Source organism: Hymenobacter lutimineralis, from assembly GCF_008271285.1.
In the GTDB taxonomy this organism is placed as follows: Bacteria; Bacteroidota; Bacteroidia; order Cytophagales; family Hymenobacteraceae; genus Hymenobacter; species Hymenobacter lutimineralis.
Window position 1 is genome coordinate 228,312 of the sequence record NZ_VTHL01000003.1, and the last position, 57,671, is coordinate 285,982.

The 57,671-nt window shown below is 58.2% G+C and carries 49 protein-coding genes and 5 pseudogenes (2 of these 54 cut by a window edge); 19 read left to right on the top strand and 35 right to left on the bottom strand.

Annotated features, from left to right (window positions below):
* From FY528_RS04970 to FY528_RS05005, 6 genes and pseudogenes are all read left to right on the top strand, one after another.
* Positions 1–398: the 3' portion of a lanthionine synthetase C family protein gene (locus FY528_RS04970; protein ID WP_149069887.1), read on the top strand. 838 nt of this gene lie to the left of the window's left edge; the window shows 398 of its 1,236 coding nt (coding positions 839–1,236); its start codon lies off the left edge, out of view; its stop codon occupies positions 396–398.
* A gap of 20 nt (positions 399–418) precedes the next feature.
* The gene (locus FY528_RS04975; RefSeq protein ID WP_149069888.1) at positions 419–2,614 is read left to right on the top strand and encodes a peptidase domain-containing ABC transporter; all 2,196 of its coding nucleotides are present in this window, start codon (positions 419–421) and stop codon (positions 2,612–2,614) included.
* Between the two features lie 56 nt (positions 2,615–2,670).
* A complete protein-coding gene (locus FY528_RS04980; RefSeq protein ID WP_149069889.1) occupies positions 2,671–4,011 on the top strand; it encodes an HlyD family secretion protein in 1,341 nt (446 codons plus the stop codon).
* A 253-nt stretch (positions 4,012–4,264) separates the two neighbouring features.
* A complete protein-coding gene (locus tag FY528_RS04985; protein ID WP_149069890.1) occupies positions 4,265–5,512 on the top strand; it encodes a lanthionine synthetase LanC family protein in 1,248 nt (415 codons plus the stop codon).
* 135 nt (positions 5,513–5,647) lie between these two features.
* Positions 5,648–6,723: pseudogene (locus tag FY528_RS04990) on the top strand (IS3 family transposase).
* Between the two features lie 346 nt (positions 6,724–7,069).
* Positions 7,070–7,821 (top strand): annotated as a pseudogene (locus FY528_RS05005) (IS5 family transposase).
* 48 nt (positions 7,822–7,869) lie between these two features.
* Here FY528_RS05005 and FY528_RS05010 read toward each other — a convergent pair.
* The 15 genes and pseudogenes from FY528_RS05010 to FY528_RS05080 all read right to left on the bottom strand — a co-directional run.
* Positions 7,870–8,040 (bottom strand): annotated as a pseudogene (locus FY528_RS05010) (IS3 family transposase); the annotation flags it as partial.
* Between the two features lie 21 nt (positions 8,041–8,061).
* Entirely contained in the window at positions 8,062–8,355 is a 294-nt protein-coding gene (locus FY528_RS21170; protein ID WP_187632013.1) for a DDE-type integrase/transposase/recombinase, read from the bottom strand.
* Between the two features lie 10 nt (positions 8,356–8,365).
* A complete protein-coding gene (locus FY528_RS21175; RefSeq protein WP_187632014.1) occupies positions 8,366–8,725 on the bottom strand; it encodes an IS3 family transposase in 360 nt (119 codons plus the stop codon).
* Positions 8,726–8,847: 122 nt separating this feature from the next.
* A complete protein-coding gene (locus tag FY528_RS21785) occupies positions 8,848–9,021 on the bottom strand; it encodes a transposase (RefSeq protein WP_149069893.1) in 174 nt (57 codons plus the stop codon).
* A gap of 38 nt (positions 9,022–9,059) precedes the next feature.
* Positions 9,060–9,329, bottom strand: a complete 270-nt coding sequence (locus tag FY528_RS05025) for a transposase (RefSeq protein ID WP_149069894.1) — start codon at positions 9,327–9,329, stop codon at positions 9,060–9,062.
* A gap of 117 nt (positions 9,330–9,446) precedes the next feature.
* On the bottom strand, positions 9,447–9,623 hold the full coding sequence (locus tag FY528_RS05030; RefSeq protein ID WP_149069895.1) for a class I lanthipeptide: 177 nt from the start codon (positions 9,621–9,623) through the stop codon (positions 9,447–9,449).
* A gap of 75 nt (positions 9,624–9,698) precedes the next feature.
* Positions 9,699–10,991, bottom strand: a pseudogene (locus tag FY528_RS21495) (Tn3 family transposase).
* 178 nt (positions 10,992–11,169) lie between these two features.
* Positions 11,170–12,723 (bottom strand): annotated as a pseudogene (locus FY528_RS05050) (DUF4158 domain-containing protein); the annotation flags it as partial.
* A 16-nt stretch (positions 12,724–12,739) separates the two neighbouring features.
* Complete coding sequence (locus FY528_RS05055; protein WP_149069900.1) at positions 12,740–13,294, bottom strand: recombinase family protein; 555 nt, start codon at positions 13,292–13,294, stop codon at positions 12,740–12,742.
* Between the two features lie 238 nt (positions 13,295–13,532).
* Positions 13,533–14,624, bottom strand: coding sequence for a replication initiation protein (locus FY528_RS05060; protein WP_262383910.1), 1,092 nt, complete (start codon positions 14,622–14,624; stop codon positions 13,533–13,535).
* 776 nt (positions 14,625–15,400) lie between these two features.
* Positions 15,401–16,948, bottom strand: a complete 1,548-nt coding sequence (locus FY528_RS21410; protein WP_222931787.1) for a Tn3 family transposase — start codon at positions 16,946–16,948, stop codon at positions 15,401–15,403.
* Positions 16,914–18,422 (bottom strand): DUF4158 domain-containing protein, encoded by a 1,509-nt coding sequence (locus tag FY528_RS21415; RefSeq protein ID WP_222931788.1) that lies wholly within the window; start codon positions 18,420–18,422, stop codon positions 16,914–16,916. The genes FY528_RS21410 and FY528_RS21415 overlap by 35 nt, the downstream gene beginning before the upstream one ends.
* A gap of 171 nt (positions 18,423–18,593) precedes the next feature.
* On the bottom strand, positions 18,594–19,616 hold the full coding sequence (locus tag FY528_RS05070; RefSeq protein WP_149069902.1) for an aldo/keto reductase: 1,023 nt from the start codon (positions 19,614–19,616) through the stop codon (positions 18,594–18,596).
* Between the two features lie 98 nt (positions 19,617–19,714).
* The gene (locus tag FY528_RS05075; RefSeq protein ID WP_149069903.1) at positions 19,715–20,647 is read right to left on the bottom strand and encodes a helix-turn-helix domain-containing protein; all 933 of its coding nucleotides are present in this window, start codon (positions 20,645–20,647) and stop codon (positions 19,715–19,717) included.
* Positions 20,648–20,660: 13 nt separating this feature from the next.
* Positions 20,661–21,257 carry a recombinase family protein gene (locus tag FY528_RS05080; protein ID WP_149069997.1) on the bottom strand — a complete coding sequence of 199 codons (597 nt, stop codon included), beginning with the start codon at positions 21,255–21,257 and terminating at the stop codon, positions 20,661–20,663.
* 639 nt (positions 21,258–21,896) lie between these two features.
* Between FY528_RS05080 and FY528_RS05085 the strand changes: the two genes are divergently transcribed.
* From FY528_RS05085 to FY528_RS05100, 4 genes are all read left to right on the top strand, one after another.
* Positions 21,897–22,286: a hypothetical protein gene (locus FY528_RS05085; RefSeq protein WP_149069904.1), complete on the top strand. Its 390-nt coding sequence runs from the start codon at positions 21,897–21,899 to the stop codon at positions 22,284–22,286.
* A gap of 53 nt (positions 22,287–22,339) precedes the next feature.
* A complete protein-coding gene (locus FY528_RS05090) occupies positions 22,340–22,846 on the top strand; it encodes a hypothetical protein (RefSeq protein ID WP_149069905.1) in 507 nt (168 codons plus the stop codon).
* Positions 22,847–22,995: 149 nt separating this feature from the next.
* Positions 22,996–23,223 carry a hypothetical protein gene (locus tag FY528_RS05095; protein ID WP_149069906.1) on the top strand — a complete coding sequence of 76 codons (228 nt, stop codon included), beginning with the start codon at positions 22,996–22,998 and terminating at the stop codon, positions 23,221–23,223.
* Between the two features lie 17 nt (positions 23,224–23,240).
* Positions 23,241–24,203 (top strand): ATPase, encoded by a 963-nt coding sequence (locus tag FY528_RS05100; protein ID WP_262383916.1) that lies wholly within the window; start codon positions 23,241–23,243, stop codon positions 24,201–24,203.
* Between the two features lie 234 nt (positions 24,204–24,437).
* Here the strand turns inward: FY528_RS05100 and FY528_RS05105 are convergent, their stop codons facing one another.
* Complete coding sequence (locus FY528_RS05105) at positions 24,438–25,001, bottom strand: hypothetical protein (protein ID WP_149069908.1); 564 nt, start codon at positions 24,999–25,001, stop codon at positions 24,438–24,440.
* A gap of 3 nt (positions 25,002–25,004) precedes the next feature.
* Entirely contained in the window at positions 25,005–25,781 is a 777-nt protein-coding gene (locus tag FY528_RS05110; protein ID WP_149069909.1) for a ParA family protein, read from the bottom strand.
* 1,019 nt (positions 25,782–26,800) lie between these two features.
* On the opposite strand from FY528_RS05110, the gene FY528_RS05115 reads away from it, so the two are divergent.
* The 7 genes from FY528_RS05115 (at position 26,801) to FY528_RS05145 (ending at position 34,238) form a co-directional block, all read left to right on the top strand.
* Positions 26,801–27,325: a BfmA/BtgA family mobilization protein gene (locus FY528_RS05115; protein ID WP_149069910.1), complete on the top strand. Its 525-nt coding sequence runs from the start codon at positions 26,801–26,803 to the stop codon at positions 27,323–27,325.
* A gap of 6 nt (positions 27,326–27,331) precedes the next feature.
* Positions 27,332–28,351 (top strand): DUF5712 family protein, encoded by a 1,020-nt coding sequence (locus FY528_RS05120; protein WP_149069911.1) that lies wholly within the window; start codon positions 27,332–27,334, stop codon positions 28,349–28,351.
* A 48-nt stretch (positions 28,352–28,399) separates the two neighbouring features.
* Positions 28,400–30,685, top strand: coding sequence for a type IV secretory system conjugative DNA transfer family protein (locus tag FY528_RS05125; RefSeq protein ID WP_149069912.1), 2,286 nt, complete (start codon positions 28,400–28,402; stop codon positions 30,683–30,685).
* A gap of 102 nt (positions 30,686–30,787) precedes the next feature.
* On the top strand, positions 30,788–31,039 hold the full coding sequence (locus FY528_RS05130) for a hypothetical protein (protein ID WP_073112438.1): 252 nt from the start codon (positions 30,788–30,790) through the stop codon (positions 31,037–31,039).
* 18 nt (positions 31,040–31,057) lie between these two features.
* Positions 31,058–32,467, top strand: coding sequence for a Fic/DOC family protein (locus FY528_RS05135; RefSeq protein ID WP_149069913.1), 1,410 nt, complete (start codon positions 31,058–31,060; stop codon positions 32,465–32,467).
* Positions 32,468–32,487: 20 nt separating this feature from the next.
* A complete protein-coding gene (locus FY528_RS05140; protein WP_149069914.1) occupies positions 32,488–32,703 on the top strand; it encodes a hypothetical protein in 216 nt (71 codons plus the stop codon).
* A 116-nt stretch (positions 32,704–32,819) separates the two neighbouring features.
* Positions 32,820–34,238: a competence protein CoiA family protein gene (locus FY528_RS05145; RefSeq protein WP_149069915.1), complete on the top strand. Its 1,419-nt coding sequence runs from the start codon at positions 32,820–32,822 to the stop codon at positions 34,236–34,238.
* A gap of 45 nt (positions 34,239–34,283) precedes the next feature.
* Here FY528_RS05145 and FY528_RS05150 read toward each other — a convergent pair whose 3' ends face one another.
* The 7 genes from FY528_RS05150 to FY528_RS05180 all read right to left on the bottom strand — a co-directional run bounded on the left by FY528_RS05150 (position 34,284) and on the right by FY528_RS05180 (position 45,411).
* Positions 34,284–35,234: an Abi family protein gene (locus tag FY528_RS05150; protein ID WP_149069916.1), complete on the bottom strand. Its 951-nt coding sequence runs from the start codon at positions 35,232–35,234 to the stop codon at positions 34,284–34,286.
* Between the two features lie 246 nt (positions 35,235–35,480).
* Entirely contained in the window at positions 35,481–38,768 is a 3,288-nt protein-coding gene (locus FY528_RS05155) for a DEAD/DEAH box helicase family protein (RefSeq protein ID WP_149069917.1), read from the bottom strand.
* A 3-nt stretch (positions 38,769–38,771) separates the two neighbouring features.
* Positions 38,772–40,061: a restriction endonuclease subunit S gene (locus FY528_RS05160; protein ID WP_149069918.1), complete on the bottom strand. Its 1,290-nt coding sequence runs from the start codon at positions 40,059–40,061 to the stop codon at positions 38,772–38,774.
* An 8-nt stretch (positions 40,062–40,069) separates the two neighbouring features.
* Entirely contained in the window at positions 40,070–42,142 is a 2,073-nt protein-coding gene (locus FY528_RS05165) for an HsdM family class I SAM-dependent methyltransferase (RefSeq protein WP_149069919.1), read from the bottom strand.
* Between the two features lie 310 nt (positions 42,143–42,452).
* Positions 42,453–42,776, bottom strand: a complete 324-nt coding sequence (locus tag FY528_RS05170) for a DUF3892 domain-containing protein (protein WP_149069920.1) — start codon at positions 42,774–42,776, stop codon at positions 42,453–42,455.
* A 73-nt stretch (positions 42,777–42,849) separates the two neighbouring features.
* Complete coding sequence (locus FY528_RS05175) at positions 42,850–44,298, bottom strand: type II CBASS E2 protein (RefSeq protein WP_149069921.1); 1,449 nt, start codon at positions 44,296–44,298, stop codon at positions 42,850–42,852.
* Positions 44,299–44,319: 21 nt separating this feature from the next.
* Positions 44,320–45,411, bottom strand: coding sequence for a CBASS cGAMP-activated phospholipase (locus FY528_RS05180; RefSeq protein ID WP_149069922.1), 1,092 nt, complete (start codon positions 45,409–45,411; stop codon positions 44,320–44,322).
* 182 nt (positions 45,412–45,593) lie between these two features.
* Here FY528_RS05180 and FY528_RS05185 point away from each other — a divergent pair, with 182 nt between their 5' ends.
* Positions 45,594–45,962, top strand: a complete 369-nt coding sequence (locus FY528_RS05185) for a helix-turn-helix domain-containing protein (RefSeq protein WP_149069923.1) — start codon at positions 45,594–45,596, stop codon at positions 45,960–45,962.
* 243 nt (positions 45,963–46,205) lie between these two features.
* Positions 46,206–46,568 (top strand): ImmA/IrrE family metallo-endopeptidase, encoded by a 363-nt coding sequence (locus tag FY528_RS21790; protein ID WP_373281603.1) that lies wholly within the window; start codon positions 46,206–46,208, stop codon positions 46,566–46,568.
* A gap of 173 nt (positions 46,569–46,741) precedes the next feature.
* Here FY528_RS21790 and FY528_RS05195 read toward each other — a convergent pair whose 3' ends face one another.
* The 11 genes from FY528_RS05195 to FY528_RS05245 form a co-directional block, all read right to left on the bottom strand.
* A complete protein-coding gene (locus FY528_RS05195) occupies positions 46,742–47,794 on the bottom strand; it encodes a tyrosine-type recombinase/integrase (protein ID WP_262383912.1) in 1,053 nt (350 codons plus the stop codon).
* 48 nt (positions 47,795–47,842) lie between these two features.
* Positions 47,843–48,142 (bottom strand): hypothetical protein, encoded by a 300-nt coding sequence (locus FY528_RS05200; protein WP_149069925.1) that lies wholly within the window; start codon positions 48,140–48,142, stop codon positions 47,843–47,845.
* Between the two features lies 1 nt (position 48,143).
* Entirely contained in the window at positions 48,144–48,686 is a 543-nt protein-coding gene (locus FY528_RS05205; protein WP_149069926.1) for a hypothetical protein, read from the bottom strand.
* Positions 48,687–49,094: 408 nt separating this feature from the next.
* On the bottom strand, positions 49,095–49,478 hold the full coding sequence (locus FY528_RS05210; RefSeq protein ID WP_149069927.1) for a hypothetical protein: 384 nt from the start codon (positions 49,476–49,478) through the stop codon (positions 49,095–49,097).
* Positions 49,479–49,494: 16 nt separating this feature from the next.
* Complete coding sequence (locus FY528_RS05215; protein WP_149069928.1) at positions 49,495–50,034, bottom strand: hypothetical protein; 540 nt, start codon at positions 50,032–50,034, stop codon at positions 49,495–49,497.
* A gap of 6 nt (positions 50,035–50,040) precedes the next feature.
* Positions 50,041–50,928: a hypothetical protein gene (locus tag FY528_RS05220; protein ID WP_149069929.1), complete on the bottom strand. Its 888-nt coding sequence runs from the start codon at positions 50,926–50,928 to the stop codon at positions 50,041–50,043.
* A gap of 31 nt (positions 50,929–50,959) precedes the next feature.
* Positions 50,960–52,360 (bottom strand): conjugative transposon protein TraM, encoded by a 1,401-nt coding sequence (gene traM / locus FY528_RS05225; protein WP_149069930.1) that lies wholly within the window; start codon positions 52,358–52,360, stop codon positions 50,960–50,962.
* Positions 52,361–52,380: 20 nt separating this feature from the next.
* The gene (locus tag FY528_RS05230; RefSeq protein ID WP_187632017.1) at positions 52,381–53,271 is read right to left on the bottom strand and encodes a DUF4138 domain-containing protein; all 891 of its coding nucleotides are present in this window, start codon (positions 53,269–53,271) and stop codon (positions 52,381–52,383) included.
* A gap of 21 nt (positions 53,272–53,292) precedes the next feature.
* Entirely contained in the window at positions 53,293–54,042 is a 750-nt protein-coding gene (locus FY528_RS05235) for a conjugal transfer protein TraK (protein WP_149069932.1), read from the bottom strand.
* 115 nt (positions 54,043–54,157) lie between these two features.
* Positions 54,158–55,285: a hypothetical protein gene (locus tag FY528_RS21180; protein ID WP_187632018.1), complete on the bottom strand. Its 1,128-nt coding sequence runs from the start codon at positions 55,283–55,285 to the stop codon at positions 54,158–54,160.
* On the bottom strand, positions 55,282–57,671 hold the 3' portion of the coding sequence (locus FY528_RS05245; protein ID WP_149069933.1) for a VirB4 family type IV secretion system protein. Its footprint extends 232 nt past the window's final position; only the last 2,390 of its 2,622 coding nucleotides appear in the window; the start codon falls outside the window, past its right edge; the stop codon is at positions 55,282–55,284. Before FY528_RS05245 ends, FY528_RS21180 begins: the two co-directional genes overlap by 4 nt.

Sequence of the window (57,671 nt, forward strand, 5' to 3'; positions counted from 1 at the left end):
GGCGCCAAAAAGGCCTCCACATTGCCCTCCGCGCGGCGGCACGCGACGTCAGCAGCGCTGGGGTAGATAGCTCCGACGACTCTAGGTACCTAGACACGGGGTTTTGCCACGGAACGGCGGGCATTGCGTTTCTTTTTCAGAGACTTTTTGAGTTGACCGGCAATGCTGCCCTCGGGCAGCGGGCGCAGGAATGGTTAGCGCTTACCCTTGAATACCTCCCTGTTCAGGTAGCAGCGCTGAATAATATCCTCTTGCATAAACCCTTTGAGCCAAGCGGCCCGGAGTTAGCACGGCACTACGGCTTACTGGAAGGCCTAGCTGGCACCGGACTAGTGTTAACAGCCTTTGCCAACCCCGCCAAAACAGAATGGTCCAGGCTCTTTCTGTTACATCCGTAAGCCTTTCGTTTCGCTAGTTTATGCGTCGCTTTCCTTTATACAAGCAACTAGATCTGATGGACTGCGGTCCAACCTGCTTGCGCATGATTGCCAAATACTACGGCCGTAGCTTGAGCATGGCTGCCTTGCGCAATACCAGTGGCATTAGTCGGGAGGGGGTTTCACTGTTGGGTATCAGCCAAGCTGCTGAGAAAGTCGGCTTCCATACTCTTGGCGCGAAGCTAAGTTTTGAGCAACTGGCTACTGAGGTGCCCTTGCCTTTGATTGCCCACTGGCAGCAGGAACACTTTATTATTGTTTATAAGGTTAAGCGCAACAAAGTCTATGTGGCTGATCCAGTAGGCGCACTGTTTACTTACAGTGCCGACGAGTTCTGCGCCAAATGGGGCACCCCAACCCAGAATCAGGGCGTCACGGGGATTGCCTTGCTGCTTGAGCCTACGCCGAGTTTCTACGAGGACAAAGACGATTCTGAAGCTCCTACCCAGTATGGGTTCGGGAACTTGTTTGTGCACTTAGCTCCCTACCGCAGGCTGATTATACAGCTAACCATTGGGTTGCTGGCGGGTAGCCTCATTCAGTTAATGCTGCCCTTCCTGACTCAGTCAATTGTAGATGTCGGCATCAATACTCAGAATCTACGGTTTGTGTACCTGATCCTATCGGCCCAGATAGCGCTCTTTATCGGCCGAACGACTATTGAGTTTATCCGCAGTTGGATTTTGCTCCATATCAGCATCCGACTCAATATATCCATATTGACGGATTTCTTTATTAAGCTCATGCGCCTGCCAATGTCCTTTTTTGACGTGAAGCTCTTTGGCGACATAATGCAGCGTATCAATGACCAGCGACGTATTGAAAGTTTCCTGACGAGTTCTTCGCTAGATATTCTGTTCTCCCTCTTTAATCTGCTCACCTTTGGCCTTGTTCTGCTGTACTTTAACACGAAGATTTTCCTTGTGTTTTTCCTTAGCAGTACTTTATACAGCATCTGGGTGCTGCTCTTCCTTAATCGGCGGCGCAAGCTGGACTTCAAGCGTTTCGAGGTCCAGTCCAAGGAGCAGAGTGCCATTGTGGAACTGGTCAATGGTATGCAGGAAATTAAACTAGCTAACGCAGAGCTTTCCAAACGATGGCGCTGGGAGTCGATCCGCATGCGCCTGTTTAAGCTTAACACGAAGGCCTTGGTGTTAAATCAGTATCAACAAACAGGGGCTCATTTTATTAACGAAGGCAAAAACATTATCATCACGTTTCTGGCGGCCCAGGCTGTAATTAACGGGGACATAACGCTTGGTGCGATGCTTTCTGTACAGTACATCATCGGACAGTTGAATAGTCCAATTGAGCAGCTCATTACCTTTTTTCATTCCTTTCAGGAAGCAAAAATCAGCTTAGAACGGCTTAGCGAGATCCACGAAATGGAGGACGAGCAAAGTATCGCCAGAGAAGGACTGTTGGTAGTGCCCAAACACGAAGACCTATCCATTCGCAATATGAGTTTCCGCTACGAGACGGCCGGTAGCCGCTTCGTGCTGGATGGTATTACCTTACATATTCCTAAGGGTAAGACGTGCGCTATTGTTGGTAGCAGCGGTAGCGGGAAATCAACCTTGCTTAAACTTTTACTAAAATTTTATGCCCCAAGCGAGGGAGAAATCAGATTAGGTCAAAGCAATCTGGCCGACGTGGATCACCATTACTGGCGTTCCAAATGCGGGGTCGTGAGTCAGGAAGGCTTCATCTTTTCCGATACCATTGCTAACAACATTGCCGTAGGTGCCGAGACCCTCGATATCCAACGGTTAGTACATGCCGTGCAGGTGGCCAATATCCGGGAGTTTATCGAAGGCTTACCCCTGGGCTATGCCACAAAGATTGGAGCGGAAGGCAACGGCATCAGCCAAGGGCAAAAACAACGAATTCTAATCGCACGCGCCGTTTACAAGGATCCGGAATACCTCTTTTTTGACGAAGCGACGAATGCGCTTGATGCGAATAATGAAATTGTGATTATCAACAATTTAGCGGAGTTTTTTCGTGGTCGGACGGTGGTGGTAGTGGCTCATCGCTTAAGCACAGTACGCAATGCCGATCAAATCATCGTCCTAGAGCAGGGTCGTGTGGTGGAGCAAGGATCCCACAACGAGCTTGTTACCAGGGAGGGCAAATACTTTGAATTGATCCGCAACCAGCTAGAATTGGGTGCTTAGCCTTCCCTTGCAGCATCCGGATCATCTGACACGTCAACTGTTATCGCCTGCTGGCTATGCCTGAACCAACGCTTCCCCCACCGCATGCTTTACCGCTTAACCATCCAGCATTGCGTAGCGAAGAAATGCATGAAGTCATGCAGAAAATACCATCGTGGATGTCCCGTTGGGGCATTTCATTGATCTTCGCCTTGCTACTTCTAGTTATTGGAGGAAGCTATCTGATTAAATATCCAGACAACATCTCTACTTCCTTGCGTCTGACCACGAAGGACTTCCCTAAATCTGTGCATGCCCGAGTAGAGGGGAAATTGGTTTCCCTGCTGGTCGCAGACAACCAGAAAGTGCAGCGTGGAGAAGCCTTGGCCTTTCTGGAAAGTACGGCGCGTCCCGAGCAGGTGCTGGAATTGTCTGCCTGGTTACGCAAATTGGAAGCTTCCCTGCGAAAAGGCGGAGGCAATGAGGCTACGGACCAGCTGCTGCTCGAACCGGTTACTGCTTTTCAGCAGCTTGGGGAGCTGCAAGTTGATTTTCAAGCCTTTACCTTGGCCTTGGCTCAATACAAGGCCAACAAGCTGGGGCACTTCTACTCCAAGAAAAGGGCCATGCTAGTGCACGATCTACAAACTCTATCAGCGCTGCGGGGGGCCCTGCTAACCCAAAGAACTCTCTACGAAGAAGACCTAGCGCTCGCTACGCAGGAGTTTTTAGCTCAACAAGAACTCTATGAGAAAAAAGTGATTGCTCCGTTGGACTTCCGGCAGCAGCAGAGCCGCTACTTGTCTAAGAAGTTTCCGCTGGAGCAAATGAATGTCAATTTGCTTAATAATGATGCGCAACAGACAACGAAGCGGGGGGAACTCATTGAGCTCGACAACTCCATCTCACAACAGGATAATGTGTTTGCGCAGGCGCTTAATAGCCTGCAGAGTGCCGTGCAAAGCTGGGAAAGTAAATACGTTCTCTCTGCTCCGACATCGGGCACAGTATTCTTCAATTCCTTTTTACAGGAAACCCAATCGGTTGCCATTGGTCAGGAAATACTTACCGTAGCTCCCGCTCGCAGCGAGGCCTTTGGGGAGGTCAATATTCCACAGTACAATCTAGGCAAGATTAAAGTCAATCAGACGGTCATGATCAAGTTCGCCAGCTACCCTTTCCAGGAATTTGGAGCTGTGGTCGGAAAGGTAGTTTATATATCGGACGTACCCTTAAAAGATGGTACTTTCTTAGCCAAAGTAACTTTACCGAACGGGTTAAAAACTACCTATAATAAAACAATTGTTTTTCGGGCGGGTATGCTCGCTACAGCGGAAATTATTACGGACGAAACCCGTTTATTTGATAAAATATTCTACAATATCCTAAAGGCCATTAAGCCCAGTGGTGTTGCATAACTATTCTATTTTATTCAGCAGCACGCTTCGCATCCTTCAAGCCGTGAAACCAGGACTAGAGCAGCTTCCGCCCTTGTCGCTGCACCTGCAGAAAGGAAAGTCCATGTCGGAATGACCAGTGTAATTCCTGAGCTTTTGACCGCCTAAATTTCTACAGGTTGTCAGCCCTGCGGCCCCTACACCTGAGTAGACTCCGGCTCCCTGACCCCTCTGTAGCGGTTTTGCCGGCCCACTTTTACCCTGCCCTGTTAGTATGAGTACTCCTCTTTCCACTTTAGCGTTGATTGACACCAAGCTAGTGGCGATCGCAGCTCTGCTAACACGTCATCCAGAGCAACACTTACCAACTTTAATGCAGGGGAGCGCAGGTATTGCCTTATTCCACGCATATTTATATGTACACACAAGAGACGAGCACCACTTAGAACATGTCTCACAATACATAGAGGCGGCCATTGAGGCAACCAATCGATTAGACCAGCCGCCTTTCTTAGGCACCGGATTTACGGGGTTAGGCTGGGTTATAATTCATTTGATATCACTAGGAGTACTGGATACGGAGGCGGCAACCCTTATTGACGACGTACGGCCACTGATTATAGCTTCGCTGGATAACACTTATTTCAGCCGGAGCTATGATCTGTTTTATGGGTTTATCGGTACTAGCCTGTTCCTGAGGGAAGATACTGAAACAGATCATAGACTGCTTCAAGCAGACTTGCTGCAACGGCTGGAACAGACCGCCATCCCCATGCATGTGGGAGTGGCTTGGAATATTTCCCTTGATAATGATCAAATACTAGCAGTCAGCCTTGGACTGGCACATGGTTCCCCAAGCATTATTATGTTTTTGTTAGGGCTACATCAGCAAGGGGTGGAACCTGTACGCTGCCGAAAATTACTGGATCAGGCGATGGCATTTCTGCTGTCCCAAGAGATGCAGGGCGAAATCTCACTGTTTCCTGGTAGGATAGTCGCTACCCAAATTGAAACACCAAGTCGCCTGGGATGGTGCTACGGAGATCTGGGTATCGCCTATGTGGTGCTTCGCGTGGCTGCCTATTTTCAGGATGAAGTACTGTGTCAACACGGCCTGCGTATTGCCTATCATGCGGCAAGGCGGGATTGTGAGAGTGCAATGGTAGTACGCAACACTGATACTGAGCCGAAAATAGACATCAGTTTTATTCACGGCACGGCAGGTATCGCCTTTTTATTTCGGCGAGTTTTTGAGATAACCGGCGAAGCTACTTTTGAGCGGCGTGCCCAGGAGTGGCTGGCACTTACCTTAGAGAATGTAGGCCCGCAGGTGGAATTGCTGGAGGCAAACTTTTCCATCAAGCCCTTTGATAGTACTGATTCCGAAACCGGGAATCGTTTTCTTGCGCTGGAGCAGCGCTTCGGTTTGCTAGAAGGGCTGGCTGGCACCGGCTTAGTGTTAACAGCCTTCGCGAATCCTTACCAGACAGGATGGGCCAAGCTTTTTCTGTTACACGAGTAGCTCTTTTCTAATGTTTATGCGCCGCTTTTATCTGTAGTAACGACGTGACCCATTAGACAGCGTGTACGCTTCCCCGAATCGAGTGCCAGTTGTGAGTAGAGAAAGACGTAACTGTCCCTACCTGACGACTGCAACATGAACAAAGGACGATTTAGCGAGGCCCAGCTTGTGGCTATTCTCCAACAGCAAGCCAGCGGGCAGACCGTGGCCCAGATTGTGCGCGAGCACGGCTTGAGCGAGGCCACGTTTTATGCCTGGAAAAGCAAATACGCCGGAGCCAGCGTCACCGAGCTGACCCGGCTCAAGCATCTGGAAGAGGAAAATCGCAAGCTCAAGCAGATGTTCGCCGACCTGAGCTTAGAAAATCAGGCTATCAAGGAGATCCTGCGAAAAACGTAAGCAGCCCTGCGGCGCGGCGCCAGGCAGCGCAGGGCTTAGTTGGGAAAGGCTGGAGCCAGCGCCGGGCCTGTGCCCTGGTGGGGCTGGCGCGCGGCAGCTAGCACCCGGTAGCGCAGGGGCGAAATGATGAGCCCGTGCAGCAGGCCCTGCGGGCGTTAAGTGGGCGGCATCCGGGCTGGGGATTCTGGAAGCTACACCACCGCTTGCGCAAAAACGGACTGGTCATCAACCATAAACGCACCTTACGCATCTACCGGGCACTGGCCCTTAACCTGCCTCGGCGCCTGAAAAAGCGCGTGCCAGCCCGCGTCAAGCAGCCCTTAGCCGTGCCCGAGGCCACCAACGGGTGTTGGTCGCTCGACTTTACGAGTGACGTGTTGACCGATGGCCGCCGGTTCCGCACGCTCAACGTGCTCGATGACTATAACCGCGAGTTGCTGGGCATGGAAGTTGACTTCTCCTTGCCTGCCAGGCGCGTCGTGCAGGTGCTCACGCGCTTAGTTGAGTGCTATGGCCGTCCAGCGCAGTTGCGCACCGATAACGGCCCTGAGTTTATCAGCGCCCAATTGAGCGAGTGGTGTGAGCGGCAGGGCATTATTCTGCATTGGATTCAACCAGGCAAGCCGACGCAGAATGCCTACATCGAACGCTTCAACGGCTCATTTCGCCGCGAACTGCTCGAGGCCCACCTGTTTCGCTCGCTGGCCCATGTGCGCCAGCTGGTAGACGAGTGGCAGCTCGACTATAACACCCAACGGCCCCACCAGGCCTTGAATTTTATGACCCCTCTCGAATTTAAACAAGCCGCTTAACCTCTGCCTACCACTGGCTTATCGAACGGGGAAGCATACAGATGCACCAGTGCCGAAACCGGACCTAGACCGTGTGCCAAGGGCCGAAGCGTTCGGCTGGTACATCCCGCCAGGCCACCCCACAGCGGGCCCGTCAGCGCACGGCCTCCACGAAGAAGCGCGTGTCCTTGGCCGTCGGCCCCGGGGAGCGTTCCTGCCCCGGCAGCAACGGCCAAAGCCGTTCCCATTGCGCATCGGTTAGGCTGTGTCTGAAAATGGGTGTTGCGTATCTTAGGGTATGGCAGCACGGTATGAGCTAACAGATGCCCAATGGGCCGCGGTAGAAGGCGAATTATCCCCACAACGTCTGGGTCGTCCCCGGCGCGATGACCGCCAGCAATGGAATGCCCTACTCTGGATCCTATGCACCGGAGCGCCCTGGCGGGATTTACCCGTCCGCTACGGCCCCTGGCAAACGGCGTACGAACGATTTCGCCGGTGGGCCGCTGATGGCACCTTCGAGCGGGTGCTACACTGCTTGCGCCTGCGCCTGGATGCGGCCGGCTTGTTGGACCTGGACACGTGGCTGGTGGATTCGACCACGGTGCGGGCCACCAAAAGTGCGGCGGGCGGCACGAAAAAAAAGCCCAGTGCCTCGGGCGCAGCCGCGGCGGGCTGACCAGCAAGCTGCATGTGGTCTGTGATGGCGCGGGTACGCCGCTGGCCCTGCGTCTATCGGCCGGCCAGCGGCATGATGGTCCCCAGTTTGAACCGCTGTGTGACCAGGTGCGCGTACGTCGACGCCCGCGCCAACTCCTGGCCGACCGCGGCTACGACGCGGCCCACATTCGCCACTGGCTGCGTCGTCGTCGCATCCGGGCCGTCATTCCACGTCGGCAACCAGCCGCAGGTCGTCGCTGTCGGCGGCGAGGACGGCCCCCACGAATCGAGCCCGCTCGCTATGCGCGGCGCAATGTGGTGGAACGCTTCTTTGGCTCGCTCAAAGAACATCGCCGCGTGGCCACGCGCTATGAAAAACACGACGCCCATTTCCTCAGCATGGCCTCGCTGGCCTGTATCCGCCGTATGTTGCAGCAGCACTTTTCAGACACAGCCTAATACACTTCGATCTTTATTTGGGGTGGTCTACCCGTGGCGGACACGGAGCTAAGGTAGGTGCTTTGCGAGGTCGTGTTCAAACTGGTGGGGCGAGTAGTAGCCCAAGGCGGAGTGGCGGCGGTCGAGGTTGAAGTAGGTGTCGAGGTAGTAGGCGACTTCGAGCCGGGCCTCTTCCAAGCTGGCAAAGGCCCCGCTGTGGGGCAGCAGCTCGGTTGTGAGCGTGCTCCAGCCCGCCTCGGCCTAGGCGTTGTCGTACGGGTTGCCCGGGCGGGCGAAGCTGGCCACGGCACCGGCGTCAGCGATGCGCTGGCGACAGGCCAGACTGGTGTACTGGCTGCCGCGGTCGGCGTGGACGATGAGACCCGGCGCGGGCTGGCGCAGTGCTAGGGCTTGCTCCAGCGCCGTGAGCACCAGTTCGGTGGGCATGTGTGCATCCAGGTGCCAGCCCACCACCCGCCGCGAACAGGCATCGCGCCACGTGGCCAGGTAGCACCAGCGCCCGCCCGCCAGCGGCAGGTAGGTGATGTCGTCCACCCAGACCTGATTAAGGGCAGTGGGCGCGGGCTGGCCCAGCAGCCGGTTCTCGGCCGCCACGGCGGCCGGGTCCGCCTGGGTGGTGCGCGGGCGGTGGGGGCGGATACTGAGCGCCCGCTGGCCCGTAGTACAACGCGTAGCGGCCCACGCGGTGGCCCTCGGCCTGCAGTTCCGCCCGTAGACGGCGCGTACCATAGCGGCTAGCATGGCGGGTAAAGACCTGCTGGGCGACTGCTTGCCACGCCGGAGCTGGGGGCAGTAGCGCCGCCCGCCAATGGTAGTAGCCGCTGCGGCTTACCTCGAGCACCCGACACAACTCGCTCACCGCCCAGGTAGCGGCGTGGGCGTCGATGAACGCGTACTTGCTCACGGCTGCGGCACAGCGAAGATGGTCACCGCTTTTTTTAAAATGTCGTGCTCTGTTTCCACGCGCTTGAGCTCGGCGCGCAGGCGCTTGATTTCCTCGCGCTCGGCGCTGCTGAGTACGGCCTGCTACAAAGCCGCACGCTGCCAGCGCCCCGGCAGGGCGGGCGAGATGCCTTGGGCGCGTGCCACATCGCTCTGGCGGGCGCCGGCAGCGACTTGGCGCACGCATTCGGCTTTGAACGCGGGCGTGTATTTTTTGCGGGGGACGGGCTGGCCGTCAGCTGGTTTCTTTACGGGCATAGACAGGGAAAGGTAAGACTGCTACCTGTCCGTTCCGGCTAGACCACCTCAATATCGCGCTCCATTTCTACGCGCTTGAGCGCGGCCCGCAACTGCATAATTTCGTCACGCTCGGCGCTGCTGGGCACGGCCTGCTCCAGCGCCGAGCGCTGCCAGCGGCCCAGCAGAGCGGGCGAAATGCCTTGCGCGCAGGCCACGTCGCTTTGACGGGCACCGGCCGCCACTTGGCGGACGCACTCGGCTTTAAATGCCGGCGTATATTTCTTTCGGGTGGCGGGGCCTCCTCCAAGATTCGATTTCTCAGTCATGGGCAGCGGAAGTTAAGACTTCTCGCTGTCCGTTTTAGCTAGACCACCTCAGACAGCTGTCAAAAAAATGCGCCTAAACACATAGTGCTTAGGCGCATTCGTATATAAGCAGGGAAATTAGTCTTTCACTATTTCCAGCGTACGGCAGTCCATCATCATTTGCCGGGAGTCCTGGCAACGCTGTCCTGTAGAGAGCGCATAGGTAAATCCACCTTTGATGGTAGCCATGTCTTGTTTGTCCAAACTAGCGATAGTTTGCTTATTCAAAGAGAGTTTGGTTTGAATTTTTTTCATAATGAAGTTAGCGCCTCGGCAACCGGCCAACACATTCTGTACTGACTTTGTCCTTAGCGGCAGAAAATTATATTTCTATCTTTTAATAGGCAAGTATTCGAACTTAGTTTTTTTGGTAACGGTGTGCTCCCAGTTGAAAGCCAATAGGGCCGCTACATCGAAACGGAGCGAGTCCTTGAGGGCATCGTCGGAAAAGTCAAACTCGCCGTGCAGGTTGATATGCTGCCAGCTCACGGGTGAACTCGCCGCGATAGCATCGGCCACCGCCTGGCGCTCGGCTGGCGGAGCGTGAAAGAGGTACTGGTTCAGGTACAGGCAATTCCAGCACACAATCACGTTTTGCACCAACTGTTTGCAGGCATTAGCGACCTGCTGCTCTTCCTTGCCAGCGTACGGAATCTGGCCGTTTTGGCCGTAGAACACGGCCCGGGCGAAGGTGTGCGTGCTTTCGAGCTTGTCCAGCTGATCATCGATGCGCTTGCGCAGGTCGTCCATGTAGCGGAGCAGAAACTCGGTGCGTACCACCCGGCCCAGTTCGCGCAGGGCCAGGTAGACGGGGTGCTGCTGGGAGTAGGAATTGAGTCGGCGCAGCAGCGTGGAAGCCGTGACGTGCTTTTGCTTGAGGCTCACCACCAGCCGCAGCAGCGTATCCCACTGGGCCCCGATCAGGATATGGTCGATTTACTTGACCGGGGCCAGGCCGTAGGCCGTCAGGTCGGGCACGTCCATGCCGGCGAAGGCGTAGAGCTGCTGGTCCTGAAAAGACTGGATGCGCGGCGCGAATTCAATCCCCAGCAAGGCGGTGAGCGCAAAATTGACTTCCGTAAAGCCGTGCGTGTCGGTCGAATGAATGGTGGATTCCACCACGTCGTTGTGCAGCAGGCCGTCGACCAAATAGGCGGCTTCGCGCTCGGACGAGCTGAATGTGGTCGAGTAAAAGAGCCGGTGGCGGTCGTCGAGGAAGCACTAGGAGACGATGCCCTTCTCCTAGCCGAAATACTTGTAGGAGTGCGTGGCGTGAATCGAATCGACGGCCACGTAGTACTTCTGGCCATCGGAGGACGTGTGCACCGCCTCGGGATGGCGTTTGAAGAGGCGGCTAACGGGTAGCTTGCCGGTCAGGGCCACCACGGCGTCGTTGGCCCGCCGCAAGTTGTCGAGCGAGAAGTACCAGTTGACCGCGTTCTCCAGGGTGGCCAGCGCCACGTGCTTGGTGGCGTGGGCCATGCGCGTCAGCCCCAGGTTGCAGCCGTACGCCATGAGGCCCGCGAAGAAGACCCGCTCCGCGGGCCGGGGCGGCCGATTACGCGGACTCCAGTGCGTGAGGCAGTTGGTGAAGTGGCACTGCTGATTAACGGTATGCAGCACCTCGTGCAGCGAAATCAGCCCCGGCCCGGGAAACAGCGGCCGCGCTACCGGGGCGTCCTCGTCCGGGGGCCGGCGTCAGGAAGCGGGGGCGCCCATTGGCGCGCGCCCGCACGCCGGGGTTGGTGTCGGCGTCCAGCCGCTCACAAGTGCGGGCGAAGGCGGTGGCCAGCTTGGCTTGCTATTCGCTCAACCAAGGGCCCAGCTCGCGTAGGTGCACGAGGTCCGTTTGCGCCAGCAACGCGTCCCGCTGCTGCTCCCAGGTAGCGGCCTCCAGCAGGTAGGTGTCGAAGGGGCAGTAGCGCAGCGAGTGGGCCAGGTTCAGCTTGCTGGCTTTCAGGTGGTCAGCCACGTGGCCGGCCAGTAGGGCCTTATACAGGGAAACGGGGCTTTCGGCTTGCGCCAGGGCGGCCCGTTCCGCTGCTTTCAAAAAGGTCGTCGGGGGCTGCGGGCTCACCTGTCCGTCCCGCACCCGGTACTGGGCCAGGGCCTGCGCCAGCGGGCTATCGGCCGCGCCTTCGTAGGCCACGGTGCGTAAAATCTCGCCCAGCCGCCGCTGCAGGGCGCGGGAGCGCTCCTCTACGATCTGATAGTACGGGCCGATGCGACTACCCCCTCCCCCTTGGCGTAACTGCTGCGCCGTGTGGCCCAGTTGCGCAAAATCTGCCACGGCCGGGGTTTGCAGCCAGGCCAGCCAGGCTGTCACCTTCTCCTCGTTGGTGCGGGCAAACGAAAAGGCGACTTCTTCCAACTGCGCCAGGGCCGCGCCGTGGCTGACCACCCCTTCCAGCACCTGGCGCAGCTGGCCGGTCAAGTCCTGCTGCTGGCAGTAGACGCGCTTCTGCGTTTCGCGCTGGGCGGCGTTGCGGTGAGTTTGCACCGCCTGCAGCAGCGTTTCGGTGAGCAGGTCGCCGACCTGGTAGTACTGGTAGACCACGAAGCAGAGCACCATCAAGTACTTCTTGTCGGCTTGTTGCCGCACCTGAAAGACCTGGGCCCGTTCGACGTAGCGGGCGTAGTAGCGGACCACCTCTTCCGATAAGTCCAGGGACTGCACCACGGGGTGGACCTGGGCAAATAGGGCCTGTAGCACGGCGTAGTCCTGCACGTTGGCGCGGATAGCCATCGGGCGCATCAACTCCAGGCTCCGCTTGAGCGTGGTCAGCCGGTAGGGTCGGTGGGAATGGGCCGGGGCATCTTCTTCCGTGGTGAACAAGGCATCCAGCTGCTGGCGCACGGCCGGCGTGAGCAACGCGGCCAGCTGCGTGGTCAGCTGCTGCTCAACCATGCGGAAGGCCTCCGTCACGACGCCGGCCAGGGCGGCGTACGTGGGCACTTCCCAGCGGCGGACCCGCAGCGTATCCACGGCCGAGCGAAACACGGCCACGGGGTTCATCTGCTGGCGGGCAAAATGGGTCACCTGCTGGCGTACGGCGGCTTCGACCTGCTCGAAGGGGGCCACGCCGAACTGCTGCAGAATCAGCCGGCGGTGGTGAAAGCGGGTGGCCTTGTCGTAGCGCGCCCACTCGACCTCGCCCAGGCGGTAGCGCTGCTGCACGTACGCGCCGTCGGCGGCCCGAAACCGCTCGGTGGAGAAGAAGCGGCCGGTAGCCTGAAAATAGCTGACCTGCAGCACAAAACCGCCCCGGCTGTGGGGCGTGACGAGGCTGCCGAGCACCTGGGCGGCCCAGTCGGGCAAGCTGCAGTAGAGCTTGCGCTGGGCCGCGGTCCACTTGGGCGGGTGGTCGAACTTACGAGGCCAGCTGGCGCCGGTAGCGCTTGACGCTCGACTCGCTTACGCCCGTAGCGGCCACGGTCTGGTGCACCGACATGCCGGCGGCCAGGCAGGCCTGGACCTTGGCCAGCTTCGCGGCGTCCACCCCGGCCCGACGGCCCAAGTGCTTGCCCTGCGCTTTGGCCAGGGCGATGCCCGCGGTGGCCCGCTCGCGGATGCTCTCGCGGTCGTACTCGGCCAGCGCGGCGAAGATGCCCAGCACCAGCCGCCCGGCCGGCGTGGCCGTGTCGATGCCCAGGTCCAGGGCGACAAAACGCACCTGGCGCTCGTGCAGGTCGGCCACCACCTGCATGATGTGGGCGCTGTTGCGGCCCAGCCGGTTCAGGCGGGCCACAGTTACCGTATCCCCGGTGCGTAAGGTGGCCAGCAACTCGGTGAGTACGGGCCGTTGCGTGGTAGCACCGCTGATTTTTTCCTGGAAGATGCGGTCCACGCCGGCGGCTTGGAGCTGGTCGAGTTGGGTGTCGAGTTGTTGGTCTTTGGCCGAGACGCGGGCATAGCCGAAATGCATACAAACGGGTCAACAAGGTGGGGCCAGCAAGATACACAGGTGAACCAACTTTCTGGCCCCAGTCTTGCCTACCTAACCGTTACCTATTGGTGGGTGCCGGCAAGGTGTACCTTGCTGGTCCCTGCCGTCGGTCGTCAACGAGCGTCAGCACGCCCAGTTCCAGGCCACCGAACGGCTACTCGTTTAACTTTGTACTAAATTTTTAACCAAGGCTACTTGTGTACGGTGGCAAATCCCACTATTTTTTATCCAAACCCAAGGCGGCTTGCACCACCTGCCGGGCCAGCAGAGCATCTTTCTTCTTCTCTTCGCTGATTTGCTTGCCGACCCGCACGAAAACGGCGTTGCAATACTTCTGCTTGTCGTCAATCTTCTTCTGGCTGTTCTCCTTGAGCTGCCACTCGCGGAGCAGCTTGCGGGCTTCGACCACCTCCATCACCTTGAGGTAAAGCGCGATGTTGCGGTCGGTAACTTTGAACTCCCGCAGCCGGTCAATAACCGGGCGTAAGATTTCGTCGGCCAGCCACGAGGCCGGGATAACGGTAGACTGCTTGTGCAGCAGCTCGAAGCGCAGGCCCACAATCTTCTTCCGGCCCCGACCGGCCCGGTTGGCTTCCAGGATAGGAGTGTAGACGAAGGCGCAGGGCGTTCTTTCCAGTTCCTTTTGCGCTCCCAGCACCGTTTTCTTAATCAACTCGTTGGTGTCGGCGTGCTTCATGACCGGGTTGCCTTTCCGGTCCTTTTTTGGGGAGCCATACTTGTCTAGTTCCTGGCCGCAGTCCATGAGCAGGCGGTATTCTTCCAGCGATACTTCCCACCAGCCGGTATCCCGAAACGCGGAAAGTATCTCAAAGAACCGCATGCTGTACCAGCTATGCAGGCCCATGTAGCCATCCAGCTTGTAGGTCGAGTACTGACCGGCAATCTGAACGAAGTAAGGCGCGAGCTGCGGGTTGAGAATGATGGTAATGATGCCATCCTTGAAGCCTACGCGCCGTTCCTTCGTCGTATCCAGCAGGTGGCGGATGTACCACTCGCTCCCGTCCAGGCTCTCAAACTCCCAAGTGACGTGGGCCAACTCATAGATAGCTTTTTTCAGGAAGGAATACGCCGTGTCCGTATCAATGTCGGTGCCCTCGACCACGGAGGAAACCCGCAGTTGATAATAGTCGCGCAGCTGCAAGTCATCTTCCTTGATTTGCTCCATCACCCGCGCCATAATGCGCTTGCCGTACACGGAAATTCTGCGCTGGTGGGCGAAGGTGGCCGCCCAATGCTGCTTGACCCGCGCCAGCGCTTCGGGCTCATACTGCAGGTCTAGTTCCAGCATAGGAACGGGCAGGGTAACGCGGGGTAGTCGGTTTCCTAACATCTAGCCGATAGGTTACGGTTGCAGCCACCAGGAGACACTTTTGCCTCATCCAGTGATATCAGGCCGAAACATACGGCGAAAAAACCAGCTTGTGTAAAAGTGCGCAGGTTTATTACCTTAAGGAAGCAGGTTTATTACCTTAAAGAAGCAGGTTTATTCACTCAGGCTAACCTTAAGGAAGCAGGTTTATTACCTTAAAGAAGCAGGTTTATTCGATTTACTCCTTATTAGTTACTACTAGGTTTTATTTACCATCTTCTTAAAATAACCTACAACTTTGTTACGCGAGAACGAGAAGCATTTAGGGTATAAAACTGTGTGGACAAGTCGAGAATTAGCAAAACAAGACAGTCCAAAAAAGCATATCCGGCAAAAAAACGAAGTTGTACTTTTTAAGGATTTTATTACCTTTTTCTACTGTGAGCAACTGGCTGTTATACCTGCTCAAATACTACTCCAACACCCCCCTACCGTTAGCTGGGGCCGGGAAGGGCTGAATTAGTGCCCCAGGAGGCCGCAGAATAGACCCGCAGCCGTTCAAGCGCCGCTGCTACCATCCAACCGCCGCGCCGTGCAGCGGCCCGCTTTTACCCATTGCCGGCCAAGGCCGGGTTGGCGTCCCGCGCTATGATAAATTCGACCGTGGTCAGGTCCACCGCCTCAGCTCGATACTCAAGTATCCGCAGCAGTAGGGGTAGCACAAGAGTAGGAACAGAAACTATCGCTAGGCCCATTCACCAAGCGATTTCACCAAGCGATGCTTCCCAGGGTGTGAGGGTGCGCAAGGGACGCAGTTGCCCAGCCGCAACAGATTCGGGCAGCGTAAAATCGTAGCGGCCCAGCATATTAACGTGTTCATGCAGCAAGGGCGAGAGGCGGGCCACATCCTCCGGGTTTACGTGCTCCTCCGTTTCCTGCCACCGCTCTAATGCTTGTTGCAAATAGCGCGTATTCCACAGCACCAGGGCGTTTACGACTAGGCCCAGCGCCCCGAGTTGGTCCTCCATTCCCTCGCGATAGCGCTGGCGCAGCTCGCCTTTCTTGCCGTGAAAAACGGCGCGGGCCAGCGCGTGGCGGCCCTCGCCGCGGTTGAGCTGCACCAGGATGCGCCGCCGGTAGGCCTCGTCGTGGACGTAGGCTAGCAGGTAGCGCGTTTTTTCCACCCGGCCCAGTTCGGCCACCGCCCGGCCCAGGCCCGAGAGCGAACCCGCCCGCTGCAAGGTGCGCATTACCGCCGTGGCTTTTACCCGGCCCAATTTAAGAGAGCCGGCCAGCCGCAACATATCCTCCCAATGGTCACTAATGAGCCGGGCGTTGACGACGTGCCGGCTTAATTCATTGAGGGGACCATAATCATCTTCCTTGCTGAGGCGCCAGAACCGTTGGTCGGAGAGGTCTGCTAAGCGAGGGCTGAAGCGGTAGCCCAATAAGGCGAACAGGCCAAAGACTACCTCACTGTAGCCATGGGTATCGGCCATGATTTCGCGCGGGTCCAGGCTGGTTTGCTGTTCCAGCAGCCCGGCCAGGATGAACAGGGAGTCGCGCAGCGTACCGGGAATGACGATGCCGTGGAAGCCGGTGAACTGGTCGCCGGTGAAGTTGTAGTAGGTTACCCCGCGCTGGGAGCCGTAGTATTTGCGGTTCCACCCGGCGTGCAGCGTGCGCACGGGCACGACGAAGCGCATGCCGTCGGCCGAGGCGACTTCTCCGCCACCCCAGGCCTGGGCCAGGGGCAATTGCGCCTGGCCGTCCACCAACCGGGCGTTGGCGGCGGTGAGCGTTTCCACGCGCATGTAGTTTTGCTGCACCCAGGACAAGCGGGGCAAGGTTAGGGCCGGTACCTCGGCCCTCGCCACAGCCTTGAGGCCAATGTTACACGCCTGGGCCAGCAGCACCGCGCAGATGCTCAGTGGTAAACCGGCCGCTTTGCTCTGGCCGTCGGCCACGTGGGTGAAGGCGTCGGCAAATCCCGTGAACGCGTTCACCTCCAGCAGCAACGCCGCTAGTTCCACTTGGGGCAACTGCTGGGTAAGCTGCGTCCGCAACTGCTGCAAGCTTGCGGGTTCTTCCTGGGCGGGGAGCGGGCTTACCCGCACGTAGGGCATGCCGTCGTGCTGCAGCACGTGCAGCGCCGTGTTGTGGGGCAGGGTTTCGCGAACCTCCGCGTAGGCCGACCGCAGCTGCGCTTGGAGCCGCACCAGTTCCAGGGCCGGGTCGAGCGAACGGCCCAGCGCCCGCGCCACCGATTCACGCGCCGCGTCCCAGTCCTCGCCGCGTAGCATTTCCGCGCGGGTCGCCGTAGCGCTCACTCGTCGTCACAAACACTTCCCGACGGCGCAACGCCTGGTGTAGGCGGTCCAGCACGCAGAGCGTGTACGCGGCGGGGTTCACCTCGTCTCGACTGGCAAACACCTGCCGCGCCCAGCTTTTGGGCACAAAGGTGCGGGGAGCAGTCCCCCATTTGGGCCGGCACCGGCCGCCTGCTTCCTGGGCTCGTAAAAAGTACCAGGCATCGAGCAGGGGTTTGGCCGAGGGGGAACCTTCCAACGCAATTCCGTTCAGCAGGGCCGGCAGAAACCGGCGTACGGTCGCGTAGCTACCACTCAGGGCTTGGAACCGGGGGTCGTCGGCGGGACTGGCCAGCGCCTGCACTGCGTCGGCTGCTTCTCGCAAGGAGGCTTCGCCAATGCGGCTCAACACCTGTGCCCGAATCTGGGCTTCGGGCACGGATTCGTCCAACATCATGCGCACGGCCTGTTGCAAGACCAGCGCGGCGTGGTCCAAATCCTTCAGGGAGCGCAGCCGCTGGCGGCGGCGCTTGGTTTCGCCCCGTAGGGCGAGCGCTGTCAACAACCCGTCGAAGAGGTCGAGCACATCGTCGGTGGCCGTGCGTTCAAGGGCCTGGGCGAAGGACAGCAGGGTGGCCAAGCGGCGTTCTTCTCCCATCCGCGCCAACGTCTGCCCCCAGGCCACTTGGGCGTGGCGGGCCAGCCGCACCACTCGGGCTTCGGGCAGGTCGTGCAGTGAAATGCCCCCTACGCCGAGGGCGCGCACGTGCTCCAGCCGTCCCAACGCGGCCACCAGAGCGGGGCCGGAAACGCGGGTCGGCGCGGTGCGCAACGCTTCCAGTCGGGTGAGTCGCTGGCCAGGCGGTACCAGCAACAGCGATTCCAAGGCCTCTTGCTGTACCGGGTTCAACCGGTTGCGGAGTTGGCGGTGCAGGTGACGGCCCGTGCGCTCGCGGACCCGCGCAATCAGGCGGGCCAGCACCGTCACGCCGGGCAGCACGACGCGCTGGGCCACTAGATGTGCGGTCGCCAAATCAAAGAGCACACTGGGCCGCACGGTGCTGGTGAGGACCTGCGCGTAGAGCCAGCGCGTGAGGCGGAATACTTGCCGGCCCCCATAGGCCGCAAAGCCCAGGTACGCCACAATGCGGGCCTGGTGGTCGGAGAGCGTATTCGGGCGGGTATACCGCGCAGGCCACGCGTCAGTGCCTACCTGAAGCTGCTGCGCCAAGGTGGCCACCACGACGGCCGGCACCTGGGTAGGGACGGGCAGAAACGTGCCTAAAAACCGGAGGGTACACAACTGCACAGCACACCCGAGTTGGGTGTACGAACGGCGGTAGTCGGCTAGAAACTGTAGGTCCTGCGGACTCAGGTAAAAGAAACGGGCCAGTTGTTCCGGGCTAGGGTCCGCCTGGTAGCGCCCATAGCGGGCCGCCTGCTCGTCGCTCAGAAATTCTACCGGCATCGTCCTATAGTCGCGTGTCCCCGCTGGCGGCGGCCCTATTCGGGCCAGCCGCTCGCTTCCCGCTCGGTCTGGTAAGCTGGCCGAATCCGGGGTGAAAGTAGCGGCCGGCCCTTTTCATTGCTCGCCCCAGACCGACAGGTTTCAGGATACAACCGGCACCGGGTCTGCCCGTTAGCTGATGGTGCGGTCGCTGGTGGTGTAGTTGAGCATCCAGCCGGGGTATTCAGCCGGCAGTTGGCTGACCTCTTCGAGGTGGCGCAACTCCTCCGGCGTGAACGTCACGTCCACGGCGGCCAGGTTGGCGTCGAGCTGCTCGGGCTTGGTAGCCCCCATGATAACGCTGCTCACTACCGGCTGGTGCAGCAGCCAGGCCAAGGCGAGTTGGGCCACCGTGGCGCCTTTGGCTTCGGCCAGCGGGTGTAGCACGTCGAGGATATTGAAGGCCCGGTTGCGGTCGACGAGGGGAAAGTCGAGCCGGTCGCGGCGGCCGCCTTCCTGGTTTTGGCCATCGCGGGTGTACTTGCCTGAGAGCAGGCCGCCTGCCAGCGGGCTCCATACCAGTATGCCCACCTTTTGGTCAAGTAGCAGCGGCACCATTTCGCGCTCCAGGTCCCGGCCGGCGATGGTATAGTAGGCCTGCAGCGAGGCGAAACGCTCCAGCTGGCGGCTATCGGCCGTGGCCAGGGCCTTCATCAGCTGCCAGGCGGCCAAGTTGCTGGCCCCAATGTAGCGCACCTTGCCCTGGCGCACGAGGTCATCGAGCGCCCGCAAGGTTTCGTCCAGCGGCGTGAGCGGGTCGTAGGCGTGCAGCTGGTAGAGGTCGAGGTAGTCGGTATTCAGGCGCTTGAGGCTGGCTTCGGCCTGCTGCAGGATGTGCTTGCGCGTAAGTCCTACCTCGTTGGGGCCTTCGCCCATTTTGCCCCGCACTTTAGTGGCCAGCACCAACGAGTCGCGGTCCAGGCCCAGGTTGCGGATGGCCTGGCCGGTAATTTCCTCCGACAAGCCCTCGGAGTACACGTTGGCCGTGTCGATAAAGTTGACCCCAGCGGCCACGGCCCGGCGCAGCAACTCATCGGCGGCCGTCTGGTCGAGGGCCCCGGTGACGGCCGAGCGGCCTTTGCCCCCAAAGGTCATGGTGCCCAGGCACAGGGCCGACACCTTCAAGCCGGTCTGGCCCAGCAAGCGATACTGCATACGACATAGCGCCGGGGGAATGGACGCGCCCGGCCGTGCAAAGGTCCGGCGCACCTGCTGGGGCTACATAACCAAATTGCACCCAAAGGCTACGAAAATCAAACCACCACGGTCTGGGGCTGGCGAACTTGCTGCGGGGTGAGGCCGGTGTGGTGCTTGAAGAAATTGTGAAAGTGGGTGGGATACGCAAAGCCGAGTGCTTCGGCAATATCCGTCAAGGACCACGGCGTGTGCTGCAGCAGGCGCCGCGCTTCCGCCAGCCGCCACTCGGCCAGGTGCGCGGTGGTGGTTTTGCCTGTCACGGCCCGCACGGCCCGGTTGAGGTAGTTGACGTGTACACCCAGCAGCGGGGCAAAATCCTGGGGGGCGCGCAGCCGCAACGGCTGGTCGGGCGGGGCTACTGGAAACTGCCGGGCCAGCAGCTCCAGAAACAGGGCGGCGAGCCGGTCGGCGGCGGTAGGGTGCACGAAGTCGGGTGCGGGTGCCCGCAGGCGCTGGAGCTGGTGCAACAGCAGGTGCAGGTAGTGACGCACTACGGTGGCCTGGTGTAGGTAATCGGTGCCCAGTTCCGTGAGCAGCTGGCTAAACAACGATTCAAACGCCGGCAGCTGCCCGGGCTCTAGTACATAGACCGGGTCGCGCCCCAGGGCCAGCAGTGGGCTTAGGGCCTGGTCGGCCGTCGCCCCGCCGTGCAGAAATTCGGGCGTGAACAGGCAAAACAACCCGCTTTGCTCGTCCGATAGGGTTTCCCAGGCGTGCGGCACCAGTGGATGCGAGAGCACCACGGCCGGCCCGGCAATGGCCCAGCCCCGCGTGGTTTGGTGCAGCTGGCTGGTGCCCCGCGTTAGCAGGGAGAGCTTGTAGAAGTCGCGCCGCTGGTAGGGCAGGGATACCTGCCCGAAATCTGCCCGGGAATAGGCCGCAAACTGGCCCGCCTGCAGCCCGCCAACCGACGGCACCTTTCCCAGGTAGCGGTGCTCAAACTCGGGCAGGGAAATAGCGGCAGCCGGTGGCTGAGAGCAAGTCTTCATCACGAGGCGCGTATCAGCTCGTTTGGTGCGCCGCCTGCGTGCCCGTCGGTACGCCCAGCTGCACCAGGTAGCGGTAAATGGTGGCTCGACCGACCCCTAGCAACTGGGCGATTTCCGCGACAGTTTTGTCCTGCTGCAGGTACAGCGTTTTGGCCGCCTGGGCTTTGGACAGGGCTTCTTTGGAGAGGCCTTTGGGCCGCCCGCCCTGCCGGCCCCGGGCTCTGGCCGCAGTCAACCCCGCTTTGGTGCGCTCACGGATAAGGTCGCGCTCAAACTCGGCCAGCGAGGCAAACAGGTTGAACATAAGCCGGCCTTGGGCGGTGGTCGTGTCCAAATGGTCCTGCAGGCTGACGAAGTGAATCCCTGCGTCCTGAAAGCCCGTCACCAACGTGACCAGGTCTTTGAGCGAGCGGCCCAAGCGGTCGAGTTTCCAGACGACGAGCGTATCGCCGGGCCGCAGCCGCGTCAGCAGGTGCTGCAGGGCCGGGCGCTCTTTCACGGAGGATACTTTTTCCTGGGCCACTTCCACGCAGCCGTAGGCTTGCAAGGCATCCGTCTGCAGATGCAGGTGCTGGTCGGAGGTACTCACGCGGGCATAGCCGAAAATCATTGCTATTTTTCTCAAGAAGTCAACGAGGGCGAAGATAGCGAGTCGTTGATTACTGAGAACAGGAAATGAGACAATCTGTGGTAGCTTTTCAGGGCGCTAAGCAGCCGAGGCAGGTGGGCCGCTAAAACGGCCGTATTCTGAGACGGCCGCCCGCGCAGATTTTCCCTACCGATACTTTCTGTTCCTACTCTTGTGCTACCCCCAGTAGCACGGCCGCTGAGCGCAGCGATTTTGCCGAGCTGCCAAAGCTGGCCGTGGCGCCAGGGGCCGCAGGTAGTCTTTGTACCGGCCGGTAGTAGCGAAGCCCAACGAGTTCTCATGGTTAGCTACCCAATGCCGGCTCTGGTATTCGCGCACCGCGGCCAGGCGGTTGTACCACACCAGGCGCAGGCCGGGCAGCTGGCTAAGCTTGTTCCGCAACTGGTACGCTGGCACCCCAGGGGGCGGAGCGTAGAGATAGATTGCGCCAGGTGGTTTGTGATGCCGCCGCCGGTAGTCGTGAGCATAAGGGGGCAGTGGGGGAAAAAGGCTGTAAAATACTTGCAAAAAATGCAGAAATAAATGTACAATTTGCAAACAAAAAAGCGCTTTTTGCGTTTAATAAGTATAAGCAGCAACGCAAAAAACGCCTTTTTAGCCATGAAAAGCACGAACCTATATCGCCCCGCTAAACGCATTCCCGCTGACCGTTTGGCTAAAATGCGCGCCGCCAGTGCCGCCAAGAAAGCCGCCGCTGAGCTGGCCCACCAGCAGCGCCAGGCTACGCCCGAGTTTGCCCCAGTGCCCAGCCTCAAAGCCTTACCGGGCGGGCTGCATTGGTCGGCCCAGCAGCCGGTGCCCGCAGTGGGCAAGCTGGTGAGTGCCAGCCAGGGCGGGAAGGTAGAAACGGTGAAGGTTTTGGGCTACTGCCACGCCGCCGGCTTTATCGGCCTCGTGACCCAGCCCTTTCACCCCGGCAGCCGACGTGCCCACAAGATGCACCCCCGCGCCCACTGCGTTTTCGGCAGCCAGCTTGCCCAGGCAGCCTAGCAACAGCAGCCGGATAGCTCCCAATCTATTTTCTCAATAGGAAATCTACCGCTATGAATACTACCCCCGCGCCGAAGCAGCCCCAGATTAGCCCCTGCCAGTGGCTGAATTCCGTGACCCCTTGCCCGCAGTGGCTGGGCTATCCAACCCGCCTGAGCCTGCCAATCAACCTCGATTGGTCGGGAGATTCGGCCGTGCCTGAAATCGGCTCCCGCGTTCATATTCACATGAACGGCTTTGGTCCAGCCGTCGTGCGGGCCTATTTTCACGCCGACGGGTACTTAGGGGTAATCTGCCAGCCGGACGAAATGCCCGACTGGTACCAAAAGCAGGCCCCTGGCACGACGCTAGGCCATTTCTTCGGCCGCGAGCTGGAGCCACGCCGGTCCCAGTCCCCGCAGCAGCTTACGCAACTCAGGCCCAACTGCCAGGCCGCAGAAGTTGCCACCGGCACCGAGCAGGATTGGATACCGGAGTACCCTCCCGAGGAAGAGCCGGACGACAACCAAGACAGCGAGGAGTACCACGAGTATCCCGGCGACGAGCAGCGTGGCCAGTAAGTAAGTCGCCGGGGCATTCCTTCTTTTTCCCCTACTGCCCCTCCCCTCTCTGATTACCGACTGACCGTTTGCCGCGCTCTTTTTCTTGGCTACAATGCCACTACTTTACCGGCGCTTGCGTTATATTCGTGTACCCTTTGCCTCTTGCCATGAACTCTCCAGTAACCAACTTTCTTGCCCAGCTGACAACGCCGGAGTTTCAGACAGCTATTGGGGAGCAATTGCGCGCTGAGGCAGCTGCCGCCAATACCTTCCTCTCCTATCGGGACGAGCAAGGTCGTTACGTGCATGAGTATCCCGCCACCGGCGAGGTGTACGAGGTTTCGCTGACCCAGCCACAGACGCGCCGGTTACTGCTTGACGCTGTAGGAGTCTAGTGAGCGAAGCGCGGCCGGTGGAGCAGCAACCAGTACTCTATGTATTCGCCGGCCCGAATGGCGCTGGGAAAAGCACCTTGTTCAATGCAATGGCGGCTCATAGTCCATCGGTAGAACAGGTGAACGGCGACGTACTGAAACAGCAGAACCCCCAGCTCAGCGGCTTTGACGTGGAGGCGATGACCGCCCAGCGCATCAAAGAGCTACGTGACAGCAGGGTTTCTTTCTCGGTCGAGAGCAACTTGGCCCAGGCCAATGACTACAAGCTGATTCATGGCGCGAAAGCCGCCGGCTACCGCGTTGAGCTGGTGTACGTCAGCCTGGAGTCGGTGCGCGAGTGCCAGGACCGGGTAATGAGCCGCGTAGCCAAGGGCGGGCACGACGTGCCCCCGGCCATCATCGAGCAGCGGTACCACCAGTCCCTTTCCCTGCTAAAGCAGAACTATAAGGAATTTGACCGCATCGAGCTGATAGACAATACCAGCCGTCCATTTCAGCCGGGTGCGCTCATCGAAAAGGGCCTGATAGCTCCTTTTCAGTCACCGCCGCCGGAGTGGGTGAAGGGTGTCGTGACCCATGTGCAACGGATGGAGCGGGTTAACCAGTTGTTAGCTCAACCGGCAGCGGACATGCAGCAGGCAACTATTCGGGTTACGGAAGCAGCGCGGGCACCCGGTGCCAGAGGCCAGGTCGAGGCGGTACAAGCGGCTGTTCGCATGAGCGGGGCACAGGTAAGCGACGTGCAGCCCGCTGCAGTGTCAGAGCAGGGCCAGCGGGTTAGCTATCTGAACGTGCAGTATAGCTTAAAAAGCCCGCAGCTAGAGCGCATCAGCACTACGCTTGACGCGGTGCACCGGCAGTCGGGCAGTGAAGTGATGGAAAGCGCTAAAGACCAGGAGCGCCGCCAGGCCCCAGGCCAGACGCGGGAGGCCGGGCAGAGCCAAGCAACTGAGCGTGGCCAGGACCAGCAGGAGCGCTGACCTCTCCCCTCCCCTACTCAAGTGAATCAACCAAAAGCCCCGGCTTGTCCAAGCCGGGGCTCTTCTATGTCGGCAGGTGCATCGACCTCAGAAAGCAGGTTTTTACTGCTGTTCCAACAACAAGGGCAGCCCTGGTAGGAACTGCCCTTGGTTGGCGCTACAGCGCCAGAAAGGAGAAGCCAAGTGCCGGCGACCAAACCGACGACTACTCCCTAACCAGTGCTGCAAATTACGCTATTTACTTTCCGCTGGCTTAGCCGGTAGTTTGCCCTGCTTGCGCAACTGCGCTTCATAGTGCCGATGGGCAGCGACCAGGTACGCCTTTATGCTGACCGGACTATCCTCCCCTTTGGGTAGCAGCACCAGCGCCAGCCGAATCTCATTCCAGACGCTTTCCGGGATTTTTACCGAGCGCTCGGTTTCCATCAGCATGGCATCCGGGGCGGCCGGCTTGCGCCCACGCCGGGGCCGCGCAGCGGGGCTAGCCATTGGAGCGGCTGCCGGCAGCGTGGGGGCCACCGTGGCCATTGCCTGAACAGGCGGTGCTGGCTGGCTGGTCGATGCAGTTGCAGGCTCGGGAGCCGCTACGGGAACTGACGTTGGTTCGGGGGCCACCGGGGCATTGACCGGAGCCAGTGTGGCCACTGCAGGGTCTGCCACTGCCGGCGCAGCGTCAGCAGCCGCAACGCTGGTTGATTTGACTAGCTCCCCATCCATGCCCGCCCGGGCCTGATTCCGCCGCTCAGCAGAAACGGGAATACGCTGCCGGGGCTCGATTTTCGGTTTCTCGATACCCATTGCTTAATTGGTTTTAGTGGTTGACGTATCGGCCGACTCGCTGAGCTGGCTCCCGGCTTTGCGCTGGGGCAAGCCCAGGCGTTCTATCAGTTCTTCACACACGCGGCGTATTTCGGCATCCGTGTCCTTATTGCCGCCCGCGTAGGTGCGATAGGTTGGGTTGAGCAAGCTATACAGCGTTGAGGCCCGGCTGTAGGCGGTGCGCAGGCCCAGGGAGGAGTTGAGGCGCGAGAGGCCCAGCCCGTCGATGTACTCATCCATGTCCTTTTCTTCCCGCCGGCCGGCGACGCGCTTGGTTGGAAGGCCGAAGTATTGAAAATCCAGTTGGGCCTCCTCCGCGGACTGCTTGATAGCTTCCAGGATGCCCATAAACTCCGCCGTAGAGGCGCGGTCCAGGTAATCCGATACCAGGGGCACAATTACCGCGTCGCAAGCCGTGAGCGCGTTGAAAACATCGTCGCCATCGGCTCGGCCGGGTACGTCGATGATGATAAGGTCGTAATCCTGATTATCGGGATTGTCGATGAACTCGAAAATCTTATCCAGGGCCAGCGGGAAAACATCGTAGGGGTACTTAGCCGCCGGGTCGGTTTTCTGAAGGTTAGCCAGATTGTGCGCGTCCAGCTGAGCACGGGTTTTGACGATGCTCTGCTGATAGTCGCAATCCAGAACGGCAATCTTTAACCCATACTCAGTGGCCAGGGGAGCGGCAAGCACAAGTAGCAGGGTTGATTTACCGGAGCCACCTTTTTGGGTGGCAAAGCTGATAATTTTGGGCATGAGTTTACTGGTTAGGGTTAATGAACTTTGCGCCGGGTGGTCAGTCAGGCGGGTAGCGCAAACATACAGAGAAAGTGGGGAAGTAGTTATGTGGAGAAGTAGTGAGGTAGCGATGAAGCGAAGTATTTATGTAGCGACGTAGCGATAAATCTAAGTAGTTAAGTAGCTATGTAGTGAAGTAGCGAATAAAATTAAGGTGAATAAAGTAGCGAAGTGGTCAAGTGGCGAGGTAGCGAATATATTAGAGATTAAAGATTAAGCCGTAGCGAGGTAGTCAGGTAGCGAAGTAGTGAATGAAATATTCTGCTTTAACTAAATAAGTAGCGAAGTAGCCAGGTGGTGAGGTAGTGAAAGATCACGTAGTAAGCTGATGCTACTTTAGGCTTTATAGGTAGCGAGGTAGCCAAGTAGCGAGGTAGCGGATGAATTAAAAATCCATATCACTTCATACTTTTTGTAAGTAGCGAGGTAGTTAAATAGCGAGGTAGTTAAGTAGCGAGGTAGCGAATATGGATTCAACAGATATGATGAGCGGGGTATTATAAAGTAGCGAAGTGGTGAAGTAGTGAGCAAATGATTAACGCGGGATTACAGCGATGCTAAGGGGTTTCTGACTGAAAGGTGGGGAGCGGTTAGCAGAAGGCTAGGTAGACTTTTCTCCCAATGGCCCAACTGGTTCAACATATCATATAGAAGGTAGTGCATCAGGGGGGCATCAGTCCAGGCCTTGGGGTAGTAATTCTAACCCGTAGCTTAGCAGTAGTCCTGGCAATAGGTGCAGTTGGTGATTTTATGGCCGTAGACAACATCGGGCAGGTAAAGCCGTACAGATAATCGTTCACTTCTTTTTAGCAAGAAGAGTAACACAAATACAGCGCTAAAGCATTGTATTTGTGTTACTTGAATTCCAGCAGAGCTGAAATGGTGTGATTATATAACATAACATTCTGATTTACAGTATGTATTCTCTCACAAATTATCGTTGAACCGTAGTTTTAGCTACTATTTCAGCTGTAGAAATGGCCAAAGAGCAGAAGCCGCAGATTCGGGTAAATGCAACCAGCCACGGGGCCGCCGCGAAAGCCGCCACCCGGCTGAAAATGAGTCTTGGTGAATACACCGAGGCGGCGTTAGACTACTTCACAAGCCGGCAACTCAACCCAGCGGACGATGTGGCCCGCGAGGGTCAGCTAATCATGCAGCAGGTGAAGAAGCTAGGCGACCGGGTTTTCAGCTATATGCAGGAGGAGGAGCGCAACTTACTTCTCCCTATGCTGGAAGAAATGCTGCGGTCCCGTATCACGTTGGAGCGGGTTCTGCGGATGAATGAAATCCTGGTAAACAACCTGAATGGCCAGTTGAGCCTACTCAGTGAAGGCCAGTTGGCGGCACACCGGGAGACATTAAAGAAGCTACGACAGCAGAATGACGAGGCCGTAGAGCGGCAGCTAAAAGAGGTGCTGGCCGGTACTCAGCCCGTTGGTTCAGGCAAGAAAGTAGGGGAGGGGCAGTCGGGTAAAAAGGATACCGAACCGAGCAGCTAAGCCAGCATGTACGTTAAGCTAATCAACCCCGCGACGCACGGTAAAGCCGCTTACGATAACAGCGGCAGCAGCGCGCAGACGCTCAATTATCTGAAACAGGAAGCCGCTAAAGATGGACAAGCAGCAACGTTTTTCGGGGCTGACCGCGATGGGATAGAAGCGGCAGAACTGATGCAGGAAATCGACACCAACGTGAAGGGATTGCGGGCGGATGATGCCAAGTTTTACTCGTTGGTGATTAGCCCCAGCGCCGACGAGTTGGAGCATATCGGTAACGACGAACAGAAGCTGAAGGCCTACACGCGGGCCGTAATGGAGCAGTACGCTGGCAACTTTAAGCTGAAAGAAGGGCGGCAGCTGCGCAGTAAGGATTTGGTTTGGGGGGCCACTATTCACCAGGACAGAAGCTACCGGGGCACTGACCCCGAAGTGGCCGCCGGCCAGGTCCAGACGGGCGAGAAGAAGTCCGGCCTGCAGACGCATATTCACGTCATCGTGAGTGCCCGCGACCGGAGCCAGAAGATACGCCTCAACCCCGCCGGCCGCCGGCAGCGGTTCGACTTAATCAACTGGCAGACCCAGGCGGGCAAGCAGTTCGAGAAGCAGTTTACCTACACCGCGCAGGAACACGAAAAGGTGAAGGTCAAGCAGCGGGATGCCAGCCGCGATGCCAGCCGCGCCGCCAAGATTGGCGAGCGGGTAGGGATAGTGAACAAGCAGGTACCGAAGGCGCAGCAGCTGGACCCGGAGCGGGTGCAGAAGATAGCCCAGGGCCGCGAGTACGATAAGACCTTTTACCGTTCACTGGCCACCGTCGAACGCCGGGCGAAGGCGGGGGAGCCCATTGATAACGCGTACCACCTGTTGACCACCGGCCGGGAGCAGCCCCAGCAGCAGCAAGCAGCCACCAGTGCCCTCCGCGCCTTGCAACAGGCAGTACGTTCCGACCGGGGCCGCGACGAGCAGACCGAGAACATCGGCGAGAAGCGAGGCCGCACGTCCGGGGAGCTTGCTATTGAAATGTAGCGCCACCACCCAAAACGCTTATTCTTTCCCATAACCCTCTACACCGTTATGTCTAGCCACCCACCCAGGGCCGCGCCCACTACCCAGAACGTTGGGCTGATTTTTGCCCTGCTGCTGCTGGCTATCATCGGCGGCGAGTATTACACGCTGCTTCATCGTGACGAGGTAGCCCAGGCCCGCGCTGTGCAGCTCACCCAGCCCGAGATAAAGGCCCTTACTCCCAAGGAAAAACTAGCCGCCCGGATTGCCGCCATCAACGAGCGCCAGCGGCAGCGCAAGCTGGCCAAGGCGCAGCTCGAAGCCGGCCAGGTAGTAGGGGAGGGGGGCGCACAAGCTGCCGTATCCGCGACGCACGCCACCGACCAGGCCCTGAGTAAAAGCGTGGCCCATGCCGAGGCTGTAGCGAAGGCGGGCCAGGGGTTCAAATCGAAGCTGCTGGTGAAAGCGGCCAAGTTCTACGGCGCGGCCGGGGTGTGGCTGCGGGCATTGCTGCTGCTGGCGGGCCTCGCGCTGGTGTTCGTGCAAAAGGCCCCGGCCACGGTGCCGGGCAAGCCCAAGCGCAAGCCCATCAACCAAAAGACATTTCGCGTGGTGGCCGGCATAGGGGTGGCCGTGTTCCTGATTGCCGGGTACGTGCTGCTGAATATGCACCACTACACGCCCGGCTTTATCACGTTCGGGTATCCGGGTGCCGCCGCGGCCGTGCTGGCCAGTGGTGGGCTGGTGGGGCTGCTGTGGGCCACGACCAAGCGCCCGGCCTTCGGGCTGACCACCGAGCGCAAGAAGGCAGAAACGCCGGACGGCATCTATTTCCGCACGGCGGATGGTGGTTGGATAACCATTGCCAACCCGTACCGGGGCACGCTGGTACTGGGCGGGGCCGGTGCGGGCAAGACCTTCTCGATAGGGGAGCCGATGGTAGAGCAGTTTGCCTACAAGAACTTCGCCGGCCTCATCTACGACTTTAAGTTTCCGGTGCTGGCGGAAACCGCGCAGAAAGCGTTGGTTCTGGCCGAGCGCCAGCGGGAGAAAGAAAAGCAGCAGGCGGCGAAGTACGCCGGCAGCATGGTGGGCAAGGCCGCAGCTAAGCTGACCACTGCCGAGCAGGAACTGGATGAGCCGCCGGTACAGCTGCACATCATCAACTTCCGGGACCTGACACGCAGTGAGCGGGTGAACCCGCTGCGGCCCGATGATATGCCCGTGGTGGCCTTTGCCGAGGAATACAGCCGGGCTATCATCAACAACCTGAATCCATCCAGCATCCGCAAGATGGAGTTCTTCGATACCAGCGCCGTGGCGTATCTGACCAGCATCATCTGGTTTTACCGCAAGCACTATCCGGCACTGTGCACCATTCCCCACGTCGTCGCTACGGCGATGCACGACGATTTCAAGCACGTCCTGAGTATGCTCGACACGGACCTGGAGAGTGGCGACCTGGCTAGGTCAATCATTACCGCCGTGAAGCAGAAAGCGGAGAAGCAGATAGCCGCCGTCGTGGGCACGCTGCAGGTGATTCTGACCCGGATTAACAGCCCGCAAATCGTGTGGGTGCTGACGCCCAACGAGGCGGAGGGGGAAGGCTTCTCGCTCAATCTGAATGACCCGAAGGCTCCCAAGCTGCTGTGCATCGGTAACGACCCGACCCTGAAGGAGACATTCTCGCCGGTGGTGTCGTGCGTGATAACGGTCGCGCTGAAGCTGATGAACCAGCAGCGCAAGCACCGCAGCTACGTGTTCCTGGACGAGGCCGCGACCATCTACGTACCCGGCCTGGAGGTGATACCGGCCACGGCCCGCAGCAACAAGGTGGCGATGGTGTACATGACGCAGGACCTGAGCCAGATGACGGATGCCTACGGTAAGGAGAAGATGCAGGTAATGGTGTCGAACCTAAACAACCAGTTTTTCGGCAAGGTGAACTCGCTGGAAACGGCCAAGTTCATTTCGGAGCTAGTCGGCCGCGAGGACAAGGAAATGATAAGCACCAGCACCGGCACGAGCCAGGGCGGTACCGGCAGCCGCAACAGCAGCTCTAATCAAAGCACCAGCTATCAGGAGCGCAACCTCGTCCGGGTGCAGGATACCATCGGCTTGCAGCAGGGGGAGTTCATCGGGCAGACGGTGGAAACCGAAAGCACCTTTTTCCAGGGGACTATCACCCGGCCCGAGTGGACGGGGGAGCAGTTTCCCCTGCACCCGATGGTGAGCTTTGGCGGGCCAGACGACGACCCGGAGAAGGCGTTAGCCGACGCGGTGCAGGAGAACTTCATGCGGGTGCGCCAGGAGGTGCGGGATACGTTGGCCCTGCACGTAAACACCTTGGCATGAGGGGTAACAATTGCAACTGAATAACCCGAAAAAGGGCCAAAAAGCGACGTTTACGCCCTGTTTTTCGTTTACGTGATATCCACTCTCTCTTACCAGAATTCTATGCAAGTACCTACGTTTGCCCCCGCCGCCGCTGGCTTAACGCCCGAGCAGCTGAGCGCCCGCCAGGAGCGGGAGCGCCACGCCTCCAACTCGGTTTCTATTCTGATGAGCAACGGCCCCGCGCCCAGCGAGGAGGTAATGGCCCTGATGCAGCGCTACGTCGATGGGGAACTGACCTTAGACCAAGTGGACGAGCTGAACCGCGCCCGCCTGCAGGCCAAGTACGGCACGCCGGCAGCAACTGAACAGTAACCCGTCAGCACCCAGCGAATGGCAGCCAACGACAAGTTCAGCGACGAAAACGGGATACTCCTCAATAAATTCGGCATCAAGGATGCCGAAGTGCTACGACAGGTGGAGAATGACAGCGCCTTGCCCAAGCTGGCCAGGCTCAATGAGTCGGGCGGCATCCAGGGCGGGCAGTTTGACCATGCCCACTTGAAAGCGCTACACAAAAAGCTTTTTGAGGACGTGTACCAGTGGGCCGGCGAAACGCGGGCCGACCGGGGATTTCAGGGAAACAAGGCCACCTACGTTACCGGCTTCAAGGAAACCATGACCTACGCCCCGCACAAGGAGATAGAGCAGCGGCTAGGGGCCATCGGGGAGCAACTGGGTAAGGAGAACGGCTTGAAAGGCTTGGATCAGGACAAGTTCACCGAGCGGGCAGCCTACTACCTGGACCAATACAACCACACCCATGCTTTCCGCGAAGGCAACGGCCGCACTCTGCAGGCAATGGTTACCCAGTTGGGCAAGGAAGCCGGCTATCAGGTGGACTTTGGGAAAATCTCACCCGAAGTATTGAACCGCAGCCGCGACGAGGCAATGGTACGGCTGTACCCCCCGGCCGAGGCCGATAAAAACCTCAAGCCGCTCCGGGAGATGTTGCAGCAGATAACGACGCCGGCACCGGGAGCCGCGGCCGAGAAGCTGCGCGACCCCAGCCTGGCCGCCGCGCCCCCGGAGTTGTCGTCGGCCATGAAGGCAATAGATGCCCGGCGGGAGTTGGAGGTGACGGGTTACCGGGCGGCGAACGTCATTGCCAATATGCCCGGCCCTGGCAATTATGATCAGGGCGTAAAACTGGCCCAGCGGGTTTCAGCAGTTACCCATGACCCCGTCGCCATTAAAGGCCCCGGCATTATTGAAATGCAGTTGGCCACCGACAAGATTCTGAAGCATCCGGGCATGAAGGACATGACGTTGGACTTGGAAGACGCCAAGCGGCTGCGGGCCTCGTCGGTTCAGGTGGCACAGCTGGCCGAGGGCAAGGAACTGGTGAGCCCCCAGCGGCAGCCGAAAGCCGCCGCGCCGGCCGCCGCTGAGCGCACGGCCAACCCGGCGGCCATCGTGCCCAAAACCCACGAGGAGGCCCAGCCACTCTTCATTAAGGCCGCCCGTGAGGTGGCCAGGGGTTTAGAAGAAAACGGCAAGGGACTCGATGCCGCCCGCCTGCGGGAGGTAGCCAGGTTTGTGGAGCGCAGCCCGGCAATTGCGGGCCTGAACCAGGAAAACACCCATAAGGCCATGCAGGCCGCCGGCAGCATACCGAGCCTGAGCAGCAACAAGTACACCGACGAACTGCGTAACTCCGTCAGTGTGCTGGAAAAGCCACCCAAAACGATTGAGCGCGGCGGCCCCAGCGCCGGCCGCGACAGCGGCGGAATTGAACGCTAATCCTACCTAATAACCTGACCATGCAAGACGACGAGCTAAGCTTTATGGAGGATATGATAGCTGGCACCGAGCTATTGATGTGCAGCACTTGCGGCGAGGCAACGCTCCACGTCCACGATGAGGTACTGGACGTGTCGCCCGTTGCCACTGAGTTGAAAATGCAGTGTACTTGCTGCCAGACCACCCGGACGTGGACGGACTGGACCCCGCCCAGTAGCAAGGCCAGGCTCAACTAACCTCGAAGGCCCTGCCCCACGGCGGGGCCTTTTCTTTTGGTTTAGAATTGATATGTAATATTATTGTTCGCGCCGGCTAATGCTTGGTCGCGCCACCTCTAACTAGGTCTTTCCCAATGGCCGTTGAATGCGACTTTGCCCTTACTCCTGATGACAAGGAGATACATATTTTAGATGCGGAGCGAAAGTTCAAGGGCTACCGCTGCATTGGCTGCCGTCGGGATGTGTTTGCGCGGAAAGGTCAAATCAATGACCCTCACTTTGCGCACTTGGCAACACACAAGGACAAGACGGAGAAATGCACTTATTCTAACGAGACTTACCGCCACGCCAAGGCCAAAGAAATCCTGTTGCGCATCAAGCAGGTGCAGGTGCCGAATGTGTACGCGGCTTACCCAGCTGACTATACAGGCCAAGTTCCAAGACTAGCGAAGGCGTGTACCGTGAGCGCAGTAAAAGTGTTGGCTGAACGCAATGTATATATCAACGAGGTTGGAGATATTCAGTGGGTTAGGCGCAGCGAAGCAGCCAAATTCGATGACCAGGGTGGAACATGGGATTTTTTGGTCCGCCCAGACATCATCTTCTTAGATGCTGATGATAAGCCCATTCTGTTTATTGAGATTGTGGCTACCCATGAAGCCTCGGAGCAGAAGCTTGCCCGGCTACATCTGCTGAAAATTAATACGATTGAGATAGTCGTCCCCAAGTCATTCGAACCTGAGCATATCGAGGGTCTACTCTACGTTACCTCTCACACCCAATGGCTTTATAATGTCCAACGTGCTACCTACCGATTTGACGTTGCTACTGCCAGCGCCCTTGCAGCAGGAAGTGTGGGAGTTGCTCAGCTCCCAGGAGGAATTTATGAGCAAGGTGAAACAATCCGGTGCCGCCGTGCGCGCCTTGACAACGCGCTACGATACATTGCAAAGTGTATGGGACGACCTGAGATTGTTGAGGCAAAACGAGAAGTTAGCGCAGCTCAGGAGCGAGGCGAGGGATTTGTTGCAGACCGCCAAGCAGAGCGACAAGAGCGTGAAAGCCGACTTGGAGCGGAAGTACGAGCAAGATTTGACCGTTACCGAGAGGAGCGTTCAGAGCGACGCCGACAAATTAGAGTTGATGAAAAGCAGCTGGACCGAGACATACAGCATCAAGAGGAAAAGCTTCTTGAGGTCTTTAACTACGCAAAAGGCCGAATTGACCGAGCTAAAGCAGAAGTTGAAGGAGCTAAAGAGCAATGGCGAATTGACCATCACAAATCTGCGGACGAATTACGAGCAGCAGAAAGACAGTTGGACCGGGATCGGGAACACCGGAACCAGGAGCAACGACGACTTGGTAGAACTAGAAAGGAGCTTGACCGAGTTGCGCGAGAGCTTGACGATGAGGAAGGAGAGCTTGCAGCAAAGGAGGAATACCTTGCCATTGCTAGACGACGAGATAAAAGCGATCTTGACTACCTCACAACAGAAATCAGCCGAGTTGACGCAGAAGCGCGAAAATTTGAAAACCCATCAAAGACGCTCTGACGAGGGTAAGGGCAGCTGAAGATTTAACGCTGACTTTGCCGGCGGCTACAGCTCCAGCCACATAATCTCTTGTTCCCATCCCGCTGGGAATCCCATGTGCTGCCGGTGCAGGCCCAGAGTAATCAGGTCGTATTCACGCAATAGAGCCACTACGCGCCGCCCAAAGCTGGAGGTCTGGCTGACCTGCACCATCAGGAAGTTGAAGATGGATAGGGTGTAGTAAACTTTGGTGTTAATGGCCGTGACGTTGGGCTCCGTAAGCCAGTAGCCGGCGTGGCCCCGCTGATTGGAGAGCATCGGCTTCATGGAGATGTCCCACAGGCGGTCGTGGTGCGCGCACTTGTTGCGAACCCCATTGATGCTTTGCATCCAAGAGTCAAACACCCGTAATGCCAGGTTGAAATGGTTGGCAATGGCCAGCTTGGGCGTGGTATCCATGAACTGGGTAAACAGATTGTAGAGTGTCCCAAAGGAAAGTAGTTCCAGCACCATCCAGGCGGGTGGGTTACGGGGCTGGTCGTAGAAGCGGTAGTAGTCCGCGATGAAAGTTTTGCTTTTGGCCCGGTCCAGCTCCCCCCGAATAGTGGAAAGGAGTTTGGAAGAAGCCGCCTGCTCCGCCGGGGTGCCGCGTTTGAAAAAGCGGGCCTGCTCGTACCAGTTGTTGTCGCCGGTATAGCGGGTGATGTGGTAGATGATTTGGGTGCGGAACGATATTTCCAGCCGCTCAATGCCTTCTAGGCAGAGCAGGCGCAACTGCTTGTCGAACTGGTAGCGGTGCAGAATGTCGTCGAAGGTAGTGCCAGGCTGAAACTGGCTGCTACCCGGCAATAGGAAGCTGCCCCAGTAGCCGCTTAGCCGGTAGTAGCTGATGTTGGCCAAGTAGCGCAAGGCTCGCGGTTCGTCCGCCACTACCAAGCCCCGGGCCTGCAGCTTCTGTAGCTGCTGGTTGAAATCGATGGCCGGCTTGGTAAAGTAACGGGTAGGGCGGGGCGGCATAGGGAATAGGCAAAAAAAAACCCACCCTCAGCGGGGTGGGTTTCCGGTCAAACAGCAAGCCGAGACTTGTGACCGAAGAATTTTACGGTACCAACCAAACAGCACCGGCAAAGCCGATGTGGCGGATACTTTTTTTGTACGCCAAAGATACTGAATACAGCGCGTAAAATCACAAAAAGGCAAATTCACGATGTGATAAACTTGATGAGTAGGTCAAGTCGTGGCTCTCCATAGAGCCTAAAGAGCCTATCTCAGATCGGCTGTATTTAGCGTTTTCTCGAAGTCGGCGCAGAGCTGGTTAACAATGTCTTGCGTTTCCTTGATAAAGAATTCACCCAGCGCTTCCTTCTGGCGACGGACGAATTTGCGATAGAGCTTGCTAAAATCCTCGTAAATCTCCTCTGGATCAATGGCAGCAGCACCGTCGCGCATTTTGGCGATAACCCGTTTGCCGGTGTCATCGGTGCGTACGTAGGCAAAGAACAGCTCGATTTTGGCTTCGAAGTCCTTGATGAGCTCCTCAATGGCTTCCTCTTCCTGGTTGCGCTTCTCGATTACCTTGAGAATGTTGAACTTATACTTCTTGCCAAAAGGGGCTTGGTCCTCGCTCACCACTGGCGGTTTACGCTTCACCTTGGCCTCGTAGTCAGCCGGGGCCACTATGCCAATTTTATTGTCAAAGTAGATTTCCACATCATCCGCAATTTTGGCGGGCTTATGGACGCTGTTATATTCCTGATTGAATTTCTGCCAGAACTTGAGAAAGGCTGGCTCACAGTATTTGGCTTCCAACTCAATCACTCCCTCAATCAGGTTAAGGATGCGGAAGTATTTACCGATTTTACCTTTCAGCTCGCTGGCTTCTTTCGGCTGATTCCGGGCATAGGTTGCAAAGCTATTCTGCATTTCCAAGATAGGCTGCACATCCCGGTCGCCCTGCTCATGGCGCAAGAAGGCCTCGTAGTGGGCTACAAACAGGTCGTGTTGCTTTAGGTAGGCGTAGTGAATACCCAGTTTCTCCTCATTACCCAGCGGGTCGAAGTCGCTGACCACAACGTTGCTGAAATGCTCGAACGCCTTTTGGATATTGCTGATATTGATGTTTTTGTAGGAGAAGTCCACGATTTTGCAATCGTGCTTGTATTTGGCCGTCCGGTTTACTCGCGAGATAGTTTGGATAGCGTTGATGTCGCGGATTTCCTTGTCTAGAAATAGTGTGTGCAGCTTCTTTTCGTCGAAGCCGGTCTGCAACTTGTCGACCACGATAATGAGGCCGTTCTTCTTTACCGTGAAGTTCTGGAGCACAGCTTCTTCCGACAAGCCACCGTTGAGGGAAGTGGCACTAAGGTGGTCCTGACCGCCAGAGCTGTACACGATATAAATCGGTGCGTCTTTGAAACGCTCGTACTTCTTTTGGGCCACCAGCTTCTGGTATTCTTGGTCAATCAGCCGCTTATAGCGAATGGCAGCGGGAATAGAGGACACCGCTAGCATAGCTTTGGCCGTGCCACGAATGGTATGGTACACGCTGGTCACCAGACGCTCAGCTACGAACTTGGCAATGGCTGCAATGCGGTCGGGGTTCTCGTAAATGCGCTTTTTGCGAATGGCGTATTTCTTCCCGTCGGCGTCGACGCCCGTATCCGTGTCTTCGGGGATGGCCTCGTAGCTGGTATCGCCCTCAAAGCCTTCCAACTCGTTGTCGGGCAGCTCGAAGAACATTTTGGCCGACACCGGCACCAGACCGCGCAATGGGTTCAGAATAAATCCCTCCTCAATTGCTTCGCGCATTGTGTAGGCATCGAAGGGTACCCAGATGGGCCGGTTCTCGGCGTAGCTCGAAAACTCGCCGAAGCGAGCCAGGGTGTGGTCGCTGGGCGTGGCCGTGAAGCCCACAATCAGGTTCTTTTTGCGGGGCGGCTGGCCCTGTGCCGTGGCGTTGGCATCAAACACCGTTTGCAGCTCGTCAAACACGTTCATCATGCCGGCGTGCTGGTCGCCGCTGTTGCTACGGTGGATTTCGTCAATTAGGAATGCCACACGCAGGGAGGACAGCTTGGCCAGCACTTCCGGCGTAAGGGCATCGTTCACACGGCCGAACTTTTGCAGGTTCACCACCACAATGCGGGTGTCGCCACTGAGTGCCTTGAGGAACGAGGCCTTGCTACTCGCCTCCACAAACATGCTTTTCTGAATGTTCAGGTTGTGCATCTTCGTGTCGAGCTGGTCGCGCAGTTGCACGCGGTCCACCACCAGCAGCACTTTGTCATACACGTAGCGGCTGTCGCGGCGCAGGTCTTTGAGCTGCAGGGCGGCCCAGCCGATGATGTTGCTCTTGCCGAAGCCTGCAGCGTATTGCAGCAGCAGCGAATACACGTTTTTATTGTTCTGGTACTTCTCGCGCTTAGCTACCAACTCTTCAATCTGGGCCAAGCCCAGGCCCCGGGCTTTCAGGTCTTCGCGCAGCTTGTTGAGGAAGTAGTCGGGCTCGGTTTCGTGGGCCAGCAGCTCGTCAATCTTGCCCAGCACCTTGTCGGCCCCGAACTTCTGCTTGGGGCGGGGGCTGATGAGCTGGCCGTCGCTGTGCTTGTATTCCTTCTGGTTGCTGCCTTCTTTCTTAATCAGCTCGCGCTCGATGAAGTTGTAATAGAGAATTTCCTTCTCTATCATCTTCTTATCGTAGAGGGCGCGAAACACCTCCTCGAAGCGCTGGGTGCGGCTGGCTTTGGGGTCGCGCAGGGGATAGGGCTTGAAGTCGCGGAACACTTTTTTCTGGTATTCGTCGGGGTCGTAGCCGCCACTGGCGATGCCGGCCCGCAGCTCGTCAAACTGCTGGCTCAGCTGGCGCGTGACGTAGGTGTCCTGCACATCGGTGGTGGTGATGTGGATGGCCTTTTCGAATATTTTGAGCAGGTCGCGCCGGATGGTCTGGGCCACGTCGTTGCCGGCGGCCAAGTCGTGGTAGGTGTGCACGGCCTGGGCGTAGTCGCGGGCTATTTTGCGGCGGCCGTGGTCGCGGGCATTCTGGTTGCTGTAGGTGCTTTTCAGCTCGCTGTAGCCCAGGAAAATGCCGTTGAGGAAGAAGGTAATGTCAGGCCGGAACGAAAAGCGGTTCTTGCCCTCGTGCTGGTAGGTGTAGGGCAGCTCCTGTACCACCGAAAACACGTTTTCCTCGAATAGCCTGTCCTCGTAGGTTTCGCTGCCGCTGGGGTAGAAGAGGTGCAACTTCACCCCCTCGAAGGTGATGGACTTGTTGCTGTTGAGGAACACGGCCATGTTCGCTGATTCTCGGATGCGCTGATTTAGCTCCGTCATCAGGGCTGCCATCAGCGCTTTTTCGTCGCCGAACTTGCGCAGCAGCTTGCGGTAGTTGTCTTCGTTGAGGGTGGTATCGCGCAGGAAGTGTTGCAGGTCGGCGACGATGAAGAACTGGGGCGACACAGTATTGGCCTTCACTTCCCGATAGCGCAGCCCCTCAGGCTTTTCGCACAGGAACTGCATCAGGTATTTGTCTTGTAGCTCCAGTTCGTTCATAACCTATTCCGTTACCTTCAATTTACCCGTTACTACCTCGTTTATCAGCGTCTTACGCAATTCTTTGAGCATCTCAATCTGCGCCTTGAGATTGGTGACGATGGAATCTATTTTCTGCGTTTTCTGCTCTAGAAACGCTGCGATTTCAACCTGCTCAGCATGTGGGGGAAACGGAATTTTAAAGCCGCTTAGCACTCCTGTTGATAGCTCCTTGAAAAGTGTTCCGTTTCCAAGGGCATTGAGCGTCTCACTTTGTGTAAGGAGGAAGTTATATAGAAAAATATTGTGAATTCTCCTGCTGGGAACTAGGGCTTTACAGCCCTGATTAGTGCAAAGCTCCACGCCCACAATTGCAACAGAACCAATCGGGGCACGCGATGATATTACCAAGGAACCAGGTGGTACTAAAGTCGTTCCACAGCTTTTTAATCCCTCATTTGTAAGCTTCTTGCTTGACTCAACAACGAATCTTTCTTTGCCAAAATCAGCAGGAGTAATCCAGGTCACATCCCCATCCCAAAATTGGGCAACACCGCTTTTAGGCGTTGCACCATTCACAATTGAGCACACGTCTTTTAAACGCCTTACTTCCCAATGAGATGGTATGTCACCCAGCCAAGCAACACCGCTAGGTTTGCGTGGTGCATTGGGAGCGATTCCCCGACAAACAGCTTCAAGTACTAACGCATTTCGCAATTCAAGAAACTTGCTGATTTTTCGTTCTAACAACGCAGCCGTTTTGTCAAACACAAGCACTCTCTTATCCAAGTACTCTACAATAGCTTGTTGCTCCTGAAGGCTCGGAACAACGGTTTGAAGCTGGTAAAAGTCCTTGGGATACAAGCGTAAGCGGGACGACACGATGCCCTTTGAGCTACGGGTCATCTCCGTGATAAAATTCGGAGTGCGAAACAGATAGTCAAAGTATCTGGGAACGTAGGGCACTCCTTTAATGGGCCGGTACACGCCATACGCAGGGCTGCAGATGCCATGATGCCGCACGACACCTAATGCGCCCATCCAGGCCCACATGGTGTTAATGACCAAGTCACCTAATTTACAGACTTTATAGCCCTGCATGGTTTCGGCCATGAACATATTGACGTTCTTCTCACTTCGCGGCGTCACGCCCGTGATGTGAGAAACCGTCAGCAGGGTTTCGCTGCCGTCTTCTGAAAGCTGGGAAGCCTCATAAAACACATTCTTATTCCGCCGCACTTCCCAGGAAGAGGGCACCTGACCCAGCCAGCCGACTTTGGAGTCTTTATATTCCTCGTATCGCTCCAACTTCATGATTTTCACTAAAAAAGCTCCTTTTCTAGCTCACTCAGTTCCAGTTCCAGCGCGGCCAGCTCCTCACGAATGTCCTGCATTTTACCCAGCTTTTCGGGCTGGTAGAACACCTTGTTGAAGTTGACTTCCGCGCCCACTACGTTTTCCACGTAGCGGAAAGGACGGGTGATGTAGCGGGCCATGAAGTCGGCAATCTGCCGCTCGTTGGCCAAAGGGTTGGGATCGAAGGGGATGATTTCGTAGTCTTTCTGGTAGTCGGGCGTCAGCTCCACCGTAATGGCAATGTGAGCGGGCTGGGTTTTGGTTGCCTTTTTATAAGCGCTTTTTACCACGATGCGGCCGCAGCCCAGCGCGGTGCTCGCGCCATCGGCTTCTTCCAGTAGGGTGTCGCGGTCCGCATCGTAGCGATAGGTGGCCGCGGCGGTTTCTACCCGTAGCCCGCGTTCCTTATAGTCGAACCGGGCCATGGTGGGGCTCACATGGCGCTCGTAGTAGTCGAGCAGCGACTTATAGGCCGTTTTGTCGAAGGCCCTGATGGTGAACTCCGACCATTCCATGGTTTCGCCGGCCTCGGTTTGCATCAGGCGCAGCGGCTTCAGTTTCACCGATTTGGCGCGGGTGGTTTCGCCCAGCGCGTTGGTTTTCTCCGGTAGCTGCTCTTCAAACGAGCGGCCATCCTCGTCCACGTTGGTGAGCATGATGGCCTGGCGGTTGTAGTAGAAGTGCCACTTATCGAAGACGCGGGCAAAGGGCGTATCCGCGAAGCTGGTTAGGGTTTGTACGATGATGGCGCGGTTGGCCGGGTCCATCTCCTTACGCTTTTTGCCCTTGCTTTTCTTCAACGGCCGGCACAGGTCGGCCGCGTTCAGCAGCATTACCTTGTCGGCGCGCCCGGCCGGCTTCTGCTTGTTGAACACCCAGATGTAGGTGTAGATGCCGGTATTGAAAAACTCGTCGGTCGGCAGCTGGATAATGGCTTCCACCAAGTCCTGGTCGAACAGCCATTTGCGGATGTTGCTTTCCCCGCTGCCCGCGTCGCCGCTGAATAGCGTCGAGCCATTGTGCACCACCAGGGCCAGGCCGTGGTCGTCGAGCTGCGAAATGATGTGCTGGGTAAACAAAAACTGCCCATCCGACACCGACGGCAGGTCGTGAAAGCGGCCGGTGGTGTCGTTTTCGATGTTGGTTTTGTAGCCCTTCCAGTCCACGCCGTAGGGCGGGTTGGCCACCACCAAGTCAAACTTCTTTTCGATGAAGTGAATATCGGTCAGCGTGTTGCCGTACTCAATCTCCGAATCGGGCCGGAACCGACTTTCAATCTTGGCCAGCGCGTAGAGCGAGTCGCTCCAATCCTCGCCGTAGGTTTTGGTAGGCCGGTCAAATGCTTCCTTGATTTTATCCTCAACCCCGAACAGCAGGTTTCCGCCACCACACGTCGGGTCGTATATGGTCAGAAACTTGTCGTTGTGCTCCAGCTTGGAGGCAATGATTTCGGCAATCAGGGCAATGATGTCGTCGGGCGTGTACTGTTCCCCGGCAGTTTCAGCCGAGATGTCAGCCCACTTGCGCTTGATGTGCTCCTCCAGCGTCGTGATTTCGGAGTTGTTGAAGGGCACCAAGTCCACCTCGCTCCACTTCTTCACCGTATCGAACAGCACCCGCTTCTTCTTGAGCTGCCCGGCCACGCCCGAAATGTCCAGGAATTTCTCCTCCTCGGTGCCCTTGTCTACGCCCAGCAGGCTTTTGGTGGCCGGGTCGAAGGATTTGAGGTAGGCGTGAAAGTCCACGTCAAACGTCTTGTCATTCTGGCAGATGTCCTTCAGCGTGGTGTTTTTGCGGATAACGAAGTCGTTGTAGCCGATGCCGTAATCCTGAAATTCGGCCACGAAGTCTTCGATGTCGTCGCGCTTCAGGTCCTGCTCCAGCTCGGCCGAGTAGCGCACTAGCCGGCTTTCGAGCATGATGAGCGCAAAGAAGGGCATCATGAACTTGGGAAAGTCGCTCTGCTTGATGCCCGAGGCAATCAGCAGGTCGGCCGTGGCCCAAACTTTGGATTCGTATTGGAGGATGTTGACACTCATTCGGGTTAGCTTGCGCCGTCGTAGCTTTTAGGAGGATAAACAGGGCAGTAAGCGGAACTTAGCTTGTTGCCTGGTGTACCGGAAAGGCCGTTGCAGCAGCAATGGCTGTTGCTTTTAGGGTTGGCCACAAGGGTGCAAAGGTACCGTTTGGCGAGGTGGGTTGCTAGGCAGGCTACTAAAAACAACGGGTCGGTAAGGGCGCTAGGCTACGGCTTTTTGACGGCAGGGCCTTCAAACCACCTAAGCAGCAAAAAGGCCCTAGCCGTAGTGGGCCAGAGCCTTTTTGCTGCCAAGTGAAATCCATCTCCTACTAAAAAATGAGGGCGTAATTGGGTAAATGCCCCAAATTGTCGGTCAACCTCTTATCAGGGTCGGAGCGCAAGTATTTATCAGTGCCAGTCCCAACCACGTGTACGTCCTCAGTGGCATACCATCCCGGATTAACGTAGTTCCATACTATGGTAGTCACAGTGTTTCCTGCCGTCTCGACAAGTTTAATGGCCTCGGCTTTTGCGGTTTTCTTCGCAAGGTCAATGTTCCTCTTTTCGGCATCAGTTACATCGTGAATGGCATAGTGAGTGATTCCGCCATTTCCATCTTTCCAAACGCCGGATATTCTGAATTTTTTTGCCATGGTTTTTAAATGAATGATTAAAAAAGGGAAAAGGTGAATTTGTTGAAGGTGAAAAAAGAGGTTTCAGGCGCGTTTAATTAGCCGTGGGAGGGAAGTCCACGGCCGCGCCCTCCCACCGCCCGGTGATTTGGTATAGCTCGTAGAACACCAGCCATTCGGCCAGCCACGGAATGGTTTTATCGTGCAGATGGTGCTTGTCCGACCAGTTCAAATCGCCAGGGTAGTACAGGCACAGGCTGTTGTCGGCCGGGTAGAAGTGCGTGTGAGCGTGGTTGCGGTACTCAACGCCAGGATTCAGCACGAATACTTTGGGCGGCCGGCCGGGGGTACAGTCGATTTTGATTTGGTAAGTACCCTCCCCACCGGGCGAGGCCACGTCGCCGCGGCAGCACAGGGCATTCCGCTGCAGCTGGCACCGAAAGGCCGGGTAATGGCGTTCCACCAACTGCTTTTCGCGGTGGAACACGGCAAACCAGTCTTTGCCCTGCCGCGCCAGCGGGTGAAAGCGCTGGCCGCCGTAGAAGCGGTGGGCCTGATTGGGCACCCCGCCGTATTCCCGGGCGGCAATGCCTACGGCGGCAGTCGTCGCGGCCCGGCCACTATTGATGAGCCCAGCAGAAGCGCGGAGCTTGGCCTCCTTAGCATCCACGTCCTCATCCAAGCCATCGGGAAAGCGCGAGCCTAGGTGATGCCGCCAAAGCTTGCTCGCGCTCAGCTGGTTCTTCTCGTCGTCAATGGCCTCGTCGGCATCATCAATGAACTCGTCGAGCGCGTCAAAGAAATTCCGCTTCAACTCCTCGGAATACTTGCTTAGCAGGTTGTCCTGGGGCGTGGTGGGCATGGTGCATTTCCACTCGCGCTGCATATCGCTCCGAATGGCTTTGAGCAAGGCACGCAGCGCGCAGTCGTCGCGGTCATTGGCTACGAAGTTGCGCTCAGCCAGTACCGTCATGCACAAGCCGCTGGGCATCTTGTGCGCGCACCAGTCGCACCACGATTTCAGATATTTCACCAGCCGCACCAGCTGTCCGTTGGTGTCGCGCTGCTTCCGAAACCAGGTAATGAATTCCTTCGGGTCACTGTCTTCCCAGCCCTCGTTCTTAACGGCCAGGTGCGGGTGGTCTTCGCCCGCAACCATGTAATAAACCGGCAAGTCGATGTGGTAATCGGCTTTGTAGGTAACGCGGATGCACTTTTTGCGCCATTGCGCGGGCTCGCTGGTGTGGTCTTTCACCGCGTCGTACACCCAGCGCTGCAGGGTGGTAGCCGTCACATCGGGCTCGCAGAGGAAGTACACCCCGTCGTCCAGGTCGCAGGTGTCGTCGTGGATGCGAATCACCGTCCCCAGCTTTTGGGAGCCCTGCGTGAAGAACTTCGGCTTGTAAGCCGGGTGGTGCTCCTTGAAGTAATCGGTAATTTTACGGCGCAGCTCTTTTTTGGAGGTGCTAAGCTTGGTTTTCTTCGTGCTGAGCACGTTCAGGTTCTGGTTGAAGTCCAGGAACAGTTTGTTGCAGTTGGCCATAAAAAGGTGTTCGGTGATGAATTAAGCGGCTATGGGAGCGAGGGAGCGAAGCGGGAGGCAGGGCGTGAAGGCCGGCGCGGGCGCGGTGCAGAAATCGTTGATGATTTTCCGGCCCCGGTCCTTGAAATGGTTGCTGGCCCGCTCCTGCAAATCAGCGAGCTTAGCCGGGTCCGTCGTGTCCAAATCGATGTACTCCTGCTTGTTCAGGAAGTCGAACTGAACCCGCTCGTACAGAAAAGCCTGTGGCGACTCGCGGCCCACGCCCTGGCTGAGCACCTTGCACACGTTATCGGTATAGTCGGCTTGGGCATGTAACAGCATATCCAGAATGCGCTTTTTATTGACCCAGTAGAACAAGCCCCAGTTTTTTTGCTCGGGGCGTTCGGCAAACCGCTTATTGCCCGTGCCGATGGACAGCAGCCGGATGTCAGCCCACGGAATGGCAAGCGCTCCGTGGGCCTCCGTGAGGCCGATGAGGGCCGGGTTGTTGGCGAAAATGCCACCGTCCACGTTATGGCTGATGGTTACTTCCTCCTGCGTGACATCGGCCTGATAGCGCGGGCTGTAGGGGTCGAAGTAGGTGGGCGCGGCGGCCGTGGACATGCCCACCTGGTAAGCCGGCATTTGATAGTCGCGCGTGTATTCGCCGTGATGGCAGGTTTTGTACACGCTCACCTTGCCCGATACCGCGTTAAAAACCGGAATGCACACCCGGGTCCGGGCGTGGCCTAGCCGCGTATTGCCATCCGGCGAGTAAGGAGCAAATTTTTCCTTGAGCAGCGCCTCCAGCTTCTTATTGGAGTACCGGGCCGTGCCCAACCAGGATACCAGGCTGCGGCCCGCGCCAAAAATGTCTTTGGCGTGGTGCGAATACAAGTGCACCAGTTCCCGTGCGGGCATTCCCAAGGCCAGGGCCAAGGCAATGATGCCTCCCGTAGAGGTGCCGCAGATTAAGTCGAAATGCTGGTACAGCGAAGTGTGCTTATTGCCATCGCGCTGCAATTGCGCTTCGAAATCGGCCAGGAAGCGGGCAGTATATAGCCCCCGAATCCCGCCCCCGTCAAGGGAAAGAATGCGAAAGGGGCGGCGAATAGTAGGCGAAGTAGGGTTCATGCGTAAGCGTCAGGGTTTAGTTTTGCAGAAAAAGCAGTTCGGCTATTCAGCGCCAGGCTGCGTATATTTAAGCAGTGGCTGTCCATTGAGAGACACGACTGTTTCATGAACGAAACACCCTCAATTATTGTTCCATTGGTGAAACAAATGTTTACCTTGCGCAACAATGTCACCCATTCCTCATGAGCGTACAACTTGACACTGACAAACTTGCCGCAATGGTGAAATCCAAGCGTGCAAGCCGTGGGCTGCGAGCGGTAGCCCACGAAATAGGCGACGTCAGCGCCTCCACCCTTTCCCGCATCGAGCAGGGCTCCGTCCCCGATGTCAACACTTTTCTGCTCTTGTGCAACTGGCTGAACGTGCCCACGGACACGTTTACCATAGCGGACGAAAACGCAGCGGTAACTGAATCAGCTACTGCTGGCAGCGATAAAATTGTGGCGCACCTACGAGCCGACCGCATTTTGCCGAAGGCCACCGCGCAAGCACTGATAGAAATGATTCAGCTTGCCTATCGGCAAGTGAGCAAGGAGGCCATCGGACACTAGTAAAACAGCGTTCCAGTGGTTGCTAAGCCTAAACTTCCCCACGGTTTCCCGGCAAAAGCCGAGCGAAAAGCGGAATCCCTGCGCGCCGAGCTGGGACTAAAGCCTCATGACCCATTGTGTGCTTTTCGTTTGTGCGAGCACCTCAACATTCACGTAGTGGTGGCCGAGCAAATGGTAGGGCTTTCCCAAAGTAGCGCGTCGGCATTGTGCAACCCGGATGGGAAGCACTGGTCGGCACTTACGATGCCTTACCACCCTTCTCAGAAGGCATCCCACCTGATTATTCACAACAGTGCCCACTCGCCGGCGCGCCAGCAAAGCAACATCATGCATGAGGTAGGGCACATTTTATGTGGCCATCAATTGTCCGCCTTTGACATAAGTAACGGGTTGCCAGACTACATGCGGCACTGCCCGGTAGAACAGGAGTTGGAAGCTGACTGCGTGGGCTGGACTTTGCTTTTGCCGCGCCCCGCCCTGTTAACGGCTTTGACAAATGGCTGGAGCCATGCTGACATCATGCAGCATTATAGCGTCAGCGCCGACATGGTCCGTCTTCGGGTAAATAGAACTGGCGTTATGCGTCAATTGGCGTACAAGCGCTAATTGCCTGCAGAAGTGCACTGTCAGTATAACGAAGTTAAGGCGCTTTAAGCATGGCCCGTGACAGAAGCGGCAACATACATTGACAATAAGCGTCTTCATTTATACTGGCTTTCGTGTATTGAGTGCCATCATGCACCATCTCCAACATACTGGATACCGCTCAGTTTTTAGCCTCATAGGCCCAAGCTCTGGGCAGCATTGTAAGATACCACGTTGTTGAGTTGCGTGTAGCGCTCAATCATGGCATCCGTTTTCTGCTTGGTTTGGTTCTTAATGGCCTTGTGGGACTGCCCATTGAGCACGGCTACCGTCACAAAGGACACGCGCAACGAGTGGGCGGAGTAAGCCGGGCCAAGGCGCTTTTGTACCAGTTTATTGATGGAAATGTCCGAGAGCCGCTTGTCCGAGGGAGCGGCCATCTGCCCCGGAGTCGCCCGCGGAATCTTCACGAACAGCGGCCCCGTGGTCCGGCCCAGCAGGTTGAGCCAAGCGCGCAGGCAGCGCACGGGACAGTAATCCGCGTTAGGAGCGTAGAAAATGGCTTTGTCCTCGACCGCCCCGTACTGGTTGGTCTTGCTTTTGGCCAGGTGCACCAGCAGGGCCCGCTCCGTAAATTCCAGCTGCTCGATATTGAGGTCCACCAGCTCGGAGCGCCGGAAAGCCCCCGCGAAGCCGACCAGTAGCAGCGCCCGGTCCCGCAGGCCCGCTGTCGTTTCCAGGTCGATGCTACGAATGGCTTGTTTCAACTCCTCGACGGTAAAAGCCAGCGCCTGGTCCTGCCGCTTGCCCAGGGTGCGAGCAATGCCTTCCATGACGATGTTGAGCGCATCCACCGTCGCCGGCATTGGGTGGCCACTGAGCTGATGCGCCTTGCGGATGGCGGCCAGGTGCCGCCGGATGGTGGCCAGCGCGTGGGGCCCGGTGAGGGGTTGTTGCCCTTTCTTTTTCTCCCTACTGCCCCCAGCATCCGGAATCGGCTTCTCGGAGGCTAGGTAGGCCACGTATTCCGTCAGGGTGGTGACGTCGGCCGGCACGGCCGTAAAGCCGTGCAGCGCGCAGAATTCAGCGTAGCTCTTCAGATCTGACTTGTAGGCCCGCTCCGTGTTGGCAGCCCCTTTCAGGCCCGTTTCCAGGAAGCCAGTCACTTTGGAGGAAGCCCGCGCCAAGTTGGCAGCGACTACTGAGCCCGTCTTTACGGCCGGCACGTTGCGTAAGGGTTTACTCATGGTTTGAGGTGAAGGACAAAGTTGAGCAGCGGATGGACAAGTCCAACCTTATAAAGTTGTATCGTCCATGAAGTTCACCCAGCGCAAGTAATCCGTTTTGCTAAGCTGATGGGCCATGTAGTCGTGGACCGAGTGGCCCCGCTGGGTGAGGATGAAGTCCTGAAAAGAGGGGGAGCCGCCCGCCCACCAGGCGGCCATCCCCCGCCGCAATAGCAGTACCCGGATAGCTGAGGGGTGACTATCGACCCACCTGATATATTCTTCCGGAGTAGGCTTATAAGCGCAGGCTTGCTGCAAGTAGGCCAGCGCCTGCGTTGTTGCCCGTTCAATAAATTCCAGCTGACTCATCTTACTTAACAGTCCATTGGTAGCCGCGCCGGTAAGCCCAGAGCACCAGGTTGGGCGCAATGTCTTCCGTGAAGCGGTAGCGGGAATACGTGTAGAGGGCGAACAGCCCCGGCACCACCCACACCAAAACCGGGTGAGCGGCTTTGACGGTGTGCACGATGAACAGGTGTAACAGCAGCGACGGGACGACGCAGGCCACCAGCAAACATAGCGTGAACGGCAGTAGCCAGTGCTGAGTGCCACGCAGGCGCAGGCCGATAGCCACTCCTTTAAGTAGGTAGAGCAGCGCGTAGAAGCCGTAAGCCAGCACCCCGATGCTCAATAGTCGAGCATACCCAAAGCCCGGCCCGAGAAAATCCAGGTTCGTAGTCAGCACCAAAGCCAGCACCAGGAACGGAGCCAGCACCAGCGTTTCGACTATCAGCCGAAAGCCCAGGCCGAGTACCACGGATAAACCGTTACCGATGGCTTTGCCATTCTGATAGGACTGCCGAATATTGGGCGCATTGCGGCCGGCTTGGTAACCATCTTCATAGTCTGACATGCTACTGGGAATTGCAGGTGATAGTCGCATAATGATGAATGCTTTTACCCGTAATATCTGCCTTTAGTTAAGCTAAAAAAACAAGTTATGATAAGTAAGGATTATCATAACTTGTTTCCAAATGTACGGCAAATAAAAATACCCGACCAGAGATCGGCCGGGTATCCATTAGCTACTGACAATATCTCTCCGGACTGTTTGTGGCGACAGAATAGAGTTGAAAGCAATTGGGTAGGCTGAGCGTGAGGTACCGCGCAGTCGGTGCCAATAAGGAAACAGCGCGGGTAGCGCCGGTTGGTGGCCACGCGGCCGAGCAGCTACAACCATAACCACACCGGCAGCGCCGGCCGACAGCCCGGTGAACGGGAGCAGGCGCAAGGTGAGGCTCTTCGGCATCAACAAAGAAAGCTATTCACCGATGACGTACACCGGCACGGCCTGCGCGTCGATGCCCCGGCCGGTTTCCTTCTTGACCTCTTTGCCATCCAGCAGGATGGAGCAGGTGATTTCCGAGGCTGCCGTGCCGCCGTCGATGCTGGCCAGGATGGTCAGGTTGTCGCCCTGCTTCATGGTGCGCTTAAACTTGTAGTTTGCTGGCAGGGGCGTGTTGCTGAGCGTCGTGCTGCCGCCGCTTTCGTTGGTGTAGCTCAGGTAGTCCGATACCGGGGCATTGGAGGTAACCCTGTACTCTACCTGATACTCTTTTGGTCTCGAGGGCGTCGCATCGTTGTCTTTCGAGCAGCTGGTGGCCAGGGCCGCGCAACTCAGCAGTAGATAGGTAAGTTGTTTCATAAGTCAGAAAGGGTGTTTAGCGGAAGTGATACCGCAGGCCGGCACTCGCGTTGCCGGGCCATTGGTCGATGAGAGGGTTGTTGAACAGGTAGCCTTTCGTGCCGGTAGCCACGAAGGAAAGGCGGTTGCCGAGGAAGAAATCAACTTCGGCCCCGGCTTGCGGGCCGTAGGTGAAGCGCTGCGGCTCGCTGGCATCGGCAGCCGACTCGCCCGTACGGTTCTCGTTGGTGCGCTCGTAGCCGGCCCCCGCCCCGATGAGTAGATGCACGTAGGCAAACTCCCCAAGGCGAAACAGTTGCGGGGCGAGGAACAGCCGGCCCTGGTAGGTCGAGTATTCACCCTGGGTGTGGAGGTTGCCGGCATCCCGCAGACCACTGGCTCGCAGGGCCAGCTTGTTGGTGAGCATGGACGTGTAGCTCAACTCGTAGTAGTCGCCCTTTTCGGAGCGCCCGAGGTGGGCACCCCAGCTGGAAATGTGTTTAACGTGGCGTTGAGCCAGGGCCGGCGATGTGCCGGCCCCAGCCAGTGCAAGCGCCACAAACAGGAGCTTTTTCATGCGGGTTTAGCGACGGGGACGGGCGCGGTCCATTTTGATGAGTGACTGTTGAACCAACACGTCGGCGTAGACCAGCTCCGCCGCCTGGCGCGAGGGACCCGGCTGCGAGGATTCAGCCAATAGCCGGTCCGCTTCCTGCCGTAGCTGCATGGCCTTTATCATGTTGTCGTTCGAGGAGTTAAGGGCGGCCATCCGCTCGCCTTCCGTCATGGCGTAGCGGCCCGGGTTCTTCAGCGTGGCATTCATTTCAATGCTCTGCTGGGTCATCTCGTCGGCAATCTTGTAGTAGCCGAAGGCGGTGGCAATCTTCTTCTTCTGCATCATTTCCTCGTAGGCGAAGGTCGAAACGGCGGCCTCTTCGCGCTTGGCCTGATACTGGGAGGAACTCATGCGGTTATTGCCGGCCGTGGCCCCCGCGCCGAAGCGGGAAAACACGTCATACACGGTGTTTAGGTCCTGCTGCGGGTTGTTGAGCTGCAGGGCCTGCCGCAGGCGTTCAGCTTTCTGAAACACGGGCATGTACTGGTTGCTCTGGCCCCGGCCCGACATGGACAGCGCCCGCGCAAACAGCTCCTGGGGGTTGGAGAGGCGCAAATCCTGGATGCTTTGCACCTTCCGTAAGTCGGCCTGCACCTGCCGCTGCAGCTGCAGCGTCTGGTCGGTAATGTCTTTCACCTGACCCGTAATATCCTTGGTGACGCCGGCAATCTGCCGGGCATCTTTTACTACCTGGTAGTTCTTGACGGTTTCGGTCCACTGGGCCAGCCGTTTGGCGAAGTCGCCAATGTGAATGCCCATGTGCAGCGGGTCATTTACCACGGCTTGCGCGGAGGCCTCCTTGGTGGAGAAAACCAGCGTAGCGGCCAGCAAAGCGGGCAAAAGGAGCTTTTTCATAGTCGTAAGCTTTTAGGTGAACGGAAAGGAATCAACGGCCACTCGCGGCTTCCGGCCCCAGCTGGCCGGCCGCCGCCGTGGTAATCAGGATGGGATAGCCATCGGGGAGCAGCACGTCGCGCAGCTTGGTGCGCGTCTTGGGTCGGGAGAGCACCGTTGCCGCGACGCGGCCCCCGACGCCCACCACCGAGTTAGCGGCCGAGGCCGAGCGGTCGATGGCCGTACTGAGTTCCTGCGTGGTCTGCTGCTGCAGGTCGCTGCCAGCCATGGAGGCATCTTTGGCAATGCGCTTGATCGGGTCAATCATGATGCCGGGCATGTAGTTGAAGTCGTAGATGTCGGCGTCGACCCGCGTGGGCCCGAGGCGGTTGACTTCCAGCGTCACGTTGTTATTGCCCACCGTGGCCACGGCCGCGAAGACCATGTTCTTAGGGAAGGTCACGCCGCTGACTACGGCATCTTCCAGCAGGCGCAGAATGACCACCGAACCGGTGCGGACCTTCTGCTCCCCGTTGATGACGCATTTAAAAAACACGTCGGGGGTGAGTTGCTGTTGCTGCTGGTAGTTGCCCTGCGCCATCATGCGCGAGGAGTTGCCCACCTTGACGGTATTGAAGCCATCCATGCCGGGGGCATTCATCCGGGTGGCCAGTAGCTGCGCGGTCTGGTTGGGGTCCCGGTAGCGTTTGCCCGTCATGCGCTCGTAGGCCGCGCGGGTTTCGGGCGGGGAGCTGGCCAGCATCGCCAACACGTCCGGGTCGGTTTCAAACGGGGTACCGTCCGCGTCCCGCGCCGGCACCAGGCTGCGGGCCGCCGAAGAAGAGCGCCGCCGGCTACCGCCGCTGCCGGCCGTGATACGGCGACGGGGCACCACCAGCGTTTCCGAGCGGTAAGAGCCAGTACTCGGGTCCTGAATAGTTGTTTCGATAGTATCCACGTCGGCCGCGGCCACGCGGGCGGCTTCTGCCCGACGGGCCGCCGCCTGCGCGAAAGCCTGGGCGCGCCGCCGCCGGCGCAGTGCCTGCCCGGTCGTATCGACGGCAAACACATCGACCACATCTTCATCGGTCGGGGTAGCCGGGGCCGATTTGGCGTCCATTTCGGCGCGGCGCTGGGCCTCGATTTGGGCCGAAGGCGAGGCGACGGGCGCAGCCGGCGAGGTTTCGGGCGAGGCAATTTCCGGCTCAATGTTGGCCGAGGCCGCCGCTACCGGCTCCTTTTCCTGTTGGGCGGCTTCCTTCGCGGACTTCAGCCACAGCAGCAGGCCCCCGACTATGAGCACCAGCAGCAGGCCGGCAAAGGCCATCCAGTTGGTGCGCAGGATTTCGGTGGGCGTGCGTTTCTCGACCACGGCCGCGGGCCGCTGCTCCGGCTCATTATCGTGGTTCGGAGGTCGAACGGCCGGCTGATTTTGGGAGGTGATGGGTTCCATAGGGATAGGGGCCGGCGGCCTTAAATGGTGGAGGCGCGGTTAATCACCCGCGAGGGGACCGGCAGCACCAGCACCCGCGCCCCGTTGAGTTCGCGCAGGGTTACTTCCAGGTAGCCGCGTTCCGTGGCCGCGTACAGGGGAATGGCATAGGTCAGGTAACCGGTGGTGCGGCCGGTAATAATCTGATTGGCCAGCCCGCCCGAGGGAGCCAGCGGCCGGCGCGCTTCGTTCTTTTTGCGGGCCAGGAACTTCTTCTGGGCGTTTTCCACCAACTGGAAGTCGGTGAAATCAACGTTGTAGTCGATGTTGGTCTTGTTGATGACCTTGAAGCGCAGGTAGGTAAAGTCCTTATCGTTGCGCACGTTGGCCAGCGACAACACCAGGTCATTATCCACCACGGCTACTGCCTGATGCTCTTCCTTGGCTTTGCGCAGCTGGCTGAGCTTGCCCTCGACCCGGCTTTTCTTTTCCTCTTCCTTGTCCAGCGCCAGCTCGTTCTCCGGGGCCGAGCCGGCCGCCGTGCCGGTGCCGCTCATACCCAGGGCTCCGTCCTTCTGGAAGTCGTAGAGCTGCAGCACCGGCCGGTTGACAAACACGAGACGCCCCATCCAATACTTCGAGCCGTAGCGAATAAGCATGGGCGTAGGCGGCGCATTCTTGCGTTTGGCGCGCACGAACACGGCATTGGCTTCGATTTTGACTAGGTAGTTGTTGGCCATGCCCACATCGACGAGCGACACGGGGCCACCGAACACGAGGTAGGTAGTGGAGCTGTCCGAAACGGCCACGTCCAGCAGGGTTTCATTGGCCACCACTGAGGAAGGCGGGCGCTGCGGGCGGGCGGTTTGGGCCGAGGCCCCGGCAGCGGAAAAAAGCAGGGCCAGCAGGGCCGGCAGAATATAGGTAGGCATCGTTGACATCAGGTTTAGGGGTTAGCGAGGAGCCGAGCCAGCCGGCGCGGGAGTGGCAGCACCCGGCGCCGGGGCTTCCTCGGGGGCCGGCACTAGGCCACTTTGCGCTTCCTGCAGGCGACGTTGCCGGTCGGCTTCCTGCGCCTGGAGCAGCTCCGTTTCTGCCCGCGTCAGCGTGGGCGTGTAGGGGATGTAGTCAAAGTTGGTAATCAGCAGCCCGTAGGGGTTCTGGTCCGAGCGGTTGGTTTCTTCCAGGTTGAACTTGGCGGCCAGCGGCAAGGGCTCCTTTTGCTGGCCGCCGATGAAAATGCGCTGCTTGATGTAGACCTGACCGGCCCAGGGGCGCTTGCTCATGTCCACGAGCACACTATCCACCGTCACGACGTTGCGGGCGGCGTACCGCTCGTAGTTCTGCAGCACCTGGCCGCGGGTGAAGCCCTCGTAAATCCGGCGGCCCCCACGGCCCTCAATCAGCGGCAGCGCCGCATCCAGGTTGGCCTTATAAGTGTATTGGTCGTGGCCGAACATGGTTTGCATGAACTGGCGCACCAGGTTGCGGGCCTCGTAGGCGGTGTGGGCATCCGTGCCGGCCGAAAGGGCCGCCACCGAGCCGGTTTGCGAGACGACGTACACGCGCTTACCGCTGTTCTCGTAGGCCCGGTACACCAGGAAGCCCGAGGCCAGGGCGACCAGCAGCAGGGCTAAAACACTCCCCAGCGCCAGGTTGCGCATGGTGGAGAAGGAAGTACTCAAATCTTTGGCGGAATCCATCGTATAACTGGTTAGAAAGTCAGGCTGGAAGGTTGAAAGCAGGTTATTTTGGGCATTTTCTTCCCTGCCGCCCCCTTTAGGTGAACAGTAGAAAATACCCTCTCGGGAGGGAGGCTTAGGTGGTCCAGAGGCCCGAGGACCGTTGCCGGTAGGAAGGGTTCAGGGCGTCCGACATGGTGATGGACGGCAGGCCCGAGGACGCGGAGTTACTGGCTTCACCGCCACCGCCGCTGCCACCACTGGGGCTACCTGCGCTGCCGCTACCACTGCCGCCACTGTTGCCGCTGCCGCCCGCGTTGCCCATTGCCCGGCCCACGGCCGAGGCCAGACCGCCGCCGCCGGGAGCCGCCACCCCGGCCACTGTCGTAGCCGCGCCCACGGCCATCCCGGCCATCTGGCCGGCGAAGCCCTGCACGGCCGAGGAGCCGATGAACAGGGATGTGAGGTAGGGCACGATGAGGTACAGCATCACGAAGGCCACCGACATGAGCATGAACTTGGTGTCATCGACCGATTGGGCGGGCCCGCCGCTGGCCAGGATGCCGCCCGCGACCCGCTGGGTATCGGCAAAAAAGCCGTACATGGTATCCAGCAGCACGAACGTGAGCCCCCACATTTGTACGGCGATGAAGTTCTGCAGCCACTTCATGGCCAGCTGACCGAAGGCCGGAATGACGGAAAGCGTCATGGCGATAGGCCCGGAAACGTAGAGGAAGCCCAGGATGAACTGTTGCAGGAACGTCATTATTTCCCGAACGATAAGCACGGTGGTCGCCGTGAAAAGCCGCGTCATAAGGCCCGAGAAGGTGAAGGAGTTGAGCGTGTCGGAGATGCTGCTAATCATAGCGGCGGCCCCTGATACAATGTCGCCCATGCCGATATTGTCATTGCTGGCCGCGGCTGCCACCGCCGGCGGCGTGGTCAGGGCGCTGAGGGCTTCGGCCGCGGACTGATCGGTGGAGAACAGAGCCGTAAAGGCCGCTATGCCGGTACCCAGCGTATCAATCAGGCTCTGGTAAAAAAAGAGCAGGAAGAATATCCAGGTAGCCTTGATAATCGGGCCCCAGTCCATGGCCAGGCCGCTACCGCTGATAAAGCCGCGCCCGATGGTATAGAGCAGGGCGATGCCCATCAGCGAGGGCGTCAGAAACCGGCAGGCCGTGAGCACAATGGCCAAGGTCTGGTCACAGGCGCGCAGAAACCCCGGGTCGATGCCGTAGGCCACCATTAGAAAGATGCTCATCTTTTCCCCCCGAGCTTACGGCTCTGCTTATCTTCGACGAACTGGTCCACGGCGTAGTCGAGGCGCTGCACTTTCACGTCCTCGTACTGTATCTCCCCATCGGAGCCGACCACGAGCTGGCCGGCCTTGTCTACTTTGGGGCGGCGGTTGGTCTGCTGGTAGAACTTCACCAGCTTATTGAGGTGGTTGCGCTCCACCGGCTTGGACGTCAGGATGGCATCGAGCTGGGGCGAGGCCTCCAGGGCAAATACCTTCCCTTTGGCCCCCTGCTTAATGAAGAACTCGCGCAGGGCATCGGTTGAGCGCACCGACTTAATCAGGTCCATCTCGTGGCCCGTCAGACCGAGTGGCGCCTGCAGCTGGGCCAGCGAGTCCGGGTTGATGTGGCGCAGGATGATTTTGGTAGCCGAGTTGTTGATGATGGCCGGCCCAATCTTGCTGCTGGTAATCTCGGTGATGCCCTGGGTGATGATGGTCACCGAGCCGTTGGTTTTGCGGATGGTGCGGTACATGGATTCGATAAACTCGGAAAGCACCCCGCTGAGCATCGTCCAGGCCTCATCCAGGGCGATGTACTTCACGTCATCCGGGAACTTGCGGAACAGGTCCAGACTCAGCTCGGTGATGAGCATGGCCACCACCGGATACAGGTCGGGGTCGGCCTGCACTTTGGCCAGGTCGAAGCAGATGAGCCGGTACTCGCTCAAATCCACGTCGCGCTGGGCGTTGAGCACCCGCTCGTAGCGCCCGCCGCTGATGTACTGACCCAGCACCAGGAAAAACTGGTGCATGTCGATGTACTTCATGTTTTTCTGGTACTGCCGGCGCGCCCCGTCCAGCGGGTCCGCTTCCTGCCCTTCGCCGGGCACCGACACCGGCTTTTGCATGTCGGCGTCGTAGCGCTCTACGAAGCGGTAGAAGCTCTCCATGCCGGGAAACTCTTCATCCTTCTGCCCTAGCTTGTCGTGCTCGTTGAGATACACGTAGTATTCAATCAGAAACCGGCTGAGGATGGTGCGCTCCGACTTATCCAGGCCCGTATCCTTGCCCCCTTTCCAGAGGGCGGCAAGCAGGGCCAGATGGAAGTTGGTTTTCTCATCGTTGTAGAGCCACTTGTTTCCGTTGGCTCTGTCCCGTGGCACGATGAAGGGGTTGAACTCGATGGGCCGTTGCGGGTCGTATTCGAAGTAGGTGTTGTCGAAATCCTCCCCGTTCAGCGACTGCAGCACGTTGCGGTAGGTGCCGCCCACGTCCATGATGATTTGCCGCGCCCCCTTCTCGTAGCGCTGCACAATCAGGTTGCCGAAAGTGTAGCTCTTGCCCGAGCCGGAAGGCCCGATAACCATGGCGTTCTGATTGTCTAGCGCCGTGTTGAACAGGTTCACCTGTACCAGATTGCGGAAGCGGTCCGTGAGGTACTCCCCTATTGGGTCGGTTTTGTAGGTAGCGGTCCAGTGCATGTAGCAGGCCCCCCGGTCGGCGGTGGTGGTCAGCCAGCGGTCGGGTACCTGGTTGGCGTTGCCCGGCAGCAGGCCGAAGAATACCGGCAGGGCCAGGTAGCTTTCCACGACGCTTTCCGTGCCGAACATATAGCGGAAGGCGGCCGTGGCCCGCTCGACGTTTTCCCGCCGGCTGGTATCGTTGGTATCCCACAGCATAACTGAGAGGTGCAGGCCCACAATCTGCTTGTTTTCGGCCCGGACCTCGGCGGTAAATTCCTCGACTTCGGCCGCCCGTAGGTGGTTATCCTGGGTGGCCAGGAAGGAGAGCGAGGCATTCAGCTTGCGGTCGGTATCCAGGCTGTTTAGCTCCGCACGGGTATCCTGAATCATCAGGGCCTGCGTGAGGACATGCGGACACTGGAGAATATGCGTGAGCGGGTAGAGCATGGGCGCGGTAACGCCGTAGCTGTTTTTGACGGCTGGGTAAGCGTCCGAGCCCTGCCCTACCATCGACAGGACATTAACCTTCTGCTCGCCCACGCTGAACGTGCCCAACTCATTGCCCATCTCGCGTTCCTGCCGGGTGGGCTGGCCGTCGAAATTGAGGTTGAAGTATTGCAGGTACAACTGGTGGATTTCCTCGCTGCTGAGCCGCTCGAAGGTGACGCCGCCCAGGTTCTTGATGCCCTGAATGAATTCGACCGCGCTGCTTTCGGCCACTTCCAGGGTTTGCACCAGCTGCGCAAATGGATTCTTGAGCACGGCCTCGCCGGCGCGGGCCACCAGGGCATTCACGGCGTTGGTCTTGGGCGACTTGACCGCCGCCGGCGCAAACGAGACAAACAGGTAGGACTTCTGGAACAGCACCAGCCGCTCGAAGAAGTGCTTGTTCATCTTGTTTTCAAAATAGGTCTGCTGGGTTTTGTCTTCCCGATAAGGCCGGT

What these genes read in the sequence shown, in the direction of transcription:
- FY528_RS04975 (WP_149069888.1), top strand. Translation starts at nt 419, where the DNA reads ATGCGTCGCTTTCCTTTATACAAGCAACTAGATCTGATGGACTGCGGT.
- FY528_RS04980 (WP_149069889.1), top strand. Translation starts at nt 2,671, where the DNA reads ATGCCTGAACCAACGCTTCCCCCACCGCATGCTTTACCGCTTAACCAT.
- FY528_RS04985 (WP_149069890.1), top strand. Translation starts at nt 4,265, where the DNA reads ATGAGTACTCCTCTTTCCACTTTAGCGTTGATTGACACCAAGCTAGTG.
- FY528_RS21785 (WP_149069893.1), bottom strand. Translation starts at nt 9,021, where the DNA reads ATGCCCGTAAAGAAACCAGCTGACGGCCAGCCCGTCCCCCGCAAAAAA.
- FY528_RS05025 (WP_149069894.1), bottom strand. Translation starts at nt 9,329, where the DNA reads ATGACTGAGAAATCGAATCTTGGAGGAGGCCCCGCCACCCGAAAGAAA.
- FY528_RS05030 (WP_149069895.1), bottom strand. Translation starts at nt 9,623, where the DNA reads ATGAAAAAAATTCAAACCAAACTCTCTTTGAATAAGCAAACTATCGCT.
- FY528_RS05055 (WP_149069900.1), bottom strand. Translation starts at nt 13,294, where the DNA reads ATGCATTTCGGCTATGCCCGCGTCTCGGCCAAAGACCAACAACTCGAC.
- FY528_RS05060 (WP_262383910.1), bottom strand. Translation starts at nt 14,624, where the DNA reads ATGCTGGAACTAGACCTGCAGTATGAGCCCGAAGCGCTGGCGCGGGTC.
- FY528_RS21410 (WP_222931787.1), bottom strand. Translation starts at nt 16,948, where the DNA reads ATGCTACGCGGCGAGGACTGGGACGCGGCGCGTGAATCGGTGGCGCGG.
- FY528_RS21415 (WP_222931788.1), bottom strand. Translation starts at nt 18,422, where the DNA reads ATGCCGGTAGAATTTCTGAGCGACGAGCAGGCGGCCCGCTATGGGCGC.
- FY528_RS05070 (WP_149069902.1), bottom strand. Translation starts at nt 19,616, where the DNA reads ATGCAGTATCGCTTGCTGGGCCAGACCGGCTTGAAGGTGTCGGCCCTG.
- FY528_RS05075 (WP_149069903.1), bottom strand. Translation starts at nt 20,647, where the DNA reads ATGAAGACTTGCTCTCAGCCACCGGCTGCCGCTATTTCCCTGCCCGAG.
- FY528_RS05080 (WP_149069997.1), bottom strand. Translation starts at nt 21,257, where the DNA reads ATGATTTTCGGCTATGCCCGCGTGAGTACCTCCGACCAGCACCTGCAT.
- FY528_RS05085 (WP_149069904.1), top strand. Translation starts at nt 21,897, where the DNA reads ATGAAAAGCACGAACCTATATCGCCCCGCTAAACGCATTCCCGCTGAC.
- FY528_RS05090 (WP_149069905.1), top strand. Translation starts at nt 22,340, where the DNA reads ATGAATACTACCCCCGCGCCGAAGCAGCCCCAGATTAGCCCCTGCCAG.
- FY528_RS05095 (WP_149069906.1), top strand. Translation starts at nt 22,996, where the DNA reads ATGAACTCTCCAGTAACCAACTTTCTTGCCCAGCTGACAACGCCGGAG.
- FY528_RS05105 (WP_149069908.1), bottom strand. Translation starts at nt 25,001, where the DNA reads ATGGGTATCGAGAAACCGAAAATCGAGCCCCGGCAGCGTATTCCCGTT.
- FY528_RS05110 (WP_149069909.1), bottom strand. Translation starts at nt 25,781, where the DNA reads ATGCCCAAAATTATCAGCTTTGCCACCCAAAAAGGTGGCTCCGGTAAA.
- FY528_RS05115 (WP_149069910.1), top strand. Translation starts at nt 26,801, where the DNA reads ATGGCCAAAGAGCAGAAGCCGCAGATTCGGGTAAATGCAACCAGCCAC.
- FY528_RS05120 (WP_149069911.1), top strand. Translation starts at nt 27,332, where the DNA reads ATGTACGTTAAGCTAATCAACCCCGCGACGCACGGTAAAGCCGCTTAC.
- FY528_RS05125 (WP_149069912.1), top strand. Translation starts at nt 28,400, where the DNA reads ATGTCTAGCCACCCACCCAGGGCCGCGCCCACTACCCAGAACGTTGGG.
- FY528_RS05130 (WP_073112438.1), top strand. Translation starts at nt 30,788, where the DNA reads ATGCAAGTACCTACGTTTGCCCCCGCCGCCGCTGGCTTAACGCCCGAG.
- FY528_RS05135 (WP_149069913.1), top strand. Translation starts at nt 31,058, where the DNA reads ATGGCAGCCAACGACAAGTTCAGCGACGAAAACGGGATACTCCTCAAT.
- FY528_RS05140 (WP_149069914.1), top strand. Translation starts at nt 32,488, where the DNA reads ATGCAAGACGACGAGCTAAGCTTTATGGAGGATATGATAGCTGGCACC.
- FY528_RS05145 (WP_149069915.1), top strand. Translation starts at nt 32,820, where the DNA reads ATGGCCGTTGAATGCGACTTTGCCCTTACTCCTGATGACAAGGAGATA.
- FY528_RS05150 (WP_149069916.1), bottom strand. Translation starts at nt 35,234, where the DNA reads ATGCCGCCCCGCCCTACCCGTTACTTTACCAAGCCGGCCATCGATTTC.
- FY528_RS05155 (WP_149069917.1), bottom strand. Translation starts at nt 38,768, where the DNA reads ATGAACGAACTGGAGCTACAAGACAAATACCTGATGCAGTTCCTGTGC.
- FY528_RS05160 (WP_149069918.1), bottom strand. Translation starts at nt 40,061, where the DNA reads ATGAAGTTGGAGCGATACGAGGAATATAAAGACTCCAAAGTCGGCTGG.
- FY528_RS05165 (WP_149069919.1), bottom strand. Translation starts at nt 42,142, where the DNA reads ATGAGTGTCAACATCCTCCAATACGAATCCAAAGTTTGGGCCACGGCC.
- FY528_RS05170 (WP_149069920.1), bottom strand. Translation starts at nt 42,776, where the DNA reads ATGGCAAAAAAATTCAGAATATCCGGCGTTTGGAAAGATGGAAATGGC.
- FY528_RS05175 (WP_149069921.1), bottom strand. Translation starts at nt 44,298, where the DNA reads ATGGCCAACTGCAACAAACTGTTCCTGGACTTCAACCAGAACCTGAAC.
- FY528_RS05180 (WP_149069922.1), bottom strand. Translation starts at nt 45,411, where the DNA reads ATGAACCCTACTTCGCCTACTATTCGCCGCCCCTTTCGCATTCTTTCC.
- FY528_RS05185 (WP_149069923.1), top strand. Translation starts at nt 45,594, where the DNA reads ATGAGCGTACAACTTGACACTGACAAACTTGCCGCAATGGTGAAATCC.
- FY528_RS21790 (WP_373281603.1), top strand. Translation starts at nt 46,206, where the DNA reads ATGCCTTACCACCCTTCTCAGAAGGCATCCCACCTGATTATTCACAAC.
- FY528_RS05195 (WP_262383912.1), bottom strand. Translation starts at nt 47,794, where the DNA reads ATGAGTAAACCCTTACGCAACGTGCCGGCCGTAAAGACGGGCTCAGTA.
- FY528_RS05200 (WP_149069925.1), bottom strand. Translation starts at nt 48,142, where the DNA reads ATGAGTCAGCTGGAATTTATTGAACGGGCAACAACGCAGGCGCTGGCC.
- FY528_RS05205 (WP_149069926.1), bottom strand. Translation starts at nt 48,686, where the DNA reads ATGTCAGACTATGAAGATGGTTACCAAGCCGGCCGCAATGCGCCCAAT.
- FY528_RS05210 (WP_149069927.1), bottom strand. Translation starts at nt 49,478, where the DNA reads ATGAAACAACTTACCTATCTACTGCTGAGTTGCGCGGCCCTGGCCACC.
- FY528_RS05215 (WP_149069928.1), bottom strand. Translation starts at nt 50,034, where the DNA reads ATGAAAAAGCTCCTGTTTGTGGCGCTTGCACTGGCTGGGGCCGGCACA.
- FY528_RS05220 (WP_149069929.1), bottom strand. Translation starts at nt 50,928, where the DNA reads ATGAAAAAGCTCCTTTTGCCCGCTTTGCTGGCCGCTACGCTGGTTTTC.
- traM (WP_149069930.1), bottom strand. Translation starts at nt 52,360, where the DNA reads ATGGAACCCATCACCTCCCAAAATCAGCCGGCCGTTCGACCTCCGAAC.
- FY528_RS05230 (WP_187632017.1), bottom strand. Translation starts at nt 53,271, where the DNA reads ATGCCTACCTATATTCTGCCGGCCCTGCTGGCCCTGCTTTTTTCCGCT.
- FY528_RS05235 (WP_149069932.1), bottom strand. Translation starts at nt 54,042, where the DNA reads ATGGATTCCGCCAAAGATTTGAGTACTTCCTTCTCCACCATGCGCAAC.
- FY528_RS21180 (WP_187632018.1), bottom strand. Translation starts at nt 55,285, where the DNA reads ATGAGCATCTTTCTAATGGTGGCCTACGGCATCGACCCGGGGTTTCTG.